The following is a 57671-nucleotide window of genomic DNA, read 5'->3' as shown; positions in this document are numbered from 1 at the left end:
CGTCTCTTGCAGAGACTTGTCTTCTCAACTTTTTGGTGTCAAAAAGTTGCAAAAAACAGTGCTTCGTGACTCGCCGACCTGACAAAGCGATTCGTTGACTAAACTAAATAAACTCGCTACGCTCAGACAGATATTTAGTTTTGCGCCAACTTTATCGGTCAGGTCACCCGGCTGCGTCACTAATGCACGTCACGCTTACGCCCAATTTTAAAAACGTGACATTTGGCTGATTGACGGGGTACCCACACAGCGCAGATAAGCGACCAGAACAAAAAGCTGTTTGAGCATTACCAGACCACTCTGATTTTGACAGACTTTTGGTGCGAGTTATTTTTTGTTCCGCTTATAAGCTGTTTGTGGGTCGGCAAGAAGCCTTAGTCACAGAAAGCCTTTTTGATTCCTTTTGCGGCTTGGGGCAATTAACAATCGAGGAGCGAAGGCGACTCAAAAGGGATGCAAGGAATCTTTGATTGCGCGCAGGGTATTATGTAAAATAATTGAACATTTTCGTTATAACAAACTCAACTACCGATTGGCATTAGTTATCTTTTATTTTCTAAATTGCACTACGGGTATGATATACGTGGAAATGGAATAAAAGATAAATTTTGAGAAAGGCCTGATAAAAGACTAACAAAATTTATGTCTATAAGACAGAATAATTTATCTTTGCAACTTATTTACAACTTCAAAAAACATATTGTTTATTATGAAAAGAGATACCGCTATTTTTGACATCATTGAAAGAGAGTATCAACGTCAGTTGAAAGGAATCGAACTGATCGCTTCCGAAAACTTTGTCAGCCCACAAGTTATGGAGGCTATGGGCTCGTGTCTTACCAATAAATATGCAGAAGGCTACCCTGGTAAACGTTATTATGGAGGTTGTGAAATTGTAGACCTGAGCGAACAACTGGCAATAGACCGTTTGAAGGAATTGTTCGGGGCAGAATGGGCAAACGTTCAGCCACACTCGGGCGCACAAGCAAACGCCGCCGTATTTCTGGCATGTTTGCAGGCCGGCGACAAATTTTTAGGATTGAATCTTTCGCATGGCGGTCACCTTTCGCATGGTTCGCCTGTCAATTTCTCAGGACTAATGTTTCAGGCTTTGGAATATAATGTTCAGGAAATAACAGAAGAAGTTGATTATGAGCAAATGGAATTGGTGGCAATGCGCGAAAAACCGAAATTGATTATAGCAGGAGCTTCTGCCTATTCTCGTGAGTGGGATTACGCTCGCATCCGTCAGATAGCTGATGCCATCGGCGCCATCTTCATGGTAGATATGGCTCACCCTGCCGGTTTGATTGCTGCCGGTTTATTGAAAAATCCGCTATCGTATGCTCATATCGTAACCACAACCACTCATAAAACACTTCGTGGACCTCGTGGTGGAGCTATTCTTCTTGGTAAGGATTTTGAAAATCCTTGGGGAAAGAAAACTCCGAAAGGCGAAATCAGAATGATGTCTTCCCTACTCGATTCGGCTGTATTCCCCGGAATGCAAGGCGGTCCGCTAGAACATGTTATCGCAGCCAAAGCCGTATCGTTTGCCGAAGCACTAGACCCTTCATATAAAGTATATCAAACACAAGTAAAGACCAATGCGGCTGTTATGGCTCAGGCATTTAAGGATAAAGGATACAAAGTAGTATCGGGAGGAACAGACAACCACCTTATACTTGTAGACCTTAGACAAAAATTCCCCGAATTGACAGGAAAAGCTGCCGAAAAGGCTCTTGTGGAAGCAGATATTACAACCAACAAAAACATGGTTCCTTTCGATAGCCGCAGTCCGTTCCTGACTTCAGGATTACGCTTCGGAACACCTGCCATCACAACGCGTGGAGCTAAAGAGCCAATGATGGGCGAAATAGTAGAAATGGTTGACACCGTTCTTTCTAACTATCAGGATGAGAGCACAATCAAGGCCGTTAGAGAGAAAGTAAACCAAATGATGAAAGATTATCCGTTGTTTGCTTGGTAAATAATATTTCACTAAACTAACTTATAATGAGAGGAAATCAACCCATTCTCCTTTCGAGAGTGGGTTGTAGGGGCAGGCTTCTAGTCTGCCCGAAAGTCCGAATATCAGAGGGTGAAAGATTTTTCACCCCTACAAATATGATTTGTATAATTCAAACCAACAATTTCAACTACCGATCTACATCAATTACATCAAAAAAAATTGTCTAAAAAAATAAACTAACACCATTCAAGTGCTATTTACTTTCAGACAACTTTTTTGAACAAAACTATGGCAAAAAACAGAAAAAAATCGAAGAAAAACCGCAAAACAAAGATATTTTTAGGAATATTAACCGCAATATTTGCCATTTTTCTGACATTTTTCTACGGTAAGAATCTTCTTCCTGCATACCACAAAAATCTGGACGGACTGAACGCCGCATCCTTAAAAACAGCCTTACACAAACGAATAAGAAGCCATAAGACACTCGATTTCAGCGACAACACGTCGGCACGTTACTGGTGGGATAACTATTTCGTGAAAACCGACTGGCATCCGGATGGATACTTCTGGGATATGTATTCCGACAACAAGCATGAAACCTATATTGGCGGAGACTTGCAAAACCGTGAACACTGCATGCCTCGCAGTTGGTGGGGCACAAAAGACAAATATTCTTCGTTCGATGCCAATGGCGACCTTCACAACCTTTTCCCGTCCGACTACAAGGCTAATTCGGCTAAAGCTAATTTTCCTTTGGGCGAAGTCGGTATCGCCAAATTCGACAACAACTCGTCGAAGGTTGGGCAGAACACATATCCAAATGGATATAAAGGAATGGTTTTCGAGCCATCCGACGAATATAAAGGAGATTTTGCACGTATATATTTCTACATGATCACCTGTTATGAAGATTACGCCTGGCATTGGCGTAACGATGCAACAAAGTCGATGTTGAGCAACGAAAGATACCCGGGTTTGCAACTCTGGGCACAAGATATGTTGCTGAAATGGCACAGGCAAGACCCTGTGAGCGAAAAAGAAAGGCGAAGAAACTCGGAAGTATTTAAAATTCAACACAATAGAAACCCTTTCGTAGATGAACCTGAGTTAGTTGAATATATCTGGGGCAACAAAAAACACTTGGCATACAATCTGCCCGAAAGTGAAAAAGAAGAAATAAATTATACCTACACAAAAGACGAAGTGGCATATTATCTCTCTCAGGCAAAGGAGAAAATAGGTATTCTGATCTCCAGATTTGCTAAATGAATAATTCCATTTTTATACAAAATGTAAAGCGCAGTTTACAGAATGATTTTTATTGTTTAAAAAGCCTAAAAATATGCTTTTTGAGAATGATTTTTACTATAAGATTATTAGTTAAAAAGAGATTTTTTATATATTTTTGTGCGTCTAAAACGGAACAATAAATATCAGCACATTGTTCTATACGGGTAGAAGATTGAAAATAAATAATTCACAATATTTTTAACCAATTAAAAATTACAAAAATGATTAAAGTAGGTATTAACGGTTTCGGACGTATCGGACGTTTAGTTTTCCGTGCAGCACAAGGTAGAAAAGACATCCAAATTGTAGGTATCAACGACCTTATCGACGTTGAATACATGGCATATATGCTTAAATATGATACTGTTCACGGCAGATTTGACGGAACAGTTGAAGTAAAAGACGGCAAACTTGTTGTAAACGGAAACGCTATCCGTGTAACTGCCGAAAAAAATCCTGCTGATTTGAAATGGAACGAAGTTGGTGCTGAATATATCGCAGAATCAACTGGTCTTTTCCTTGAAAAATCAAAAGCTCAAGGTCACATCGACGCCGGTGCAAAATACGTAGTTATGTCTGGTCCTTCAAAAGACGACACTCGTATGTTCGTTTGCGGAGTAAACCACAACACATACCAAAAAGGTGAGCAATTTGTTTCTAACGCATCTTGTACTACAAACTGTTTGGCTCCTATCGCTAAAGTATTGAACGACAAATTCGGTATCTTGGAAGCATTGATGACTACAGTTCACGCTACAACTGCAACTCAAAAAACAGTTGACGGTCCTTCAGCTAAAGACTGGAGAGGCGGACGTGCAGCAGCAGGAAACATCATTCCTTCTTCTACAGGTGCAGCAAAAGCAGTAGGTAAAGTAATTCCTGAATTGAACGGTAAACTTACAGGTATGTCAATGCGTGTTCCTACTCTTGACGTTTCTGTTGTTGACTTGACTGCTCGTCTTGCTAAAGAAACTTCTTACGAAGATATCTGTAAAGCTATGAAAGAAGCATCAGAAGGCGAATTGAAAGGTGTTCTTGGATATACTGAAGATGCAGTAGTTTCTTCTGACTTCATCGGCGATCCACGTACTTCTATCTTCGATGCTAAAGCCGGTATCCAATTGAGCCCAACATTCGTAAAAGTTGTTAGCTGGTATGACAACGAGTGGGGATTCTCAACTAAAATGTTGGATCTTATCGCTCACATGGCTAAAGTTAACGCATAATAATAAATCCATATTTATGCAGAAAGCGGGAGTCTACGACTTCCGCTTTCTTATTTTAAGAAGTTTGAAGATTTGTTTTGTCTGAGAAATTGCTTTCCTTTGTTATGGTCATATTAATCTTATAAATATAATCTGTTGATGAAATACATATACGCAATCATTTTCTTGCTCCTTCCCATACCAGGCAATTCACAAAATACTTCAGAAGAAGAATTAAAGCAAATCAGAATCAAATATATAAAACAAGCACAAGCAGATTTGCAAAACAAAAAATACAATGATCTTATAAAGAATAGTTCTGCTTTCATCTCCAAATATCCCGAAATACCCAATGCATACCATTATAGTGCAATTGTCTTTTACTACCTGGATCAATTTCAAAATTCAATAGATAATTTTACAAAAGTATTGGAAATTAATCCCAAGTCAGGCGTAACTCACGCAAACCGGGGAGGAGTTTATGCAACTCTAGGATACGACAGTCTTGCTCTTGCTGATTTCAAGGAGGCTTTATCCTTTAATAGCAAAAATAGCACCGCATATAATAACAGATCCACAGTATATATAAACAACCAACAATTTGATAATGCATTAGATGATTTGAGAAATGCAATAATCGGGAATAAACCTGAAGTAGACAACTTTAATAATATGGCTAGTGTATATTGGTATAAAAAAGACCTGGACAGTGCATTATATTTCACAAATAGGGCATTGGATATAGATGCTCAGTATATTTATTGTTTAGATATGAAGGTTGATATTTTATATAAAAAAGGAGAACAGACCGAATTATTCAATACTTGCAGAAAATTGATCGACGTGGCAACAAATAATATAGAAAATTCCATTTATTTGAATTTCAGTTATAGATCCCGTGGAAAGGCATACGAAATATTAGGAAATAAAGAAAAAGCAGAAGAAGATTATTTAAAAGCTTCGCAACTTCTTACAAAGTTGATTGCTCAATTTCCTAAATCATATATATTTTTATATAACAGAGGTAATATGTATATGAAATTAGGAAAAATAGAAAAAGCAAATGACGACTATTTCAGAGCAAAAGAGATAAATCCGCATTATTCCGAATTTCTATTAAAATAAAATAATATGGAATCAATCAGACAGATATACAAAATAGGCTACGGGCCATCCAGCAGTCACACAATGGGACCAAGAAATGCTGCCCGGATATTTAAAGAAAGAAATCCGGATGCAACATCGTTTCAGGTAGAACTTTATGGAAGCCTCGCCGCAACAGGTGTAGGTCACATGACTGATGTTGCCATTGAGCAAGAATTTTCGCCCAAAACAGTAAAAATAGTTTGGAAACCCGAAATCGAACTGCCTTTTCATCCAAACGGAATGATCTTCCATGCACTGGATGAAAACAACCAGACCCTAAACAGTTGGACAATATACAGCATCGGAGGAGGAAACCTAGCCGATGAAAATACAAAATCTACATCCACCCAAATTTATGATAAATCTACCATGTCCGAAATATTGGAATGGTGTCAACAAACAGGAAAAACATTCTGGGAATACGTTATAGACAACGAAGGAGTGGAAATTTTCGACTACCTGAAAGAGGTGTGGAACGTGATGAAGGCCGCCATAGAAAAAGGCCTTGAGGAAGAAGGCATTTTGCCCGGAGGATTAGGATTGCAGAGAAAAGCATCATCATATTATGTGAAAGGCAAAGGCTATCAAGGCTCGATGCGAAGCCGTGCGCTCGTATTTTCTTATGCCCTAGCCACATCGGAAGAAAACGCGGCAGGAGGCAAGATAGTCACCGCCCCCACATGTGGTTCGTGCGGAACATTGCCCGCCGTCCTCTACCATCTTCACAACAGTACCCACGCATTCAGCGAAACAAAAATAATACGTGCCCTTGCCACAGCCGGATTAATTGGAAACATCGTAAAGACAAACGCCTCCATATCAGGAGCAGAAGTCGGGTGTCAGGGCGAAATAGGCGTTGCCTGTGCCATGGCATCCGCCGCCGGAAATCAATTGTTCGGAGGTTCTCCCGCCCAGATCGAATATGCCGCCGAAATGGGATTGGAACACCACTTGGGATTGACGTGCGATCCTGTTTGCGGATTGGTTCAAGTGCCTTGCATCGAGCGCAATGCCTTTGCTGCCGTCAGAGCTTTAGACTCATGCTCATTTGCCATGCTTTCGGACGGAAAACACTTGGTTAGTTTCGACAAAGTAGTGCAAACAATGCAGCAAACCGGTCACGATTTGCCAAGCCTATACAGAGAAACATCCAGCGGCGGACTAGCACTCTACATGAAAAAGAAAAATTAACAAGTTCAAATATGAAAGACAAACTAATAATCATCACTTTATCTCTGCTTTTGTGGGGATGCAACCAACCGCAAAATACAACTGCACAAAACACGGAAAACAATAACGATAAAACCTATGCCATAGCGTTTTATAATCTGGAAAACCTATTCGACACAGAACGTGACACGAGCATAAACGATAGCGAATACACTCCCCAATCGGCAAAGCAATGGGATAAAGAAAAATACAACAAGAAATTGGATAATCTTTCTTACGTAATCAGTTTGCTGGGGAAAGATAAATGCGCCGAAGGAGCAGCGATAGTAGGAGTTGCCGAAGTAGAAAACAAGAAAGTTTTGCAAGACCTGGCCAATCACTCCAACATCGCCACCATCAATTATCAGATTGTACACTACGACTCACCCGACCCTCGAGGTATTGACGTGGGTTTCTTATACAATCCCAAGCTATTCAAGGTGATATCTTCCGAACGGCACAAATTCTCGTATCCGTCAAACACCCGATACAATACGAGGGACATATTATTAGTGAACGGAACAATGAACGGCGAAGCCTTCCACATACTTGTCAATCACTGGCCTTCGAGGAGAGGTGAGAACAGCGAAGAACTCAGGATTCACGCCGCAAAACAGTGTAAAAGCATAAGCGATTCGATATACAGGACAAACAATAACGCCAAAATCATTATCATGGGCGACCTGAACGACAACCCCACCAACACCAGTTGCCGGACAATATTAAAAGCAAAACAACATCAAAAAGATGTGAAAAAAGGAGGTCTATATAATACAATGTGGAACTTATACGCCGAAGGATTGGGCAGCGCCCGTTACAGAAACACCTGGGACTTATTCGACCAGATTATCGTTTCCGAAAGTTTAACCGGCAACAAACAAGCAGGATTGAAATTTCAGGAAGCGGAAATATTCAATAAAGATTTCCTCTTCCAACAAAGCGGGCAATATAAAGGGCATCCCCTGCGTACATTTTCAGGAAACACATTTTTAAATGGTTACAGTGATCACTTTCCCACTATAATTTACCTCAAATAGCAACAAAAAACACTTTTTTTACGTATTCCTATGAAATGTGAATAAAAAGTTATCTTTTTTTTTGGTTATTTAAAAAAAATATTGTCTTTTTGTACTTTAAATTCGAAAGAATAGAGAATACATAAAATTTACAAGCATATTTTATTAATCATTTCATAAAATTAAATCAAAATGAAAAAAATTTCAATGTTTCTTTTGGCTGCAGCAATGACTTTCTCATTCGTAGCTTGTGATGGTGGTAAGAAAACTGACGCTGCTCAAGGTGGTGATTCTGCTAAAACTGAAGCTCCTGCAACTGAAGGTACAACTGCTGCTTCTGATAACGCAATCGACAAATACATTTCTCTAGCTGAGCAAATGCTTCCTTTGATCGAAAAAGGTGACTTCACTTCTGCTGAATACACTAAATTGGCTGAAGAAGTAGCTAAACTTACTCCAGAACTAGCTAAAGTTGATCCTACAACTCTAACAGAAGAGCAACAAAAGAAATATACTGAGGTAGCTCAAAAAATGGCAGAAGCTGCTCAAAAAATGGCAGGTGCTGTTAAATAATTTGTAGCTAAACAAATTTAAAAAAGTAACTTACTTCATGTAGGTTACTTTTTTTGTTTTTATGAATTTCGTTAATTTTTTGTCAAAAAAAGAGTTTCTGAAACCATAACAGATAAAAATATTCTCTTTTTCTTGTTTATTAGAAAAAAATATTGTCTTTTTGCATTTAATTTCCGTGAATGGATTAACTTTGCATGGAATAAGCATATTTATTAATCATTTTATAAATTTTAGGAAAAATGAAAAAGATTTCAATGTTACTTGTTTTAGCTGCTGCTTCATTCTCTTTCGTAGCATGTGATGGTGGTAAAAAAACTGACGCTACTCAAGGTGGTGATTCTGCTGCAACTTCAGCTACTACTCCTGAAGTAGAAGCTCCTGCAACTGAAGAAACTGCTGCTGACGCTGACGCTGCTAAAGAAGAAGCTCCTGCAACTGAAGAAGCTCCTGCTGCTGACGCTGCTAAAGAAGAAGCTCCAAAAGCTGAATAAGTAACTCAGCCTTTAAAATTTATAAAAGTAACCTACATAATAGGTTACTTTTTTCGTTTATACTCCACCACCCATTTTTTTTCTTTAAAGTTTCGCAATCTTCGCATCTTTACAGTTCTCCAAATTTAAGACCTATTCGCATTATTCACATAGCTTTATTATCTTTGTCATCACAATAAAAAGAACATTACAAAAAAGTGATTTATCCCGATAATTTTGAACAAAAGATAGGATTTGATAAAATCCGACAATATATAGCGGAAAAATGTCTCAGCAGTCTCGGTGTCGAAAAAACCGAAGATATGAGTTTTTCGTCCAATTACGATCACATACAGAGACAACTACATCAGACAGAAGAATTTATCCGCATAATACAAGAGGAAGAAGATTTCCCGATTGGCAATTTTTTTGATGTGCGACAGGCATTAAAAAACATCCGGATTGAAGGAACCTGGCTGGACGAAGTGGTTCTTTTCGACCTTCGCCGATCTCTTCAAACGATAAAAGACATAGTTAGCTTTCTAAGAAAAGAGGAAGAAGAAAATTCGCCATACCCATACTTGCAGGAATTGGCGGGAGATGTCGTTATATTTCCTCAATTGCTAACAAAAATTGACAACATTCTGGACAAATTCGGCCGCATAAAAGACAATGCTTCACCCGAATTGAACAAAATAAGAAAGGAAATAGCCCAAACCACAAACAGCATATCCAAAAGCCTGAACGCCATACTCCGATCTGCACAATCGGAAGGCTTGGTAGACAAAGACGTCGCCCCAACCATGAGAGACGGACGATTGGTAATACCCGTTGCCCCGGCATTTAAACGGAAGTTGAAAGGCATCGTACACGACGAATCGGCCTCCGGAAAAACGGTCTTCATTGAACCGGCGGAAGTGGTTGAAGCGAATAACAAAATCAGAGAGTTGGAAAACGATGAACGGAGGGAAATAGTGAAAATCCTTATTTCTTTCACCGACACGGTTCGCCCCGTGGCTCCCGATATCATCGAGTCATACGAGTTTCTGGCTTGGATAGATTTCATTCGGTCGAAAGCTCGTTTTTCTCTGGATATCAATGCAATAAAACCACCGATGGAAGACAAACAACAAATCGGCTGGAACAGAGCAAAACACCCCCTACTCTATTTATCGCATAAACGGCAAAATAAACCTATTGTTCCCCTTGACATCTGGTTGGACGATGAAAACCGAATCCTTATAATATCGGGACCAAATGCAGGTGGTAAGTCCGTATGCCTCAAAACAGTAGGACTTTTACAATATATGATACAATGCGGTTTGCCGATACCTCTGGACGAAAGTTCGAAAGTGGGAATTTTCGATAATATCTTCATTGATATCGGAGACGAACAATCCATAGAAAACGACTTGAGTACTTACAGTTCACACCTTACAAATATGAAATTTTTTGTACGTAACTGTAACGCCAAGAGCATTTTACTGATTGACGAATTTGGAGGAGGAACGGAACCCCAGATTGGTGGCGCAATAGCAGAATCTCTATTAAAAAGGTTCAACGAAAGAGGTGCTTTCGGGGTCATTACCACCCACTATCAGAACTTGAAGCATTTTGCGAATGAAAATAAAGGCGTTGTAAACGGGGCGATGCTTTACGACAGGCATCAGATGCAACCATTATTCACCTTGTCGATAGGCAATCCGGGCAGCTCATTCGCCATCGAAATTGCCCGTAAAATAGGACTTCCGGAAGATGTTATCGCCGATGCCTCCGAAATAGTTGGCAGCGATTACATCAATATGGACAAGTATCTCCAAGATATTGTCAGAGATAAACGATATTGGGAGCAAAAACGCCAGAATATCCGCCAAAAAGAAAAACGATTGGAAGAGGTTGCCTCTACCTACGAGTCCGACCTTCTGGATGTGGAAAAACAACGCAAAGAAATTATCCGTAAAGCCAAAGCCGACGCCGAAAACATTCTATCAGAAGCTAATGCCAAGATAGAGAACACAATAAGAACGATAAAGGAAGCTCAGGCCGAGAAAGAAAAAACAAAAGAAGCCCGGCTGTCTCTATCCCAATTCAAAGAAAATCTTTCGAGCGAGAATAACGAAACCGACGATAAAATAAGCCGTAAAATACAGAAACTCAAGGAAAGGGAAAAGAAGAAGAAACAAAAAGAAAAACCTTCGTCCGAAAAAATTTCTGAAACCATATCGATTGGTGACAACGTTCGCCTGAAAGGGCAAACATCTGTTGGACAGATAATTGAAATACAAGGAAAGAATGCTGTTATTGCATTCGGAATGATAAGATCGACATCCAAACTGGATGCTCTGGAAAAAGTTAGTAAAAATCAGATAAAGCGGGAACACCAGAAATCGACATTCGTAAGCAGCCAAACAAGCGACCAGATGTCTGAAAAGAAACTCAATTTTAAACAAGAAATTGATGTTCGTGGCATGCGCGGAGACGAAGCCCTGCAAGCTGTCATGTACTTCATAGACGACTCGATACAGGTTGGAGCTTCACGCGTACGCATCCTTCACGGGACGGGTACGGGGGCATTGCGTCAAATCATCAGGGATTATCTGAAGACGGTTCTCGGTGTCAGAAAATTTCAAGACGAACATGTTCAATTGGGAGGCGCAGGCATAACAGTGGTAGATTTGGAATAAATTGCCTACATTTGAGTTTGTCATGCTGAATGAAACGAAGCATCTAAAAACAAATTTGTTATGAAAAGAGTTTTTCTGCTGACCGCCATTCTCTTTATGTGTATCTATACATACACACAAGAGATTCATGTACATGCCAATTGCATGCGCAAATCCGTCAAGTCAAGGAATGCGCACATAGCTGAGAAAACGCCTCCAACCGATTTCGACATAACAAAATATGTACTGAAAATAAACGCTAACCCATTGTCGGACAGCTTTTCGGGAACTTCTACCGTTCTGCTCACAGCACTTGACGATATTGATAAAATAACCCTTGATGCGCAAGAAAACCTCGACATAGGCGCAATCTATTATTTTGACCAACCCCTGACTACTTCTTTCAGGGAAGGACAAAAACTCATTATCAATCTACCGACAACAATTAAGAAAGGAGAAAAAGGAGAAGTTTCCGTTTCTTTTTCGGGAAAAGAAAGCGACTCCGAAGCATATAACATAAAGTTTCACAACGGCATACCCAATGCGTATACAAAAGCTGAACCCTCAGCTTCGTCCGGTTGGTGGGTTTGCCGAGACAATTTGAGCGATAAAGCAGACGAAATAGAAATACATATCACCCACCCATCCGAATTTAAAGCCGCTGCAAACGGAAAACTGATCTCGGAAACAGTAAACAACGATGGCACTACCACCACATTATGGCAACATCAATACCCCATAACACCCTATCTGGTAGGAATATCAGTCACAAATTATGAGGTATACACCAACTACGCTACGATAGGTGACACCGAAATGCCGATAATAAACTATGTTTACCCCGAAAGTCTTGAATCTGCCAAAGCAACACTCGACAATGTTCCGACTGTCATTCAACTGTTTAACAACCTGTTTGGAGATTACCCTTACAAAAATGAAAAATATGGACATGCTCAATGGTTGTGGAGCGGAGGTATGGAGCATGCGACAATCAGTTTTATGAAAAATTTCAGTCAAGGACTCATCAATCACGAGCTGATGCACCAATGGTTTGGCGATAAGGTGACCTGCGCCACATGGAACGATATTTGGCTGAATGAGGGTTTTGCAACTTACGGCGAAGGTTTGTTTTACGAACATTTGCTGGGCGAAGAAGATTTCACCGATTGGAAGGGACGCAGCATAAACGGAATAATCGGCAATTGCAAAGAAGGTTCGGTATATAACCCGATGCCCGAAGACGAGGATAGGACATTCGACAGCAACCTATCCTACACGAAAGCTTCGATGGTTGTTCACATGCTCAGAAAAAAGCTGGGCGATGAAGCATTTTATTCCGGCATAAAGAATTATCTGAACTCACCCGAACTTGCGTACGGATTTGCAACAACAGAAGACCTGAAAACGTGCCTGCAAAATTCATCAGGTGCCGATCTCGACGAGTTTTTCAACGACTGGGTTTATGGCGAAGGCTACCCGTTGTTCGACATCCAAGTGAACCAGCAATTATCGGGTAAAACTGTCGTAAAAATAAATCAAAAGACAACACACAACTCCGTTGATTTTTTTGAAACGCCATTCAGCATCCAATTTTTCGGCTCAAATAGCGAAACCATAACAAAACATTTTGACCTGACTGAAAACAACCAGAGCTTCGAAACCGATATACCTTTCACCATAAAAGAGATCAAATTCAACCCTACGCATGACATAATTGCCTCTATCGAAGCCATACACATAGGCAATATAAATCTTACGGGTTATAACGAATTGTCCGTCTATCCTAACCCCGCAAGAGACTATATCAACCTCACCGCATCCTCGCCCATCGAAAGCGCCTCGATATACGACCTGTCGGGCAAACTATTAATCTCGACATCAAGCATCAACAATATCAGCACGAGCCTGAACATCGTGCCGTTACCGCAAGGAAGCTATATATTAAAAGTCAGAATGGCAAACAACAACAATATAGCCTTTAAAGTATTGAAATTATAAAATAAAACAGTTTCATATTTCCGAGTAAGTTAACATTTTAGTACTTTTGTAATGCTTTGCCAATCTGATTGACAGAATAGCTAAGCATACTCTAACTAATTAATCAATATAAAAAGTTTTATTTATTTATGAAACCAACTTTATTTGTTCTCGCAGCAGGAATGGGAAGCCGCTACGGAGGCCTTAAACAATTGGACGGTCTGGGTCCAAATGGTGAAACCATTATGGATTATTCCATTTATGATGCTATTGAAAGTGGATTCGGCAAACTTGTGTTTGTTATCCGTAAAACATTTGAAAAAGACTTTCTTGAGAAAATCGCATCCAAATATGTGAACCATATAGAAGTTGAAATCGTATTTCAAGAACTGACCGACCTGCCCGAAGGCTTTACCGTACACCCCGAACGTGTTAAACCTTGGGGAACGAATCATGCCGTACTTATGGGAAAAGACGTTATCAATGAGCCATTTGCAGTTATCAATGCCGACGACTTCTACGGACGTGACGCATTTCAGAAGCTAGCAGACTTTCTTAAAGGATTGGAAGGCAGCAAAAACCATTATTGCATGGTTGGATACCGCTTGCAGAACACTCTTTCGGAAAGTGGTGCGGTTGCTCGTGGTGTTTGTGAAACAGACGACAACGATTTCTTGAAAAGCGTTGTTGAACGCACTCACATCGAACGTAAAGATGGTGTTATACAATACAAAGATGCCGAAAACTATTGGTTCGAATTGCCCGAAAACGCACCTGTTTCGATGAATATGTGGGGATTCACTCCCGACTATTTCAAATATTCGGAAGAATACTTCATCAAGTTCCTCGAACTAAACCAAGATAACCTGAAAGCAGAATATTTCATTCCTCTTATGGTCGATCATCTAATTGCTAACAAAACAGCTGACGTTAAGGTCCTTGATACTTCTGCCAAATGGTTTGGCGTGACTTATGCCGAAGATCGTGACTCTGTTGTAGCTAAACTTCAGGCACTTGTTGACGAAGGGGCATACCCTACTCCTCTTTGGAAGTAAAATATAAAAAGTAGTCCAACGAATTCAACTGCGAATTTTAGTACGACAAACCTCAAATAAAAAAAAGGAAGAACAGCACCCTGTTCTTCCTTTTTTAATGGTTGAGAGATAAATTATACAACTCCCTGAGCCATGATCGCTTTTGCAACTTTCATGAAACCTGCAATGTTAGCACCTTTCACGTAGTTAACATATCCATCCGGTTCAGTTCCGTATTTCACGCAGTTTTCGTGGATATTTGCCATAATCCACTTCAATTTGCTGTCAACTTCTTCTTCCGACCAGCTCAAGCGTTCTGAGTTTTGAGTCATTTCAAGACCGGAAACCGATACTCCTCCTGCGTTTGCTGCTTTTCCGGGAGCATAAAGAATTTTTGCTTTCTGGAATGTTTCTATTGCTTCAGGAGTTGATGGCATGTTTGCACCTTCCGAAACGGCAATAATGCCATTTGCTACTAGTTTTTGAGCATCCTCTCCGTTCAATTCATTCTGGGTTGCGGATGGTAGTGCTATATCGCCTTTCTCGCCCCAAGGACGGGCATTAGGTACATATTTGCAGCCGTATTCTTCGGCATATTCTTTTATACGTCCTCTGTAAAGTTCTTTCAACTCTTTCACGTATTCCAATTTTTCTTTTGTTATTCCGTCAGGATCGTAGATGTATCCGTCAGAATCGGAAAGAGTTACAGGTATAGCACCTAGTTCTATCAACTTTTCGCAAGTGTATTGGGCAACGTTTCCTGAACCTGATACAAGGCATTTTTTACCTTTGATGTCGATGTTTTTAGTTTTCAACATTTCAAGTAAGAAATATACATTTCCATAACCTGTTGCTTCGGGACGGATAAGTGATCCTCCGAAAGAGATACCTTTACCGGTAAATGTTCCTGTAAATTCTTTCGCTAGTTTTTTATACATTCCGAACATATAACCAACTTCACGCCCACCTACGCCGATGTCTCCTGCCGGAACGTCTGTGTCAGGACCAATATGCTTCCACAATTCTAAAAGGAATGCTTGGCAGAAGCGCATGATTTCGTTGTTTGATTTTCCTTTTGGGTTGAAGTCCGAACCTCCTTTACCGCCACCCATAGGTAGTGTGGTGAGTGAGTTTTTGAATGTTTGCTCAAAGGCAAGGAATTTCAAAATAGACGGATTCAATGAAGCATGGAAACGAAGTCCTCCTTTGTATGGGCCAATCGCGTTACAATGTTGTACCCTGTATCCCATGTTGGTGTGAACTTTTCCACTATCGTCTGTCCATGTCACACGGAAAGAAAATATACGATCCGGAATACATAGTCTTTCGATCAGGTTGGCTTTGTCGAATTCAGGATGTTGATTGTAAACCTCTTCGATCGATTCTAATACTTCGTGCACTGCCTGATGATATTCAGGTTCATTTGGAAATCTACGTTTCAGATTTGCTAATACTTCTTCAGTCTTCATAGATGGTTCGATAAATTAAAAATATGATGATTTGATAAATTATAAACAGGGTTTTCCTGATTGGAGTTACAAATGTAATTAAAAAATTGACATTTTGATTGTTTTTAAATCTTTTTTTTAATTTATTATCAGAAAAATGAAAAAAAAATATCAATAATTCGCATAAAAGCAGGAAAGCAAATCCTTTTATTAGAGAGATTGTGGCAAAAAAAGAGTCGGAAGTAATTCCCGACTCTTTTCATAATAAGTTGAAGATAGATTATTTAATCATAATCAAAGTAGCTCTACTTCCTGTTTGAACGATGTATGTGCCTCTCGGTAATTCGAACGAATCGTTTCCGGTAGCATTTACATTCGTGTATAAGTTACCATTCAGTGTATATATTTGAACTATGCCGCTAAAACCTTTAACGTAAACTGTATTTTCAGCAGCATAAACGCTTTGTCCGTCATTGTTTGGATTATCAATACCACTATCGGTATTTGGTACGGCTATTGTTGCAGCTGGTGTTGCTCCGGCATAAGCGATGAACATTGTGGCAGGTGCTATTTTTGTATCACCGTTAGCTTTAATAAATTCTGTTCCATTAAAGATATAATAGACTCCTTCGTTAGGCGATGCCGGAATAACAGGTGCTAGAGAACTTAGGGCTTTAGACACCAAGGAATTATTAGCTAAAACAGTATATCCGGATATAACTTCTTGTTGTCCTAATGCGATTCTTGAATTATTTGGCGAAATCAAATCGAGAGAAGTAGCATCCGTGTTTGATTTTAACTTCATGATCATAGCATCGGCAGGAGCACTAAGTTCTTTTTGTTTTGCGTCATTATCGTAAGTGTACCAATAAGCGTCAGCATCCACTCTTGTTCCATCTGCTTTCACCGCTTTCACAATTGGTGTATAAGGCAATCCTACAACATTCCATGCGGAGCCGTCGATAGTTTTGTTGTAAGTTATTGTACCTGCTATTGTTACGGTTCCGTTAGAACTAATTTCCGCTCCGTTGGTCAGTGTAAGGTTTCCATCAACATTCTGTCCTAATGTTATTTTATTGATGGGGACATCGACAAAATCTGTGGTGTTCATTTCATGTGCTATGGCATAGCAATTGCTCTTTAGTCCATCGGTAACGTACAAATATATCCACTTGCCATCCAGCAGAATATCTACTTTGGATGAGGCGTCTGCTTTTTCGTATGTTAAAACATCCGATCCTGATATTTCTTCAAGTGAATAGTGAAACACATCCGGGTCGAAAGTTTCCTCTGATACGGATACACCATTCAGCTTTATATCATTTAGGCGAAGTCCATCTACTACAACTTTTCCTGTGAATTTGACAGGAATATCAATAGATGCAGCATGAACATCAATGGTTACATTGGCTATGTTGTCTTTTATAGTTCCACTTGCCTTTACCTCTGCGTCACCTATAGCGAGAGAGAGGTTTACCTTTTCACTTTCAAATTGATATTCTCCGTTCGATTCGGAAACAGGAATGTTTTCAACAGCAATATCACCCAATGGCAGTCCTCCAAAATCGAAGTCTTTCAACAACAATCCTATTTCATCTCCACCATTCTCGGTTATTAACAATTGATTGGGAAATGTTATTACTTCACCATTTTGTTCGGCTAGGTCAACTTGCAGAGAGCCGGCATAAATTCCTGCTATTTCAGACAAACTGTTGGTTGTAGATACATTTTTTATTGAATGTGTATATCCTTTGCCCAGTGCATTTGCCGACAGGCCAAAGCTACACAAACAGATTAATGACAAAGTCATTATTTTTGATGTAAATTTTTTATTCATATATGGTTAGGTTAAAATTTAATTTCTCAAAGAGTTAAGTACACAATCGTTGTTATTTTTTTTGACCGGAGTTGGGTCACAATCTTTTTTGCTATTTCATTACAAAAGTACGGAAATTTGTGATAAAAAATATTTATTGATTCAATTTGTGTCAAATTAGTAGTCGGAATATTTATTGATTAACATTTTGAACTGAATTTTATCAAAAATTCAAAAATATTCACTTGATGTGTAAAATTATATAAGATTAGTTTCTGATTTTTGTGAAATATTAAAAATGTTTCGATTTGCTTTTTTGTCTTAAAAAGTTTATGATTTATATTTGTACCCTGCGGATAGTAGAAAAAATTAAATAAAATGAATCAGTAGTTAACAAAAACGTTCTTTTATTCTGCCCGAAAAATTGTCATGCTGAGCAACGCGAAGCATCTGTAAAACAGATCCTTCTTTTCGTTCAGAAACAACATTCGAGGAGCGAAGGCGACTCAATGACAAAATGAAAAACTTTGCGGTTTTTTATGTCTTTGCGGTTTGCTTAATGTAAAAAAACATTTTTGTTATAGTAAATCCAAATATTGATTCGCATAAAATATGAAGAAGGTATTGTTTTGTTAGGTAAAGTCGGTTACTATTCTTTGTTCGTAATTTTAACAACTAATTATAATTTATTGAAAATGAGAAAACTATTTACTCTGGTATTATTGTCTGGAATGATGTGCTTAGGGGGGATTGATGCCCAAAATATACGGGGCGATTTTGATTTTCCTTGGGTAGAAGACATAAAAGGTAATGGAGCTATTCCCGGAAAATTTTTGAGGCCGGGGACGCAGCCTGTCGGCTGGGAAGCCTCGAATGTGAATCAGAAAGTATTCTTGGAGAAAAAAGAAACTCTCGTAACACAGGATGCTAATAGACTGGGTGGAGATGGCTTTTCCGTTAAAATGGAAAATAAATTTGTAGGTATACCAAACGTTGCGGGTTCTAATGCACCTGCATACATAAGTTTGGGTACTCCATGGGTATTTGCAGTAATGGATATTCCTTCTTGTGACGGGGGAACTGTGGGTGGAGTTCAATATACACAACGTCCCGACTCTTTGGTGGGTTATTACAAAAGAACTATCGGTTCGGAAGGTGCTGAAAATGCCCTCCTGTTGGCTTATATGTGGAAGGGAACTCCTAAGTCTACTGTAAGAACCAATCCGGGAGGAGGACTTTCGTCTGAAGAAACGGCGGTGGTTGAAGATCAAGACCTTTGTATTTTGGGTAAGAAAACGCCCGATAGCGGAAATGCCGAGCTGATTGGTAAGGCTGAATATAATATTGAAGGTGTATTGGCAGACTGGACTCGGATTTCGCTTCCTGTTGAATATAAAAGTGATGAAACTCCTGAAAAAATGAATATCATTTTATCATCTGCAAACTATTGGGATCGAAGTGTTATAAAAAATGGAAATACCTTATGGGCAGATGATGTACATTATGTATATAATGCGAAACTGAAATCATTAACCTTGGCAGGTGAAGCGTTGAAAGGTTTTAATGAGGATATTTTCGAATATCAATTGTCTTATGCCGATAGAGACAAGGAATTGGTTGCGACGGCTTATGGAAGCACAGATTTTACGAATGTGCAAATTGAAAATGAATCGGAGGTTGCAGGGGTAAGCCTTGTTAAAAAGATTACGGTTACATGTTCTAACACATCGGGGCAAAGTACTTATGTTTATAAGATAATATTTAAAGGAGAAAAAGTGGCAATAGCTTTGCCTGCCGAAGCTCCAACTTTTGCATATGGTGATGAAATCACAGATTTTGGATTTACTTCAAATAGCACCGAACCATTTATCTACGAATCGATGAATGACAGAGTTATATCGGTTGACGCAGTAAGTGGGAAGCTGAAAATAAACGGAATTGGTACATCAACAATCATAGCAAAACAAGCCGATACGGAAGGTTTTTCTTTGGCTGTTTCGGAGCCTTTAACTGTTACGGTAAACAAGGCTACGGTTAAGGTTTCGTTGGCAGACGGAGCATGGGTTGAACGTGGTGTTACTGTATCAGCATCTAACAAAACAAATGGAAAGTGTGATTATGCTCTTGTATTTGATGGCTTTAAGAATGGAGAAACCTCAGATGTGCTCACTAAGGCTGTCTCTGTAACAGCTGCGGCTAGTAAAACTGCGGAAGTTGTTGGAGAAACAAGACCTGCTACTTTGTCGGCAGCTCAAGCTAAAAACTATACATTTACATATCTGCCCGATCAGAAATTTAAAATTACAAAAACAACATTGGATGTATATGTTACTTACAATAAGGTAAAATTTGATTCGAATTCCACCGATGTAAAATATCATAAAGTTGGTGTTCCTGCAGGTCATGTGCCGGGCGAATTTACGCTTTCATATTCTAATATGAAGTACTCGGAAAAAGGGGAGGATATTATAGGTACTAATTTACCTATAGTTTCGTGTGCGATAGTTGAAAATGCACCCGAAGGTTCCGAGTTTCCTGTCACCATGACTTTCCCTGTGACTGAGTTTGAAAACTACAAACTAAATAGCAAGCTGCCGGATGATGCTGCAGTGGTGGTGAAAAAACAAATTACTTTAGATTATGAGCCTGTTGTAGGAAAAAAATATGGTGATGCTGCATTTCCGTTGAATGTGGTGGCTAAAGTTTTGGACGGGGAGCCGGAAATAAAAGTGCAATATACAACACAGTCAACTGCGGTTGCTTCTGTTAATTCCTCTACGGGCGAAGTTACGATAAAGAAACCCGGCGAAGGCAAAATAAAAGCCTATACTCAAGAAACGGCTACCTATTTTGCGGGAGAAGCTATTGTTCTGTTCGAGGTGGGTAAAGCGCCATTGACAGTAAATTATAAAAATGTGTCTCGTGAATATGGAGAGGCAAATCCGGAACTTGTTTTTGATTCTTATGAAGGCTTTGTTGGTTCTGACCAAGAAAGTGTGGTGAAAACCGCCCCAACCGTATCTTGCCAAGCTGTTGCTACATCCAATGTTGGTGAATACGACATTGTTGTTGCAGGCGGTGAAGCAGATAATTACGAGTTTGTAGGTAAAGGTAAACTGACCGTTACAAAAGCACCATTGACAGTCACTGCACAAGATGCTGCACGTAAAGAAAAGGAAGATAATCCGGTATTCAGCTTGTCGTATACAGGGTTTAAGAATGGTGAGAATGAAGATACCAAAGATTTGTTCGTTTCTAAGCCGGAAGCAAGGACGACTGCCTTAATAGATTCTCCGTCAGGTGATTATGACATACTGGTTGTTGGAGGAGAAGCAGTTAATTACAATATTGTTCCGGTAAAAGGAAAACTAACTGTTGAGCCTCTGAGCGGTATCGGTCTGGATTCTGCAGAAGAAATAACAGTATATTCAAAAGAAGGAGTAATCTTTATAGAAGGCAACAGTTCTCTTGAAAATGTGTATATCTACGATATGCAAGGTTCTCTGGTTGGACAATACAATGATGAATATGTTGAGATTTCAGGATTGAACAGGGGCGACTTATATATCGTGAGGGTTGGTTCTGTTGTGGCTAAGATTCTTTTGAAATAACGGAACTTATTATATTGTTAAAACAGGGCGTGTCAAAAATTCTTGACACGCCCTGTTTTTAGTTTGAGAATATTTAGACATATAATGAAGTGCACAAAAAAGTAAAGGGATTTTCAATTGAAAATCCCTTTACTAATATTTATCAACAATAAGATTTATTCTTATTTCTTTGTTTGCTGCATACGTTTTGCGTAACGGTTCATGAACTTGTCAACACGTCCTGCTGTATCCACTAGTTTTTGTTTACCTGTATAGAATGGGTGAGACGAACTAGTGATTTCAAGTTTTACAAGTGGATAAGTTACACCATCTATTTCGATTGTATCTTTTGCGTTGATGGTTGAACGAGAAATAAACATATCATCGTTAGACATGTCTTTGAAAACCACTTGACGGTAATTTTCCGGATGAATTCCTTTTTTCATTGCTTTATTTATATCTTTATAGTTATTTCAATCCAATTTTCGGTTTGCAAAGTTAAACCATTTTTTGATAATATAAAATAGCTTGCCTAAAAAAACTGTAAAACTTTTTTATTACTTATGTCAATCAGTAGTTGAAAAGTGTTGGTTTAAATTGTACAATATCTTTTCAGTAGGGGCGAATTGAAAATCGGCAGAGAGAAGCGGAGCCAAAAATATTTCGCCCGATATTATTGACATGAGGGCGTAAGATTTTACGCCCCTACTTTTGGTAACTTGTAGCTGAATTGGATATTTATCAGGATAAAAAAATTATTACCTTTGCTTGTCTTTTTATTTTTCTGATTATATGTTGAAATCTTTATATATAAAAAATTATGCTCTGATTGATAGTCTGGAGATTGATTTTAATTCGGGTTTTTCGGTTATTACGGGTGAAACCGGGGCGGGAAAGTCGATTATTTTGGGTGCCTTGTCTCTCATATTGGGGCAGCGAGCCGATGTGAAATCGATAAAACAAGGCGAAGACAAGTGCATAATAGAGGGAATGTTTGATGTTTCGGCATACGATCTGAAATCGTTTTGCGAAGAAAGAGGCATTGAGTATGACCCTGATTCTTATATCTTTCGGCGGGAAATATTGTCGAGCGGAAAATCGCGTGCTTTTTTGAATGATAGTCCCGTTTCTCTGACTGACATGAAGGAACTTGGTAGCCAGTTGATAGATATTCACTCCCAGCATCAAAACTTAATGCTAGGCGACAGCCGGTTTCAAATGCAAGTTGTCGATCTGATGGCAGGCACAAATAATTTGCTGAAAGAATATCAACAGGCATATAAACTGTATAAAGATTCAGAAAAATCGCTGCGGGATTTGGAAGATGTGGCAAAGAAAAATAAGGCCGACGAAGACTATTTCCGTTACCAATACTCAGCATTGTCGGATGTGAAGTTGATAGATGGCGAGCAAGATGATCTGGAACAGGAATTGGCAACACTAAATCATGCGGAAGATATAAAAGCGGCATTATTTAAGGTATACACCTTGCTGTCGGATGATGATCGGGGAATTGTATCGTCACTGAAAGACAGTATGAATACGATTCAAACGTTGCAAGGTATATATTCTAAATCGGACGAAATATCTCAGCGGATAGAGTCGGCCTATGTAGACCTGCGTGACCTTAGCACCGAAATGGAACGGTTTGCAGAAGATGTGGAGTTCAACCCCGAACGATTGGCTTTTGTGAACGAACGCCTCGACCAAATCTATTCCCTCCAGCAAAAACACAGGGTTACGTCTATTGCCGATTTGCTCGGTATTCAGAAAGATTTGGAAGAAAGGCTTGAAAATATAGATTCTTATGATCAGCAAATAGAAGAACTGAGAAGTGAAGTTGAGAAGAAATACGAAAAAATGCTTGCTTTGGCAGAGCAATTGTCCGGTAAACGCCGGGCTGTAACAAATAGTTTCGAGAAGGAACTTGCAGATCGGGTGGCATATCTGGGTATGCCCAACATTCGCTTCCAGTGCGATGTTGTTACCGAAGCACATCCCAATATATATGGAATGGACAGTGTTGTGTTTCGGTTTTCGGCAAATAAGAACGTACCCTTGCAGCCTATTGCCAATGTTGCCTCGGGTGGAGAAATATCGCGGGTAATGCTTTGCCTGAAAGCCATGATTGCCGGTATAACCGCTTTGCCGACTATCATTTTCGATGAAATAGATACCGGCGTATCGGGCGAAGTGGCCGATAAGATGGGGCAGATTATGCAGGAATTTGGAGATAAGATGCAGGTGATAGCTATCACGCACTTGCCCCAGATTGCCGCCAGAGGTAAAGCTCACTATTTTGTGTATAAGTCGGACACGGAAGACCGTACAACAACAAATTTGCGTCTGCTTTCGGATGATGAGCGAATACGTGAATTGGCTCAGATGCTTAGCGGCTCGCAAATAACGGAGGCGGCTATCGAGAATGCGAAAGTGATGCTTGGAAAGGCATAACAACTTATTCTCTTATAGTATTTTATACGCCTCTTTAGATTTTGAATAAAACGAAAAATGTATGATCGGTGTATTCTTTTTGAAATTTTTTCCATTACTGATACTTATTGATATATACATATTTCTTGTTTTCATAAGAAAACTGACAAGAAATGTGCTTCTTCGTGTACTTTGGTTTTTGCCGTCTTTTCTATTTTATGAAGGAGTTTATAAAATAATATTCAGGGTACAGGATTATCATATATTGTTGTCTTTCATCATAATATCAGTGATAGCAGCAAAGCTCGTATTTGTACTGATTTCTTTTTGGGATTTCCCTCTGGGTTATTTTATTAAACGAAAAATTCGTATTTTCACTATATTGGGATTGGTGGCTTGCTTCATCATTTTTTTTGTTACCATTTACGGAAGTGTAGTAGGACAAACGAAGTTTGTTGTGAAAGAAGTAGAATTTGCTTCGTCAAGATTGCCGCAATCTTTTGATGGTTATAAAGTTGTTCAAGTATCTGATCTTCATATCGGAACGTGGAGTGACCGCAAAGGCGAAATAGAAAAAGTAATAGATATAGTTAATCAGCAAAAAGCAGATGTAATTGTATTAACAGGCGATTTGGTGAATGTAGAAACCAAAGAACTAGAGGGATTCGAGGATATACTATCTCGATTGAAGGCTCCGGACGGTGTTTTCTCAGTTCTGGGAAACCATGATTATGGCGATTTCAGAGAATGGCCATCGGAGAAAGCCAAGCAGCAAAACCTGATAGACTTGTGCGCTGCTCAGAAAGAGATGGGATGGGAAATGTTGAATAACGCACACACATATCTTGTCAGGCAAAACGATTCGATAGCTTTGATCGGAACTGAAAATTTCGGGTATTTCGGATATCCTCAGTTTGCCGATATAAACAAGGCAATGCAAGGTATCTCATCTGATAAGTTTACATTGTTGTTGACACACGACCCCACATTTTGGCGGTATTATGCTTTGCACAGAGGCGTTGACCTGACTTTGGCAGGGCATACTCATGGAAACCAGTTTTCTATCGGCAATTTATCCTTAGCATCAATCACTTACCCTGAATGGAGCGGCTTGTATGTGGAGGGGACTCAAGGTATATATGTAAATGTAGGGATAGCTAGTGTTTTATTGCCTTTTCGTTTTGGTGCATGGCCCGAAATAACGGTAATGACACTGAGAAAGAAGGATAGCTGATGGTTAATGAAACTTTTGATGCGTTTGCCTTAGATTAAAATGAGAAATAATTGTAGCAAAATCAAAAATGTATTATTTTTGATTTAGAAACCGTCTAGACTTTTTCGTTTTATTCAATTTTGTCATCCTGAGAGTATCGAAGGATCTGTTTTTTNNNNTCAACATGACAAAAACTCAAAAATTAAGTATAATTTAAAAAGTCTAGATGACTTCTTAGTAAAACAACATAAACACATAAAAAATGGTATTTAGATTCCTACTATTATCAGACGAGGTAGACGATTTCAGAAGAGAAATTCAAATAGACGCAGACGGCAGCTTTCTTGATCTGCATAAAGCAATTACACAATCGGTTGGATACAAAGACGGTGAAATGACTTCTTTCTTCATTTGCAACGACGATTGGGAGAAAGAAAGAGAAATCACTCTTTTCGAAATGGATACCACATCGGAAGAAGACTCCTTTGTGATGGATGGCAGCCGTTTAGGCGATTTCCTTGAAGATGAAAAGCAAAAACTGATGTATGTTTTCGACTACATGACAGAGCGTGCTTTTTTCATGGAACTAAGAGAAATAATAACAGGCAAAAATATGGACGAAGCCGTATGCACCAAATCAATCGGCGATGCTCCGGCTCAGTTTGTCGATTTCGAATCGTTCGAAAACAGTGCGCAATCGTTCGAAAGCGGTGAAAATTTCTATGGAGACGAAAGTTACGACCTCGACGAACTTGATGCTGACGGTTTCGACGGGCTCGACAACATTATTTCGGGAGAAGACGAAGGCTTTTAAATGAAAAAACTCATTGTTCTTTTGGGCCCTACGGCTGTGGGTAAGACAGATCTCAGTTTCAAAATAGCTGAACATTACAAAAGTCCCATTATTTCTGCCGACTCACGACAATTATATAAAGGGTTGGAAACAGGGACGGCAGCGCCTACACAAGAACAATTGATGCGTATAAAGCATTATTTCATTGGCACTTTAAATGTCACAGACTATTATAGTGCCAGTGAATATGAAACCGACGCTCTCTCGGTGATAAACGAACTTCATGCCACGCACAACACCCTTGTTCTGACCGGAGGTTCGATGATGTATATAGATGCTATTTGCAAAGGTATCGACGAAATTCCTACAATCGACGAAACTTTGCGCCAAGAATTATACTCTCTTTACCAAGACGAAGGCTTAGAGCCAATAAGGCAGCAGCTCAAGATGCTCGATCCCGTAATCTACGATCAGGTAGACCTGAAAAACTATAAACGGGTCATCCATGCACTGGAAGTTTGCCTTATGACGGGTAAACCTTATTCCTCTTTCAGAACCAATAGTATAAAGGAACGGCCTTTCCGCATTATTAAAATCGGGCTTAACCGCAATCGGGAAGAACTCTACATGAGAATCAACACCCGCGTAGATCAGATGATGAACAATGGCTTGTTGGAAGAAGCCAAACAACAATTCGCCAACAAACATCTAAATTCCCTGAACACTGTTGGGTATAAGGAATTGTTCAAACATCTGGAGGGTGAGTGGGATTTGGATTTTGCCCTGGAGAAAATAAAACGAAACAGCCGTGTGTATGCCCGAAAACAGATAACATGGTTCAAAAGGGACGAAGATATACACTGGTTCAACCTGTCGGAACAATCGGAAGACGAAGTTTTAGATGAAATAATAAATATCACGGAAAAAATATGACGGATGTAGTAAAATGGGGAATCATTGGTGCGGGAGACGTTACCGAGACGAAAAGCGGTCCTGCCTTTTATAAAACGGAACATTCGTCGCTGATTGCCATCATGCGGCGCAACGAAGCCAAAGCCGAAGATTATGCCCGAAGGCACAATGTCTCGAAGTATTATACGAATGCCGACGAACTGATTAATGACCCGGAGATCAATGCCATCTACGTTGCCACTCCGCCAAGTTCGCATAAAGAATATGCCTTAAAAGCCTTACAGGCCGGCAAACCTGTTTATGTGGAGAAGCCAATGGCAATGAATTACCCGGAATGTAAGGAAATGATTGAGGCAGCAAAAAAAGCAGATCAAAAACTTTTCGTTGCTTATTACAGGCGGGGACTTCCTTATTTTCTGAAAGTTAAAGAACTTTTAGAAGAACAAAGCATCGGGGATATACTCAATGTCAGTGTAAAATTATTCAAGACTCCCCAACCCTCCGACCATCAAAAAGATACCCATACTTGGAGAATAGACAAAGCCATTGCAGGCGAGGGATATTTCTACGATCTGGCTCCCCACACATTAGATATTCTCGACTTTTTGCTCGGAGAAATAGAGGAAGCAAAAGGTTTCTCAACAAACAGAGGCAATCTGTATGAAGTGAAAGATACTCTCGCATGTATCCTGAAATTCAAATCGGGAGCAATAGGTGTTGGCGAATGGTGTTTTGTCACATCAAAAAACTCTGCCCGGGATTCTGTTATAATTACAGGAACCAAAGGCGAAATACGGTTCAGCACGTTCGCTTTCACGCCCATTCAATTGCAAACAAATACAATAAGTGAAACTTTCGACATCGCATCTCCTGAACATATACAACAGCCGCTCATACAAATAATTGTTGACGAACTGAGAGGCATTGGCAAATGCCCTTCGACAGGGGACAGCGGAGCCAGAACATCCATGATTATGGATATGATTCTGGGAAATGATCTAGACTTTTTAAATTATACTTAATTTTTGAGTTTTTGTCATGTTGAACGTAGTGAAACATCTAAAAAACAGATCCTTCGATACTCTCAGGATGACAAAATTGAATAAAACGAAAAAGTCTAGACGGTTTCTGGGAAATGATTGAACGAATTGAGCTAGAAAATGACTAATTTGTATTGAAAAAAGCTAAAATATAATTTTTCGGTTAACCAACTAAATGTTATATTTGTTTCTTGCTAAAAGAATATAACTAATTTTATCACGATCCTAATAATGGAAAATAAGGAATTACTGGAACAAGTCATAGGACGCGCGCAAACGTGGTTGTCAGGAAATTATGACGAAGAAACAAAGAGTGAAGTAAAACGCATGCTCGACAATGAAGACAAAACCGAGCTGATAGACGCATTTTACAGAGATTTAGAGTTTGGAACAGGCGGGCTGAGAGGCATTATGGGAGCCGGAACCAACCGTGTCAACAAATACACAATGGGTAGTGCCACGCAGGGGTTGTCGAACTATCTTTTACAAGAATTTTCTTCTCTCGATCAAATAAAAGTTGTGATTGGTTACGATTGCCGCAACAACAGTCAAAAATATGCCCAAATTGTGGCCGATATATTTTCAGCCAACGGAATCAAGGCTTATATGTTTAAGGAATTGAGGCCAACACCCGAAATTTCGTATGCCATACGCAAACTAGGATGCCAAAGCGGGGTTATGCTGACAGCATCTCACAATCCGAAAGAATATAACGGTTACAAAGCATACTGGAACGATGGGGCTCAGGTAATTCCTCCTCACGACAAGAATATCATTGCCGAAGTGAACCGCATCAAATCGGTTGATGATATTAAATTCAAAGCCAACCCTGCATTGATAGAAACAATTAGCGATTCGATGGACGATATGTTTATCGAGGAAGTTAAAACGATATTGCTATCTCCCGATTCCATCAAACGCAACCCTGATATAAAAATAGTATATACTCCGTTGCACGGAACAGGTTCTACCATAATACCCAGAGCCTTGAACGCATACGGTTTCGAACATGTGATTGCCGTACCCGAACAATACGTGCACGACGGAAATTTCCCTACCGTAGAATACCCTAACCCGGAAGAAGCGTCGGCAATGGCAATGGCCTTGAAAAAAGGAGAAGAAACAAATGCCGACCTTATTTTTGCAACCGACCCCGACGCCGACCGCTTTGGCGCAGGCATCCGCAACGATAAAGGCGAATTGATACTACTCAACGGCAATCAGACTATGATTATGTTGGTATATTACATTGTTACCCGCTGGAAAGAGCTTGGCAAGTTGACCGGAAAAGAATATACAGTCCGCACGATCGTAACAAGTGAATTGACTCAAAAAATATCAGAAAAGAACGGTGTGGAAATGTTTGAATGTTACACAGGATTCAAATGGATTGCATCCGTTATGCGTGAATTGGAAGGCAAACGCCAATATATTGGCGGCGGTGAAGAAAGCTACGGTTTCCTTGCCGAAGATTTTGTAAGAGATAAAGATTCTGTGTCTGCAGCAGCGCTGTTCGGAGAAATGGCAGCATGGTGCAAGGATAACGGACGTACGCTTTACGAAATGTTGCAGGATATTTATATTGAGTATGGTTTCTCGAAAGAAAAAGGTATTTCTGTGGTAAGAAAAGGACGCACAGGAGCCGAAGAAATTGAAAATATGATGAAAAACTTCCGCAACAATCCTCTTGCCGAGATTGCCGATTCGAAAGTTATCCTCATCAAGGATTTTGCAACTTTAAGGGCTCAGGACATACGTCTCAACGAAACATACACGTTGGAAATGCCTACAACATCAAATGTGTTGCAGTATTTTACCGAAGACGGAACGAAGGTGTCCATCCGTCCATCGGGTACGGAACCGAAAATCAAGTTCTACATTGAAGTGAAAGACAAACTGGATTCCAGAGAAAATTACGAAGCTATCAACGAAGCTACGGAAAAGAAAATAGAGCAAATCTGTAAAGATCTGGGAATCTAAACAATAACAAGGAGGCTACCTACAATTTCATGTTCAGGTAGCCTTTCTTCTTTTTTTGAAGGTAAACAGACTCTAAGGTTTTTAGTTTTTTTTGTTTATGAAAATAGTAAAAGGAGTATTCCTTATTTTGCTTTTCTATTTTGTAGGAGAGTGTGTCAGTTATCTGATACGAGGTTTCATTCCGGGCAGTATTCTCGGTATGGTTTTTCTGTTTTTATCTCTGCACTTCAAATTGGTGAACCCCGATAATGTGAGTAGTGTAGCCAATGTTTTCACAAAAAACATGGCTATATTTTTTATCCCTGCCGGAGCCGGATTGATGGCAAATTTTGGTTTGCTGAGCAAGTTTTGGATGTCAATCATCGTTATATGTTCGGTTAGCACGGCACTGGTTATAGCTGTGGTGGCTATTGTTGAGCAAAAGATGGAAAAGAAAAAGGAGGTGGAAGAATGAAAGAGCTATTAAGTTCGCAAGGTTTTATTTTGCTCCTCATCTTTGGCAGCTATTTGTTTGGTCAATGGGTTTTCAAGAAAACCAAGATCGGTATTCTTCATCCTTTGGTGATAGCAATCGGAATTATCATCCTTTTTCTGAAAGTAAGCGGAATCAGTTACGAACGGTTCGAGACAGAGAGTCAGCCCGTTAGTTTTATGCTGGGTCCTTCGGTAGTAGCCTTGGGTTATATTCTTTATCAGCAGATAGAATATCTGAAAGGAAATGTAGTTCCCATCCTTACGTCAATCTTTGTTGGCAGTTTGGTCGGGATTGGAAGTGTAGTTCTTATCGCAAAATTTATGGGGGCCGATGATGTCCTGATCATGAGTTTAGAACCAAAATCGGTGACCACACCTATCGCAATGAGTATAGCGGAACAATCGGGCGGCATTCCGGCTTTGACAGCCATTATAGTCGTATTTTGTGGTATTCTGGGTGGAATAATCGGGCCCTACATATTGAAGATGTTAGGCATTAAAAGCCGCATTGCAAAAGGGTTGGCTATGGGAGCTTCGGCTCATGCCGTGGGTACAGCCAAAGCTATGGAAATGGGCGTGATTGAAGGAGCCTTGAGCGGATTGGCTATTGGTTTGATGGGAGTTATGACCGCTCTGCTCATCCCGTTTTTGCATCATGTTTTTTCATGATCCGTATTGTTTAGTAAACAGATACATAAAATTACTAAAAATCGTCTTTAAAGCCGGCTTTACAGCGTCGTGACTTTGTTTTTTTGCTAAATTTGTAACACCTAAAGAAACGAGTCGCATAAATAAGTTTAAATATATAATAATAAGCATTATAGGTGTCCTTGTAGGATTGATCGTAATGTTGTACGGAGCATTGAATATGTCGTCCGTTCAGAATTATATACGGGATATTGTTGTTCAAGAACTGAAAACGAAACTCCAAACCGACTTAGGAATAAGCGAAGTCCACATCCAACCTTTCAATACTGTGGAACTTAAAGGTGTATATCTTTTCGATAAATCGGGAAACAGGATATTGTTGGCAGAACGTCTTTTTGCCAATATTGATATTCCCAGTTTGTTTTATAAAGAGATTGTGGTTAACACGGTTCATTTATCTGATTTTGAGATAAATCTGAATAAGCAAACAAAAGATTCTCCCCTCAACATTCAATTTGTGATAGATGCTTTTAAGTCGGAAGACAAAGAGAGCAAACCTCTGTTTCGGTTGAAAAAAATAAATGGAATATCTATCACCGATGGAAGTTTTAATTATAATGTAAATGATGCTCCGCAGAAGTCGGGCGAGTTTGATGCAAACCATATCAGTATCAACGATTTTAATGCACATTTGGCAATAAAGGCGGTTGATCAGGATTCATTAAACATCAATGTGAAGTCGTTGAGCCTGAAAGAAAAAAGCGGCTTGATTGTTGACAACCTGATAGTCAGGGTTCTGAAAAGCGGGAACGATGTTTGGCTCAAAGGGTTCAAATTGGATTTGCCTAAATCGTTTTTGCAACTGGATAAGTTGATCGTAACATTGCCCGCCGGGGATAAAGGTATAGACATGCTTTCGGGTTCGGAACTTAGTTGTGAAATAGCTTCTTCTTACATTGTGCCAAGCGATATAGCTGCATTTGTTCCGCAGTTGTCTAATTTTAAAGAGCGATTGGTATTGCAAGCCTCTTTGGGCGGGCGGATTGACAGTCTGCAGTTAAATAATCTTACGTTAGATTATGGCGACAGGATGCATCTGTCTACAAATGCGTGGGTGAAAAATGTAAGGGATAAAGACCAGCTTTACTTGCGAGGTGTGGTTAGTGAGTTTAGAATAACCAAAGACGGGTTTGATGGTTTGCTGGATAATTTATTGAAAGACAAGAAGCAAATACCTAGCCAGTTAGGTAATCTTGGCGCGATTTCTTTTCATGGAAACATAGAAGGTTCTTTGAAAAATCTGTTGGCAAAGGGAAACTTGAATACAGCTTTGGGAGGTGTTGCGGCAGACCTGAATTTTGGTTTCAATCCCAGTGAATCAATTAATTCTTTTTTCATAGGCAATGTATCGACAGAGGATTTTAAACTAGGCAGCTTGCTTCAACAGCCAAACTTCGACCTGCTTTCGTTCAACTTGTCGTTGGATGTGAAGAAACCCGTGAAAGGCAATATCAATGGTTCGGTGTCGGGACTGATTGACAGGGTGGACTTTAAAGGATACTCATACAAGAATATAGAACTGGACGGAGATTATGATGGCTTGAAATATGATGGAAAGATACATGTGGATGGTGATTACGGATATTTCAGTGCCAATGGGCTTTTCGACCTGTCGAAAGAGGTTCCCGTTTTTGATTTTATAGCTCATGTCAGAAATGTAAAGTTGGATAAGTTGCATCTGGTTGATAAATTCAAGGATTCGTCGCTATCAGCCGTTGTCAGGGCAAACTTTGAGGGTAAGCACATTGACGATTTGCAGGGGCAGGTTTCCGTCGATTCTCTATCTTTCCTGAAAGAGGGCAAACGTTTCGATCTGGAGAGGTTGAGCGTTGAGGCTAAGGGCACGTCGCACGACAGGTTGCTCACCCTATCTTCCGACATCATCAATGGTGAAGTGAAGGGTAGCTATTCCTTTTCAGACCTGATACCCAACATAAAGAGAACTTTCAACTCGTATTTGCCGGCACTGGTAAACCTGAAGCCGGATGTGAGGAAAAGGCATGCCGGACATGCTCCCATGCAGAATAATTTTGATATGCACTTCACCATAGGTAACACCGAACAGCTGAGTGATATGTTCAATATTCCTGCCATTTTGTTTAAAGAAGCAACCATCAACGGCAGCTATGACAGTGAAAATGACAAATTTAATGTGCAGGCCGATTTGCCGTCGTGCAAAGTGGCGGGTATGGCTCTGGAGTCGACTACATTGAATGTAGACAACAATGTGGATGCCATACAGGTGGAGATTGCCACCACTACGTTTGGCAAGAATAATGTTAAAAACCAGATAAATATAGACATTTTGGCAGCTAATGATCTGGTTGATAGTAAGATCCGTTTTTCGAACGACAGTAAACAGAAGGCAGAAGGGACTATCGTTGCTGCAACGTCCTTTAACAGAGATAATTACACATCATCATTAGAAACCAATATTAATATCCGACCTAGCAATATATTGCTGAATGAGGTAGTGTGGAATTTCGACGAGTCGTTCGTTAAAATACGGGATGGGGCGGTGATTGTCGATAATTTCCTCTTGGCAAACTCAGACCAGTCGCAATTTATAAAGGCTGACGGGAGATACTCCGCCAAAAATCCTACCGATATATTATTACTGAATCTGCAACATATTGATTTAGAGTATGTATTTACCACATTAAATATCCCGGCTCTAGAGTTTGGAGGCTTTGCCACAGGGCAGATAGCTGCTTCGAGCATAGAGGGAAAACCTTATGCAAAAGCAGACCTGAAAGTCAAGGATATGAAATTCAACAATGCCGAACTTGGCGATTTGGAGCTATTCAGCGAGTTGGATAAAGAAACTATGCGTGTGGAACTGAAGGGTATTTTGTCGGGCGAAAACAGGAAAATAGCCAATATAGACGGCTATATCAACCCGTTGAAAAGTACGCTTTCGCTCAATTTTGATGCTAAAAAGATTAATATCGCTTTCCTGAATAAATATGCGTCTACCTTGTTCAACAATATTGGAGGGGTGGGAAGCGGACAGGTGAGGCTTTTCGGCGATTTCAAAAATGTAACGGTCGAAGGCAGGGCGTTTATAGAAGACGGAACTTTGGGAATCAATTTCCTGAACACTTCTTATTCGTTTACCGATAGTGTTTACATGAAATCCGACCTCATCTATTTCAACAATATAAAACTGAACGATTATCACGGAAATGCGGCTACTGTAAGCGGGAAAATCGTACACAACTATTTTGCCGATTTCTTGTATCATGTCGATCTTCAGGGAGATAACTTCATGTTGTTTAACGCAACTGAAAAGCAAAATCCTGTTTTTTACGGAAAAGTTTTCGGTTCGGGCTTGGGCAGCATCTACGGAGACGAGAGGGAAGTTAATATCAATGCACGGATAAAAACAAATAAGAACACACTGGTCAGAATGAATTTTATGGAAGAAACTGTAAACCAATATTCTTTCATAACATATAAAGACAATAATCCGGATAATGACACCATTCAGGTTGATAAACCGAAAAAATATGTGCCTCCCAGAATGAAGACACCCGACGGAGTGACGATGAATATGAATTTCTTTGTTGAAGCAACTCCCGATGCAACGGCTGAACTTATTATGGACCCTGTGGGTGGCGACGTGCTGAAAGGAAATGGTAGTGGTTCCATACAATTTAAATGGAGTTCAAACTCCGATCCTGAATTGTATGGCACGTACAATATACAATATGGTACATATAACTTTACGTTCCAGAAAATTCTTGAGCGTAAGTTCGTTATAGAATCCGGAAGCACGGTGTTTTTCAGGGGTGACCCCTTTGCGGCACTTCTGGATGTGACTGCCATATACAGGCTGAATGCAAACCTTGCCGATTTGGATCAGGGGTTGGCTACACGTACAGGGCAAAGCTCTGTTCCTGTGCAGTGTATACTGAATTTGAGCGGAGAGTTGCAGCATCCTGCCGTGAAGCTCGATTTGGCTTTGCCTAATGCCGATTCCGAGATACAGCGTCAGGTGAAAAACCTTGTGAGTTCGGAAGATATGATGAACAGGCAGATAGTTTACCTTCTTCTTCTATCCAAATTTTATACTCCCGATCATGGCAGGGTAGATAATAAAACCTCCGATTTGGCGTCGGTGGCATCGGCTACACTATCGTCGCAGTTGGGTAATATGTTGAGCCAGATTGACGACAGGTGGCAAGTAGGTGCAAATGTAAGGACAAACGATCAGGGATTCACCTCCACCGAAGTGGAACTCATGCTATCCAGCCGCTTGTTGAACAATAAGTTGCTGATAAACGGAAACTTCGGATACAGGGATTCGCAGGCGCAAACAACGGTTATCAGTGATGTGGATATCGAATACCTTATCGGAAACAGTAATACGTGGCGAATCAAGGCGTACAATCATTTCAACGATAAGTATTACTATTACAGCGATTTAGACAATACCCAGATTCAGGGTTTGGGAATTATGTATAAAAGGGATTTTGACCATTTGAGGGAAATTTTTGGAGTGAAAAATCGCATAACACCAATAGAGAATAAAAACGATTCGACAATAATAATACCTGATTCCACACAAATAGGAAGTACTTTAGCTCCATTTATCAGGATAAAGGAATAAAGACTTATGACACCATTGATGCAGGCTTTTGTTCTGGAGCATGAAAATGATGATTTGCAGAAACTTATACTTCAATCGGCACGATATCCCGATATAGATATTCCTTTTGCCGTTCAACAAATAAAAGGACGTCGTATTGCAAAGGAAAAGACTCCCTCGTGGTATGCAAATAAAGATATTGTATATCCGAAACACCTTTCGTTGGAGCAATCGTCTTCCGAGGCTACGGCATCATACAAGGCGAAACTTTTCGGGGGAGATTCTTTCGTAGACCTGACGGGTGGCATGGGGGTCGATTTTTCTTTTCTGGCACGTAACTACAAACATTCGGTTTATGTAGAATCCCAACCATATTTGTCTGATCTCACCCGAAAAAATCTCAATACATTAGGCATTGATGGTGTTACCGTTCTGAACGAGGATGGTGTGGCTTATCTGAATGAAATGGATCATGTGGATACTATTTACATTGATCCGGCAAGGCGAGACACGGAAGGTCGAAAAACGGTAAAAATAGAGGATTGTTCTCCGAATATTGCCGAAATTGATGATATTTTGAACCAAAAATCCGACATTATTGTCATAAAATTGTCGCCAATGCTCGATATTTCTCTGGCTTTGGAAAGTGTGACCAACGTATCGGATGTGTATGTCATCAGTCATAAAAATGAGTGTAAGGAGTTGTTGCTTGTGAAAAAGACAAACGCCTCGTTATCGGAGGTGATGTATCATTGTGTCAATATAAAAAATGATAACGGAACCGATGAATTTTCGTTTACAAAACAGGAAGAATTATCTGCGCATTGTGAGTATACATCACAGATCGGGCATTATCTGTACGAACCCAATGCTTCGGTCATGAAGGCGGGTGCATACAAAGTTGTGGCTGAAAGGTATGGGTTGAAAAAGTTTCATGCCAACAGCCATTTATATACATCCAGCAAATTGCATGAAGATTTTCCCGGAAGACGTTTTAAGGTAATGACGCCTTTCTCGTTGAACAAGAGGGAGATAAAAGAATATATCGGTGGATTGGATAAGGCTAATATTGCCATCCGTAATTTTCCGGTGAGCGTGGACGAACTTCGCAAAAGGCTGAAAATGAAAGATGGCGGCGAAGATTATATCTTTGCCACCACCTTGTATGATAGTTCAAAAGTTTTGATACTTTGTCGTAAAGCCTGAAATAATTTTTTAACACTCCAATGCTCCTGCCTTTTGGGCAGGTCGGGTGAGCGATGTATATTGTTAATAATCACCCTCCATCATAGAGTCTTTAAACCCAAGGAAATACAATATACCGTCAAGACCTACGGTCGAAAGCGATTGCTTGGCATTTGCCTTAACCTTAGGTTTCGCATGGAAAGCAATACCCAAGCCGGCTATCGAAAGCATCGGCAAATCGTTTGCGCCGTCGCCAACGGCAACCGTCTGCTTCAAATCCACTTTTTCCACTTGCGACAACAACCGCAACAATTCAGCTTTGCGTTTTCCGTCTACAATGTCGCCAACGTAGTTGCCCGTCAGCTTTCCGTTAACAATTTCCAGTTCGTTGGCATATACATAATCGAAGCCGTATTTGTCTTTCAAATAGTTTCCGAAATAGGTGAATCCCCCCGACAGGATGGCAATTTTGTAGCCGCTTTTTTTCAGTATTCTTATCAATCTCACCATTCCTTCGGTGATAGGCAGATTTTCGGCAATTTCTTTCATCACCGATTCGTCCAAGCCTTTTAGCAGGCTGACACGTTTTTTGAAACTTTCCGAAAAGTCGAGTTCGCCACGCATAGCAGCTTCCGTGATAGCCTTCACTTCGTCGCCCACTCCGGCACGTTCGGCAAGTTCGTCAATCACTTCCGTCTGGATAAGAGTCGAATCCATATCGAAACATATCAAACGGCGCATCCGTCGGTACATGCTTTCTTCCTGAAAGGCAATGTCGATACCATATTCAGAAGAAAGATCCATAAATTCTTTCTTCATTTCGGATGGTTCTTCTATGTTGCCTCTTATCGAAAACTCGATGCACGACCTGTTGGGGCGTGACTTCATTTCGATGGGAACTCGTCCTGTCAATCGTTTGATACCTTCTATATTTAGTTTTTTACTCAATATAATATCGGCTACTTTAGAAATTTGACCTGCCGACAATTGACGCCCTAAGACGGTGATAATGAATCGGTTTTTACCTTGCAGGTTTACCCATCCCGAATATTGTTCCCTACCTATGGGTGTGAAACGGATGATAACTCCCAGTTCTGTAGCTTTAAAAAGTAAATCTTTCAGAATATCGCCCGATTTTCCCGCTTTGGTTTCGAAGATAATAGCCAACGAAAGAGCATGATGCAAGTTTGCCTGCCCTATATCGAGTATGTTAGCTTCGTGTTTTGCCAGAATGCTTGTCAAGGCAGCCGTAACACCGGGTTTGTCTTCCCCCGATACGGCCACTGTGATTATCTCCATTTCTTCCATTGTATATCAATTTTTGTTCTTATCATTCGGGACAACCCTCACCGAGTCTATCCCATAATAGTTAGCATATATTTTATTCAGCCAATAGTTCGGATTGTCCGACAGGTCTTCGAATTGAAACCTGGGGGGCAATTTCAGAAGCTCATGAAACGAGATATCTTTGTTGCCCTGTTTTTTCTGACTTTCGATAAAAATTACACGTTCCTTCATTTTTTCGGAGATGTAACTGATGTTTTTGTATCTGTCAAAATAGAATATAATAGATGCTATTGCAAGCAAAATGACAAATATAGTATCGAAAAATCTGATCTTTTTCTCGCCAAAGTTAATATTTGTATATAAAATAGCAAAAGCAATTACCATTAAAGTCAATATGCCGAACAAAGCCCGAGGAGGAAAGATGAGCGAAGCTCCCATCGCCAGCCAAGCTATATGCGCTGATAATGCGAATAATAGGGACGACTGCAGGTGTTTTTTCTTGGTTTTCCCGTCAGGTGTTTTTTTGTAAAAAATAAATAGCAGTATGCAGTAAAAAAGCGTCAGAGGCAAAATGTATACGGCATATCTGAAGCCTATTTTGCCAATACGGTATGCGATATTCTCGATGAGCGATTTTTCATCAAAACCCATACTCGTGGCAATTTCTGCCGACCGGATGTAGTTGCCGGGAGCAAGCAGCATGAGTGCGCCTCCGATACATAATCCTATAAGACCTGAGATTGCCCATCCGGGAACGTTCAGGCTGTTTTTCTTGTAGAGGTATAGAAGGCAAGTAACGAAGAAAACTTGCGCAACGAACATATTTTCGTTCGTCCATCCGGCTACGATACCAAACAAAAAGTAGGAGCATATCAGCAAAATACTGTCAGATGTTTTATCAGTAACAAAATGAGTATGATAACGATAGAGGAACAACAACACGATAAGTATTCCCCATAGATAGTTTGCGCTGCCTGTCAGCCATAGCGCAACGTCGAAAAAGCCTTGAAACAGCACCCACAGAAGCAGGGAGACAATCACTAATAGTTTTACGTTTGTTTTTTTATCTCTATTGGCTATGCGGTATACCAAATAAACAAAAGTCACGTAAGCCAGAGTGTTCAGCAATTTGCTCAAAGGTTGGGGCAGCCAGATTAAGAATTGGGCGATGGTGTGAACAACGGAACGGCCTCCCCATTGAAAATAGTGGTTGTATTGCGAAATTATAATATCATGAAGACTGTCAACCCGTTGCAATGGTTCCGAGCCGTATATGAAGGCATAGCTCCAATCGTCGGCATAAACGGGATATAAGAGGTTGAGGGCATAGGTGAGCAAAAAGAGCAGGCAAAGGTAGCCAAACACAAGATAAGTCTGGCTTTTGGAGTGTGAAAGAATAGAATCCGTTTTACCAAAAGCTCTTTTTCCTTTCATTTTCAGATTTTCAATTCGTTTTAAACTGCCAGAAGTTTTTGTTCCGCCTGTTCAATGGTTTTGAAATCGAACTGATCTATAATTTGCTGTTTCAATAATTCTATGCGATCGTTGCAGAGGTTGCCGATGCTTCCCTCATGGGTGTGGTTCACTGCTCCCGAATGTTTAAACTTGCCCGATTCGATTTCCAATCCCACCTTTTTATAAGCATCCCTGAAAGGCATCCCTTCCAACACCAACTTGTTCACTTCTTCCACGCTGAAAACATATTGATATCGGTCGTCGTCCAAAATGTTTTCGTTGATAATAACCTCGTTCATCATTCTGGTCACCATCGACAGACAATCTTCCAACTCTTCGAAAGCGGGGATGAAAATTTCTTTAATTATTTGTAAATCACGAAAATATCCCGACGGCAGATTGTTTGCTATCAACGTAATTTCGGTAGGTAATGCTTGCAGTTTATTGCATTTTGCACGGGTCAATTCAAATACGTCAGGGTTTTTCTTGTGAGGCATAATGCTCGACCCTGTTGTGTATTCGTCGGACAATTTGATGAACCCGAAATTTTGACTGTTGAACAAACAGGCGTCAAATGCCAATTTCGATAATGTGGCGGCAACGCCAGCCATTGCGAAGCTAACGGTGCGTTCCATCTTGCCACGCCCCATTTGTGCGTAAACGACATTGTAGTTCATTGTGTCGAAACCCAAGAGATCGGTTGTCATTTGCCTGTTGAGAGGAAAGGACGAACCATATCCGGCTGCCGATCCAAGCGGATTGCGATTGCATATTTTGAATGCAGCCAGAAGTAACTGCAAATCGTCCACAAGGCTTTCGGCATAGGCTCCAAACCACAACCCGAATGACGAAGGCATTGCCACTTGCAAATGCGTATATCCGGGTATTAATATATTTTTATGTTTTTCGCTTTGGGCAATCAGTACATCTATAAGTGCGGATATCCGATTCACCAGATGTTCAATTTGCTCTCTCGTAAACAGTTTAAGATCAAGTAGAACCTGATCGTTTCGGGAACGTCCGCTATGTATCTTTTTACCTATGTCGCCCAGTTTACGGGTGAGCATCAGTTCCACTTGGGAGTGTACATCTTCGATGCCGTCTTCAATGACGAACCTACCGTCTTCAACCACCTGATATATATTCCGAAGTTCGGCAAGCAGTATTTTCAGTTCTTCACCGGTGAGTAACCCGATAGACTCAAGCATTGTGATGTGAGCCATAGAGCCTAGCACATCGTGCTTTGCGAGGTAAATATCCATTTCCCGGTCGCGTCCTACGGTGAAAGCCTCTACGGATTTATCTACTTGTACGTTTTTTTCCCAAAGTTTCATTTTAAATTATAGTTTGTCGTAAGGCAGGGCAGAAAGCATTTCGGCCATTTTGTTTAAACCCTCTTGCAAAGGCTTGGACACCATAGGCTTTAAAAACATATTCAGGTCGGCCTTTACGGTCAATTTCATTTTTGTGTCCTGCTCTTCCACTTGTTTCAGTTGTATCCACAAATTGAATGCGAAAGGAAGTTGCTCGGCTTCAAACTTTATCGTATTGTTGGATGTCCTGTCCACTATCAGGAAGCGGACTTTTCCCACAGGATCAACCGTTATGGTAACGGAATCTTTATCGCACGAAAAATCTTTCACCTTTTCCCACTTGTCGGCCGGAACCTTATCTTTCAATTGTTCCAATTTGCTCAGATCGGACAATACTTTATATATATCCGCATCGGTGTATGGGATAGTCTTTATGTCGCTCGTATATTCAGTCATGAAGATCGGTATTCAATAGATGATTTATTTCCAGTCGGCAGGAGATTTTCTCCATTCTTGCAGGGTTTCCAAATCATCCTTTGCGATGTAATCTATCCTGAGAGCTTCTTGTAGAATGGCGTCGTAGTTTGTCAAAGTGCGCAAATCAACGTTCGCTTTCTTGAAATGTTCTTCTGCAATAGGAAATCCGTAAGTAAATATTGCAACCATACCGATAGCTTCCGACCCGTCTTTGCGGATGGCTTCAACGGCTTTCAAACTGCTGCTTCCTGTCGACACAAGGTCTTCAACCACAACAACTTTGCTGCCCGGCTTCAAGTCTCCTTCAATCAGGTTTTCCAACCCGTGATCTTTGGGTGTGGAACGGATATATACGAAAGGTAAGCCTAACAGGTCGGCTACCAAAGCTCCCGGTGCAATTGCTCCGGTTGCAACTCCGGCAATGGCATCAACATCGGGGTATGCTTCAAGTATAACACTTGCCAACTCCAACTTGATAAATGTGCGTGTTGCAGGATATGACAATAACTTTCTGTTATCACAGTATATTGGTGATTTCCAACCAGATGCCCATGTAAATGGGTTGGATGGCTGAAGTTTTATTGCTTTAATACGTAATAGCTTTTCGGCTGTTAGAATTTCCAGAGTGTTCATAGTTTTCCTATATTATTGTGTATAAAAATAGTGTACAAATTCATATCTTAGAACGGATATTTTTCCGAATTATTTTTCTTGTGCAAAGATAATACAACAAACCCACAAATTTAGGATAAATGAGAATGATTTTACGAACAAAATTTTCCGATTATTAAAAAAAGAAGACTTATATTAAAATAATTCCGTATTTGAATTTATTTCTTTTCTTTTGTATACTGCATCAAATAAAGTGTTATTTGAATCATTTTTACCCGTCGTGCATCTAGGAGTTTGATATTAACTCATTTGTTATAAGATTCATATCGGTTTTGTCATTTTTGAACGAAGTGAAAAATCTGGTTGTTCCCGTCTTAGATCCTTCGTTGCGACGGAAACAACGTTCGAGGAGCGAAGGCGACTCAATGATAATGTAAATATGTATTATGTTTGTCGTCACATGGGATTTGTAATCCCAAGCTTGACTACTCTCCGGATTTAAAATCCGGAAAATAATAACTTCAGGGTTATAAACCCTGAAGAACAAGAGGAGCGAAGGCGACTCAATGATAATGTAAATATGTATTATGTTTGTCGTCACATGGGATTTGTAATCCCAAGCTTGACTACTCTCCGGATTTAAAATCCGGAAAATAATAACTTCAGGGTTATAAACCCTGAAGAACAAGAGGAGCGAAGGCGACTCAATGATAATGTAAATATGTATTATGTTTGTCGTCACATGGGATTTGTAATCCCATGCTTGACTACTCTCCGGATTTTAAATCCGGAAAATAACAACCTCTGGGTTATAAACCCAGAAGAACAAGAAGAGGAGAGGGAGCAAATCCCCTCTTTTGGAGCAGGATTGGGGAGGTGTTCAATTTTACGCCTTGTTTCGTGCCACGCTGAATTGAATAAACGAAGTCATCTAGACTTTTTAAATTATACTTAATTTTTGAGTTTTTGTCATGTTGAACGTAGTGAAACATCTAAAAAACAGATCCTTCGATACTCTCAGGATGACAAAATTGAATAAAACGAAAAAGTCTAGACGGTTTCAACGTCAAACTTTACAGGATATGCACAATAAGGATATCAAAATAACGTTATTTAATAAGATTTTTTAATCTTGTTTTAATTTTTAGTAACAATTTTCCGTATATCAGAAAATAATGAAGAGGACTTTTTTTTACACAATATTATCAACTTTAGTTTTTTTGTTTACCAATGCAGGCCTACTGGCGCAGACAAGTGCCGCAGAGCGTTATGCGCAGAATTCGGTATTGTCGGAAGGCAATTGGTATAAAATCAAAATAGAATCGGATGGGGTTTACAAACTGACGTATGACGACCTGAAAAAGATGGGTTTGTCAAACCCTGCCAATGTACAGATACATGGCTATGGAGGACAAGTGCTGGACGAAGATTTCCGAAATGGATATGTTGATGATCTTCCCAAAGTTTCGATTTGGATGAGCAATTCGCCCGCAAATTTCGGGGTTGGAGATTACATCTTGTTTTATGGTAAAGGAGATATTAAATGGACGTACGATGGCAACGGCGAATTTACTCATGCACAGCACCCATATTCGTCCGAATCGTTCTATTTTGTGACCGAAAACAGCTCGGGATCGAACATTGTGGAGTCGGTAGAATCACTGCCTATGGGTAGCAATATTGTAACAACCTTTAGAGATTATGCCCTGCACGAAAAAGAGCTGGTAAATGTCGATAAATCGGGACGATGCTTTCTCGGTGAAAATTTCAAGAGTCTTCCAACTCAGACGTTTAACTTTACGTTGAAGAACGTAACCGCCGATCCGGCCACAATAACTTATCGCTTTACAGCTAAGGCACAGGTCAATAATGCAAAACTAAATGTGAGTGTTAACGGGGGAACTACAAAGTCTGACGTTGTGCGTGTGGCAGAATCGGATCTTGTGGCCAGAATTGTAAATAGTTCAATATCTCAATCGGCCTTAACCGAAAACACAAGCGTGAAGGTAAACTACGAACAGGGTTCGGCTTCCGACGCCAATGTGTATCTGGACTATATCAGGATAAATTATACACGTAGCTTGAAGCCTACGGGGGCAGTGACTTTGTTTCGCAGCACGGTTTCCGACTCAAACTTGGGCTACAAAATATCTAATGCGACAACAAATATGCTGGTATTGGATGTGACGGACAACTTCGTAGTGAAAAAGGTGAATGCAACTTTGTCGGAAAGCGAGTTGTCGTTTGCAGCCTCCAACACCTCTATCCGTGAATATGCTTTGGTCGATTTGTCGGCAACCGACATTCCCAAACCTAGTATGGTAGGTAAAATAAATAATCAGGATCTTCATAGCCTGCCGCAAGCAGACATGGTAATCATTTCTCAACCGCTTCTGTACGAGCAAGCTAAACGGCTGGCATCGCTTCACGAAGACGAGTTGTCTGTAATCGTCATTTCGCCGGAAGACATATTTAATGAGTTTTCGTCGGGTAAACCTGACTTCTCTGCTTACAGGCGATTCGTGAAAATGTTTTACGACAGGGCACAAAGCGAAGAAGAAAAACCTAAATATGTACTTCTCTTTGGCGACGGAAGTTATGACAATAAGTTCATTACCAATCATTGGGAATCGAACGATAAAAGGGGCATGTTGTTAACTTATCAAACTGATAATACAAACAAATCATCTTTGACCGGAGCTTATACTACGGACGATTATATCGGTTTTTTGGACGATAGTGCAGAAACGTCATTAGGCTCAAATAAACTGAATGTAGGCGTAGGGCGCCTTCCTGTGAGAACGGTATCGGAGGCAAAATCGGTGGTGGATAAGATAGAGCGCTATATGGATAATAAGGAAAAAGGAATATGGCAAAACACCATCACCTTTGTGGCTGATGATGCAGTGGCAAAATATTCATATAGCACAGAAAGACAGCATATCGAATTTTCTGATAATTATGCCGAAACTTTGAAAAAAGAACATCCGTGGCTGGTGATAAACAAAATATATGAAGATGCCTTCGAGAGGGTTCAGACATCCAGTGGTTTCAGATATCCCGATGCTCAAAAAGCGATGCATGATAAGCTGGAACAAGGCACTTTGGTGTTGAACTACGTGGGGCATGGCTCGGAACGTGATTGGGCGCACGAGCAGTTTTTGACATACAGCATGGTTGAGGATATGACCAATAGTAAATATCCGCTTTGGATTACCGCAACGTGCGATTATAGCCGCTTCGATTCAAACTCTACATCGGGTGGCAAGACGGCATTGCTAAACACAAAAGGAGGAGCCATTGCCCTTTTCTCTACGGTGAGGGAAGTTGAGATATCGAAGAATAATACAATGAATACGGCAATCGTAAAACATTTGTTCGATTTCGAAAATGGAAAGCCTTTGAGGCTTGGCGATATTATGCAACGGGCAAAATGTGAGTCAACTTTAAGCAAGGATGAGAATAAATTGAAATTTCTATTGTTGGGCGATCCTGCGTTGAGGCTCAATGTACCCGACAATATCTATCAGGTTAAAGTGACCGATATCAACGGTTTGGATGCCTCCACCGAAGATATTAAGATTGCGGCATTGTCAGACAATAGAATCAAGGGGCAGATAGTTGATATGGAAGGCAACATTGTTCCCGATTTTAATGGAACATTAGAGTCCGTTGTTTTTGATAACGAACAAAAACTGAAAACAAGAGGACACGCAAAAGAAGGAGGTGTGGTTGAAGAAAATATTATACCATACAACGATTTTTCCAACATCATCTACATGGGGACTTCTCAGGTAACCAATGGTGAGTTCGAAATAAACTTTGTGGCACCTATGGATATCCTGTATACGGAAGGCTATGGCAAAATGAACTTTTATGCACATGACGAAACCAATGCAGCCAGTGCAAAAGGTTATTTCAACCAATACACAGTGAACGGTACGAACGAAGACTTGACAAGAGAAAACGTGTCTCCGGTTATCGAAAAATTATATTTGAACGATGAGTCGTTCAAGTCGGGAGGAAAAGTAAACCCGACTCCGCTATTCTATGCAAAAGTGTCGGACAATACAGGTATCAACCTGTCGAATGGTATTGGGCACAATATCTCATTGTTGTTGAATGACAAAACAGAGTACAACTTGTCTTCATATTTTGTGAATCAAGGAGCATCAGCAAGGGAGGGATATGTACAGTATCAGTTGCCCGAATTGTCGGAAGGCAAACATAAGCTTCAATTTAAAGTGTGGGATGTCTGGAATAATTCATCAACAGAGGTGATAGACTTTATAGTGGATAATAACTATAAACCAAGCATATACAGTTTCACACTGGGCGGAAACCCGGCAAAAGAAAAAGTACGGTTTATCTTTACTTCAAATATACCGGGTTCGAACGTGAAGGTGAAGTATAAGGTTTATTCGCTTAACGGTGCTGAGATGTGGTCGTATGAAGAAAATGCCGTGTCTAATTCAACATATTACGATTGGGATCTGACAACATCCGGCGGCATGCGGATGAAACCCGGAATATATATCTGCCGAATATTTGTAAGCGTTGACGGCGGAGCCGAAAGTAGCAAAGCGGCAAAACTTATCGTTTCTGATATGTATTGAATCATGACAGAATATGTATGAGGGATACCCGCCTCAAACAAAGTTAAATTTGGAGTTTATCACTATTAATTTTAATTCATCGTGTAAACGAAAGATAAATAAAATGAAAAATATTGTTATATTTGTCGTTTATGTGAATCAATAGTTGTAATTTGTTTATGTATTTTGTCGTTGAGTCACTTTCGTTCCTCAAACTGAAAATCGGCAAAGCAAAATGAAGCTAACAAGTTGATTCTGATTACATAAAAGCATAACGAGAAAGTTAACTGTATTAAGTTGGAATGAAGATCATTTGTGTCGAAAACTGTAATAAACTATACAATAAGGATAAAATAGCGGAAGAAGATAGAGAGCAAGCAACAGAAAGCAGCTGTTTTCCATCAATATGTTTTAAGCCCGATTCATCACTGTTATGTAATGGAAGGCCGTTCTACATACCTGATTTTTCGTCGAATATATGTTACAAAGCTAAACTTGTGGTGAAAATAAACCGTTTGGGAAAAAACATCGCCGAAAGGTTTGCTCACCGTTATTATGAAGAATTGACAATAGGACTGGATTTGGTTGCGAAAGACATAAAAGAAACATTAGAGTCGGACCGTTTACCGATAGATTTGTCTGTGGCATTTGATAATTCTGCCGTTATAGGAGATTTTATCTCAAAAGAAGAAATCAGGCAATATCCGGCAGGCTCTGTCAGTTTGGATATAAACGGAACCATTGTGCAAAGGATGGAAGCGGAAGAGATGCTTTCCGGCATAGATTACTTAATTTCGTTTATAAGCCAATATGTGACATTGAAAATAGGAGACTTGATTCTGGTGGGTGACGTATCTGCCGGAAATGATGAAATAAGCATAAACGATCACATCATAGGAACAATGGGAGATAGGAAACTGCTCGATTTCCGGATACTTTAAACTATTTTATTGAAATATTGAAATTATATAGATATATGTTTAAGAAAATACTACTAATCACAGTTCTTTTTGCAGTATGCAATTATGCTTCGGGACAAGGCATAAATGATGGCAGTAGGTATGCGGCAAACTCTGTATTGTCGAAAGGCAATTGGTATAAGGTGAAGATTTCGGAAACCGGAGTATACAAGCTGACTTACGAAGACCTTATCAAAATAGGACTCACCAATCCCAAAGATGTTCAGATATATGGTTATGGAGGTTGGACATTGGACGAAAATTTTCAGAACAAATATATTGACGACTTACCTAAAATTTCGATATGGATGAGTTCTTCCGATGCAGCTTCATTCGGTCCGGGCGATTATATATTATTTTATGCGAGGGGAACAATGAAGTGGACGTATAGTAATCAGAAAGGTGAGTTTGAACACAAGCAAAACCCTTATTCGTCCGATGCATATTATTTTATAACAGAAGATAACAGTGGAGCCAACCTTGTCAAAAATGCCGAATTATATACAGGAAATCCTTCCGTTACATTAACTAGCTTCGACGACTATGTTCTGCACGAAAAAGATTCGATAAGCATATCTCAATCGGGATATGAGCTTTATGGAGAAGATTTAAAAGCACGACGCAATTTTTCATTAAAATTTCCTTTGACAGGCATTGTTAGCGGAGCGCCGGCAAAAATCGGATATAACTTCATAGCCAGACCCTACAAAGATGGCTCAAAAATGGAGATAGCGGTCAACGGAACCCAGGTTAAGACCGAAGTAATCAACAAACTATCTGACTCTTATGCGTATGCCCAGAATGTGAATAGTGGAACCAAAGGAATAGTTACTACCGCCTTGACAGAAAACTCTACAATCGGCTTGAAGTATACGCCATCTACGAATGAAGATGAAGATAAACATGTTCATCTTAATTATATCAGAATAAATTATAAACGGACTTTGAAACCATACGGAGGTGTCGTTTTATTCAGAAGCAAAGATTTTTATCCTCAGGTTAGTTTTAATATATCCGAAGCAAATCCGAGTGTATTGGTTTTCGACGTAACGGACAACACTGTTGTGAAGAAAATGCAAACAAGCATATCCGGATCGGATATGTCTTTTGTTGCACCCAATACAACTATTCGGGAGTATGCCTTAGTGGATATGACGAAAGAAATACCAAAGCCTGAGATTCTGGGTAAAATAGAAAACCAGAACTTACATGCGCTACCACAAACAGATATGGTAATTATCGCACAGCCGAAATTGCAGGAACAGGCCGAGCGATTGGCTCGTTTGCATGAAAAAGATTCAGGATTGAAATGTACTGTTGTTTCACCCGAAAAAATATATAACGAGTTTTCGTCGGGAAATGCAGATGCAACAGCCTATCGTCGTTTTGTGAAAATGTTTTATGACAGGGCAGGTGACAACGACGACGAAAGACCAAAATACTTGCTGTTGTTTGGCGATGGAACCTACGACAACCGATTTGTGAGAGATGCATGGACGCAGGAAGATAAAGATGCCCTTTTGCTTACATATCAAACCGAGAGCAGCCTTCATCTTATATCGTCATATTTGGTTGAAGATTACTTTGGATTTATGGACGACAATTCGGGCACAGTGCTGAAAAATGCAAAACTGAATGTCGCCGTAGGACGGATTCCCGCAAGAACCCTAACTGAGGCGGAAGGAGTTGTCAACAAGATTGAGAGGTATATGAAAAATGAAGACAGAGGTATATGGCAGAATATGGTATCTTTTGCTGCCGACGATGCTGCCGGAAAAAACTCTGTAACAAGTGAGCGGGAACACATGGCTCAGTCGAACAATTATGCCGATACACTAAGATTGCATCATCCGGTGATGATAACAAATAAAATATATGAAGATATGTATGAGCGATTTTCGTTCAACGAAAGAACTAGAATTCCGGATGCGAGAAAAGAGTTTTATAAAAAAATAGATGAAGGAACCCTTATCTTGAGTTTTGTTGGGCATGGTTCTGAAATAGGATGGACTGACGGATTGTTGACATACAACGATGTAGTGAATCTGAATAATTCGAGACTGCCGGTATGGCTTACAGCAACCTGTACTTTTTGTTCTCTGGATTCGGATATCAGAACAGGAGGCGAAATGGCCTTGCTCAACCCGAACGGGGGAGCAATAGCATTGTTTTCTACCTCCCGGACAGTTTATTCGGTAGACAACAACCTGATGAATCTGGCCACTTATGAATATATCTTCAACAGGGAAAAAGGAAAAGCCCTCAGGTTGGGAGATATTATGAGATATGCTAAAACGGAAAATACTAAATATAAACTGAGTACGAATGAAAACAAACTGAGATTTATATTGGTGGGAGATCCTGCCTTGAGGCTTAATTTGCCTACCGATGATTATTCGGTGCAGGTTACGGAAATAAACGGCAAGAAGGTATCGGATGGCATTGTAAATATCAATTGTTTGGAAACCAATACGGTGAAGGGGCAAATTGTTGACCGGAATGGACAAAAGGCAACCGATTTCAATGGAATGTTGGAATCTATAGTTTTCGATAACGAACAAGACCTGAAAACAAGAGGAAACACTAAAGTAGACACCGGCAACAAGGATGCCATCTTAGATTACAAAGACTATGTGAATAAAATATATATGGGCAAAGACCAAATAGTGAATGGTGAATTTGAAATATCATTTACCAGCCCGGCTAATGTTTACACCACAGGAGGAAACGGAAAAATGAGTTTTTATGCATATAGTCCTGAAAAAGACATAGATATACATGGATATTTTAGAGGATATAAAATAGCTCAAGCTGAATCTTATACCAATCTGGAAGATGTTGCACCCGTGATATCGAATTTGTATCTGGATAAAGAAACTTTCCGTTCGGGCGATAAAGTCGGACACAGACCGGTCTTCTATGCCGAGGTTTCAGACCAAACAGCCATCAACCTGTCCAGTCAGGCAGGACAAGATATGTCTCTGTTGCTGGATAGCAATACAGAATACAGTTTGACCTCGTCATTTGTGCCAAAAGGTACGTCTCCTCACTCGGGGTATGTGAAATTCCAGATACCGGAATTGACAGAAGGTGAACATACGTTGAGGTTTAATGTTTACGATGTGTGGGGCAATCTGGCATCTCAATCGGTAAACTTTATCGTGAGGAAGGGAGGTTCCGGAACACATCATTTTTCTGTTTCCGATAATGTGGTGGATACAGAGTCTAAATTTGTGTTTACATCAGATTATACGGACGAAGAAATTTCGATCAGATACGAAGTGTATTCAGCCAACGGGGTGCTGCAATGGACACACGAAAAAAGTGCAACTGCCGACATGATGAAGCATTATACATACAATTGGGACTTGAAAGCGAATAATGGTTTGAGGCTTATGCCCGGTATATATACTTACAAGGCTATATTCAGTGTAGATGGAGTTGTCAGGAGCGAAAAATCAGAAAAATTAATAATTCACGGGCAATAAATCTTGTATCTTCGAGTTATTAATGACATACAACTATCTATTTTATTAAAAAAGGAGAATGGAAATATCTTTGAAAAAATTAATTATAAGCGGAGTTTTTGTTTTTTGCGGGTTAACAGTGTTGGCTGAGGACGACGAGAGAAATCCTGTTAATGCCGCCATGCCTTCTATGACCATAGCACCGGATGCCAGAGGTGGCGGTATGGGTGATATCGGAGCAGCCACTTTGCCGGATATATATTCGCAACATTGGAATCCTGCCAAATATGCGTTTCATACAAGCAAGGCGGGAGCGTCGTTGTCGTACACCCCTTGGTTGAGCAAACTTGTAGATGATATTGCCCTTGTTTATGCAACGGGATTCTATAAGTTTGGTTATGACGACAATCAGGCGATAAGTGCCTCGATCCGTTATTTCTCTATTGGTGATGTTGATATAAGAGATGGTAACGGAGACTTTGAATATAAAGTAGCACCATACGAGATGGCTTTCGACGTGGCATATTCACGTAAGTTGACAGAAACGTTTTCGGGTAGTGTGGCTTTACGCTTCTTGCGTGCCGATTATACAACTCGTCAGGCAAATGATGTTTCCACCGCAGGAAATGCGTGGGCGGCAGATATTTCAGGATACAACGAGTCTTATGTGATGCTCGGAAATGCGGAGTGTCTTCTGGGTTTAGGTTTCAATATATCCAATATTGGTTCTAAAATATCGAACGACGGTGGAGGAAACTATTACTTCTTGCCTGCAAATATGCGTCTTGGAGCATCTTTAACATATCCGTTGGATGACTACAACACATTGGCATTCAGCGCCGATATAAATAAGCTGCTTGTACCTACCTATCACGTGAAGGATGGGGAGAGCTCAACACAAGCTCAAGAAAGATATAGCGATATGAGTTCCATTTCGGGTATCTTTAAGTCTTTTGGCGATGCGCCGGGCGGATTTAAGGAAGAATTGAAAGAAATAAACTGGTCGCTAGGAGCAGAATATACGTACGATAACAAATTCTCGATAAGAGGAGGTTATAGTTACGAAAATCCACAAAAAGGTAATCGTCAATACTTTACTGCCGGAGCCGGTTTCAAGATGAGTGTTTTCCAACTGGATGCTGCTTATTTGATATCTACGGCTCAAAATAATCCGCTAGACCAGACAATTCGTTTCTCATTGTCGTTCGACATGGATGGTTTGAGAAGTTTGATGGGACGTTAAAATATTTAGATTATGCGTATCAGAGTTGGTTTTGGATATGATGTTCACCGTTTGGCCGACGACCGTGAGTTGTGGCTTGGTGGGGTTAAAATAGAACACGAAAAAGGTTTATTAGGACATTCCGATGCGGATGTCCTTCTTCATGCAATATGCGATGCTCTGTTGGGTGCAGCAAACCTGAGGGATATTGGCTTTCATTTTCCCGACAATGCGTCGGAATATAAAAATATCGACAGTAAAATCCTCTTGAAAAGGACACTAGAAGTAATTTCAGAAAAAGGATACAAGGTTGGGAATATTGATGCAACCATCTGTGCCGAAAGGCCGAAAATTAACCCTCATATACCGAAAATGCAGTCGGTGATAGCTGAAATACTGCAAATACCTGTTGACGATATATCCATAAAAGCAACGACATCCGAAAAAATGGGTTTCGTTGGTCGGGAAGAAGGTTATGCAGCCTATGCGGTCGCATTGATAGAGGGTTTGAAATAATGAGTTTAAACGTCCGCATTGAGCAAACAGCCGATGGCTCGGATACCTTGTATGTACCTCTCTTGAATGAGCACTATCATTCTGTAAATGGAGCCATACAAGAGTCGAAACATATATTTATACAAGCAGGGTTACAGAAAGTTGCCGGATTGAAGAAAGATATATCAATACTGGAGATTGGTTTCGGCACGGGACTGAATACTTTGTTGACTTTGTTGGAAGCAGAAAAAAGTGCTTTAAATATAGATTATACAACTCTCGAATACTACCCTTTGCCTATCGATGTTGTTGAAAAACTGAACTATACACAACAACTGCAACAGGATGTGAAGCAAGATTATCTGAATCTGCATACTGCCAAATGGAACAAGCCGGAAGATATCACTGCCTATTTTCGGTTAGAAAAAGTGGAAACGGATTTCAGTAGATTAGACTTTAATAAATCATCTAAAACATTTGATCTGATTTACTTTGATGCTTTTGCTCCTGAAAAGCAAGGCGAAATGTGGTCGCAAGAGATTTTCGATTATTTATATGCCTGTACAAATCCATCGGGAATACTTACTACTTATTGCGCTAAAGGAGTTGTCAGGAGAATGATGCAACAAGCCGGATATCTCGTGGAACGCTTGCCCGGACCTCCGGGAAAACGAGAGATGTTGAGAGCAATACGATAAAAAAATGCTTAAGTAATTTACTTAAGCATTTTTTCATATGAAGACGAAACAGTTAGTCTATATCCTCAATTTCAAAACTATTGTTTCACTTTAGTAACGAGCACCAACAACGTCCCAATCAATAATTTTCCACAATTCATTCAGATGGTCGGGTCTACGGTTCTGATAATCCAGATAATAAGCATGTTCCCAAACATCGAAGCCTAGTAGAGGCGTATATCCCTTAGTCACAGGGTTTCCTGCATTAGTTTCTTTCGTGATATAGAGTTTTCCACTCGAATCCTTAGCAAGCCATACCCAACCTGAGCCAAACAGGCCTACCCCCGATGCAACAAACTCTTTCTTGAAGTTCTCGAACGATCCCCATTCTTTGTTGATGGCTTCCGCCAATTTACCTTTAGGTTCGCCGCCACCTTTAGGACTGAACGACAAGAAATAAATATTGTGGTTCAATGTTTGTCCTGCATTATTGAAAATTGCGCCTTCGCTTTTCTTTACAATCGTTTCAAGATCAGCATTTTCAAACTCCGTACCCTGAATAAGGTTATTCAAGTTTGTAATATAAGTTTGAAGGTGCTTTCCATAGTGAAGTTCAATTGTTTGCTTACTGATAACTGGCGCCAACGCATCTGCTGCATAAGGCAATACTGGTAATTCAAATTTCATAGCTGTACTTTTTTTTATGTTGTTATTGTCATTATTCTTGTCATTGTTTATCCCGAATCCGTAAGTTGTACTTACAAAAGACAGCAGGATACAAATAAATAGCGTCTTCATGATTTACTGCTTTTAGTTTGTCAACATCAATAGAACAACGCTGAGCCGGATATTGTTTACACATTTCCTGAAAATGTTAATCGATATAATTTAACACACATCGACAATATAAATGCGGGGGTGGAGGATATTACTCAGCATGGCAAAACTTGATTCATCTATACTAAAAGAAGGACAATAACTGTCATCTTTATAGAATCGGCGTGCGATTTATTTTAAAATATTAAATAATTTAACTCCAAGCATTGAGTTGAAAAGAAAAAAGACTTAAATTTGCAGTCTCAAAAAAATATACATAGATGATAAATCGCGTTCTTATCCGTATTAGAGTAGTCCAAATATTGTACTCTGCACACTTGAGTGAAAACAAAGATCTGAAAAAAATAGAGTCGGAGCTTAGTTTTAGCCTTCAGAAGTCTTATGATCTTTATTTCTATTTATTACTACTATTGGTAGAAATAACAGAGGCCTACTCGAAAAAAGTAGAACAACGAAAAAGCAAACACCTTCCTTCCCTGGAAGACATGAATCCTAATACCCGTCTACTTGAAAACAAATTTATCTTACAGCTCAAGTCGAACAAAAGATTAATTGCGTTCTTGTTAGACCGTCCTATGTCGTGGGACGACAACTCGGTGTTTGTGAAAAAACTCTTGGAAAACATCCTCGAATCCGATACATATAAAGATTATATAGGAAACAAGGACAGAAGCTACGAAACCGACCGTGAATTCTGGCGAAAAATATTCAGACAATTCATAGAAAACAACGAAGAACTGGAAAGCATCTTAGAAGAAGAAAGCCTGTATTGGAACGACGACATCGACATCATCGAATCGTTTGTTTTGAAAACAATCAAACGGTTTGAAGAAGAAAAAGGTGAAGATCAAGAACTTCTCCCGATGTTTAAAGACGCTGAGGATAACGAATTTGCAGTCCGCCTACTGAGAGAATCGCTACTAAATTCGAAAGAATATAACGAGATGATTGCACAGTATGCCAAAAACTGGGAATCGGAACGTATTGCCCTGATGGATCAGCTGATTATGCAGATAGCCATCGCCGAAATAATGAACTTCCCAAATATACCTATCAGCGTGACACTCAACGAGTATATAAACATAGTGAAGGTATACAGCACTCAAAAAAGTGCGGCGTTTATCAACGGGATATTAGATTCTATTGTTTCGGATTTGAAAAAGGATCAGAAAATTGTTAAGAAATAAGAAAGTTTACATGAGAATACTTGTTTCTGTATGAGAATGATGCCAATCAAATAAAAACACTTAGTATCTTTGTAACCTAACCATAATTAATCAAAAAAATAAGAACATTATGATTTTAAACACAGTATTATTAGCAGCAGGTGGAGGAATGATGGAAACATTTCTGTTCATGGCAGCTCTTATCGCGATCATGTATTTTTTCATGATTCGTCCACAACAAAAAAAGCAAAAAGCCATAGAAAAAGCACGCCAGGCTCTGAAAGTTGGTGACAGAGTGGTAACTGCAGGTGGAATTCATGGAAAAATTAAGGATATAAAAGACACCACTTTTTTAATCGAAATATCGGATGGTGTAAGAATCAAAATAGAAAAAACATCGGTTCATCCTGCCGGAACTTCTACGGAAGATACGCCAACACCTCCCGACACGTCAAAAAACTAAGGTAAAACGGCAATAATTATGCTTGCCATAGAACCTATTTAAGCATTTATTGTTATATCTTTATAGAAATTTTCGACAGAAATGCGCGATATAAAAGAAGAAATAATAAAATGGGTCAGAACATCTTTTGCCAATATTACATGGAGAAAGGTTCTGACCTTTTCTTTCTTCATCCTGTTGGCTACGGGATTGTGGTTTCTTCAAATATATCGCCAACCATTTGAAACAACATTGCACGTTCCGGTAAAATACACCAACATCCCCGATAGCATTATCTTCGATCATGAACTGCCGGAAAGCGTTTCGATCAGGATAAAAGACGGCGGAGCCGAAATGTTCCGGTATTTCTTTTCGAAAAGGCACGACACGCTCTCGATAGATGTCGGGCAAATAATAAATTCTACCAAATCGAACGTATTGCAAGGGTTGTCGTTAGAGGAAATATTGAGAACAAAACTGTACTCTTCTTCCGAGATAAAAAGTTACAGCCCTTCAAGAATATCACTCGACCATGCTGCGCTCGTACACAAAAAAGTACCCGTGATATTTGATGGAGAAGTGGTTATAGAACCCGGATATCTGTTGGCCGGAGACATAAAGATGATACCCGACTCAATAACCATCTATGGTTCGGAAGCAACCCTCTCCGGTATAGAATACATCTATACAATGAACGATACGATAAAAGGAATAACCTCGCCTCAAACATTGAGCATAGACCTGATAAAAGGTAAAAATGTAAGGTTCAGCCCATCCAGCATCAAACTGGAAGTACCTGTCGACCAATACAATGAAAAAACGGTGACCGTTCCTATTGTCTGCACCAATCTTCCGACAGATTTGGATATCAAAATATTCCCATCCACGGCACATGTGTCATTTTTGGTTGGCCAGTCGAAATACAAGGACGTTTCCGATGCCGATTTTCTCATCGAACTCGACTACAACACTTTGAAAGATCTTAAAAATCCGATTGTACCTATCAGGCTCACATTGAGCCCGTCGTACATAGACAACGTCTCTATATCACCCTACGAAGTTGAATTTGTATTCGAAAAAAAAGTAACTGACAAATGATAAAATTGGGCATCACAGGAGGTATTGGTAGTGGAAAATCTACAATCACCGAGATTCTCAAACTCTTGGGTGTTCCTGTCTACATAGCCGACATAGAGAGCAAAAGATTAACAAACTCATCACCCATAATCAAAGAGAAGCTAATAAATCTCTTCGGCACAGATCTTTATCCGAATGGCAATCTTGACAAAAAGAAACTTGCATCCATCATTTTTTCAGACAAAGTCAAGTTGCAAACTGTTAACGAGATCATTCATCCCGAAGTAATAAAAGACTTTTACCTTTGGGCAGAACAGCAAAAAAAAGCACCTGTTGTTGCTCATGAAGCGGCAATCTTGTTTGAATCGGGATTCAATGAATTAATGGATAAAACTTTGACTGTTTTCGCACCTTTAGAAGACAGGATATGCCGAACGATGAAGCGGGACAATACCGGCAGGGAACATGTTTTGGAACGCATCAATAGTCAAATGAGTGATGACGAGAAAATTTCGCTTTCCGACTTTGTCATCTACAACGACGGCAGCCAATCGCTCATTGAGCAGGCACAAAGCATTTTACGCCAAATACAAAATTCGTAACCAGATTTTTTATAACCTATTATACTTTTTCATGTCAAGATTTTTATACAACAAAATATTCGAAGCCAATAAAGCATGGGTGGAGAAAATGAAAAAACAAAACCCGAATTATTTCAAAGATTTGGCTGAAGAACAAAATCCTGACTATCTTTACATCGGGTGCTCCGACAGCCGTGTGCATGCAAACGAGATAATGGGGTTGGCTCCGGGAAAGGTATTTGTTCATCGAAACATCGCAAATATGGTT

The 57671-nt window shown here is 39.9% G+C and carries 42 protein-coding genes (1 of these 42 only partly in view); 33 read left to right on the top strand and 9 right to left on the bottom strand.

Annotation, left to right across the window (positions count from 1 at the left end; genetic code table 11):
- Nucleotides 1-709 precede the first annotated feature (709 nt).
- The 11 genes from glyA (at nt 710) to D0T56_RS09575 (ending at nt 14579) form a co-directional block, all read left to right on the top strand.
- Complete coding sequence (gene glyA, locus D0T56_RS09625; RefSeq protein WP_163319932.1) at nt 710-1990, top strand: serine hydroxymethyltransferase; 1281 nt, start codon at nt 710-712, stop codon at nt 1988-1990.
- Nucleotides 1991-2260: 270 nt separating this feature from the next.
- Nucleotides 2261-3244 carry an endonuclease I family protein gene (locus tag D0T56_RS09620; protein WP_163319931.1) on the top strand — a complete coding sequence of 328 codons (984 nt, stop codon included), beginning with the start codon at nt 2261-2263 and terminating at the stop codon, nt 3242-3244.
- A gap of 242 nt (nt 3245-3486) precedes the next feature.
- On the top strand, nt 3487-4491 hold the full coding sequence (gap, locus tag D0T56_RS09615) for a type I glyceraldehyde-3-phosphate dehydrogenase (RefSeq protein WP_163319930.1): 1005 nt from the start codon (nt 3487-3489) through the stop codon (nt 4489-4491).
- Between the two features lie 138 nt (nt 4492-4629).
- Nucleotides 4630-5595: a tetratricopeptide repeat protein gene (locus tag D0T56_RS09610; RefSeq protein ID WP_163319956.1), complete on the top strand. Its 966-nt coding sequence runs from the start codon at nt 4630-4632 to the stop codon at nt 5593-5595.
- Between the two features lie 6 nt (nt 5596-5601).
- Entirely contained in the window at nt 5602-6807 is a 1206-nt protein-coding gene (locus D0T56_RS09605) for an L-serine ammonia-lyase (protein ID WP_163319929.1), read from the top strand.
- A gap of 11 nt (nt 6808-6818) precedes the next feature.
- Nucleotides 6819-7862 (top strand): endonuclease/exonuclease/phosphatase family protein, encoded by a 1044-nt coding sequence (locus D0T56_RS09600; RefSeq protein ID WP_163319928.1) that lies wholly within the window; start codon nt 6819-6821, stop codon nt 7860-7862.
- A 171-nt stretch (nt 7863-8033) separates the two neighbouring features.
- Complete coding sequence (locus D0T56_RS09595) at nt 8034-8414, top strand: hypothetical protein (protein ID WP_163319927.1); 381 nt, start codon at nt 8034-8036, stop codon at nt 8412-8414.
- Between the two features lie 239 nt (nt 8415-8653).
- A complete protein-coding gene (locus D0T56_RS16600; protein ID WP_185153869.1) occupies nt 8654-8905 on the top strand; it encodes a hypothetical protein in 252 nt (83 codons plus the stop codon).
- A gap of 197 nt (nt 8906-9102) precedes the next feature.
- Complete coding sequence (locus tag D0T56_RS09585; protein WP_163319926.1) at nt 9103-11568, top strand: endonuclease MutS2; 2466 nt, start codon at nt 9103-9105, stop codon at nt 11566-11568.
- Between the two features lie 60 nt (nt 11569-11628).
- Complete coding sequence (locus D0T56_RS09580; protein WP_163319925.1) at nt 11629-13545, top strand: M1 family aminopeptidase; 1917 nt, start codon at nt 11629-11631, stop codon at nt 13543-13545.
- Nucleotides 13546-13673: 128 nt separating this feature from the next.
- A complete protein-coding gene (locus D0T56_RS09575) occupies nt 13674-14579 on the top strand; it encodes a sugar phosphate nucleotidyltransferase (protein ID WP_163319924.1) in 906 nt (301 codons plus the stop codon).
- Nucleotides 14580-14692: 113 nt separating this feature from the next.
- On the opposite strand, the gene D0T56_RS09570 is transcribed toward D0T56_RS09575, so the two are convergent.
- Entirely contained in the window at nt 14693-16027 is a 1335-nt protein-coding gene (locus tag D0T56_RS09570; RefSeq protein WP_163319923.1) for an NADP-specific glutamate dehydrogenase, read from the bottom strand.
- A 259-nt stretch (nt 16028-16286) separates the two neighbouring features.
- Entirely contained in the window at nt 16287-17843 is a 1557-nt protein-coding gene (locus tag D0T56_RS09565; protein WP_163319922.1) for a calycin-like domain-containing protein, read from the bottom strand.
- Nucleotides 17844-18517: 674 nt separating this feature from the next.
- Here D0T56_RS09565 and D0T56_RS09560 point away from each other — a divergent pair.
- Complete coding sequence (locus tag D0T56_RS09560) at nt 18518-21433, top strand: MBG domain-containing protein (protein WP_163319921.1); 2916 nt, start codon at nt 18518-18520, stop codon at nt 21431-21433.
- A gap of 161 nt (nt 21434-21594) precedes the next feature.
- On the opposite strand, the gene D0T56_RS09555 is transcribed toward D0T56_RS09560, so the two are convergent.
- Nucleotides 21595-21858, bottom strand: a complete 264-nt coding sequence (locus D0T56_RS09555; RefSeq protein WP_163319920.1) for a type B 50S ribosomal protein L31 — start codon at nt 21856-21858, stop codon at nt 21595-21597.
- A 346-nt stretch (nt 21859-22204) separates the two neighbouring features.
- Here D0T56_RS09555 and recN point away from each other — a divergent pair, with 346 nt between their 5' ends.
- The 10 genes from recN to D0T56_RS09505 all read left to right on the top strand — a co-directional run bounded on the left by recN (nt 22205) and on the right by D0T56_RS09505 (nt 36762).
- Nucleotides 22205-23866, top strand: a complete 1662-nt coding sequence (gene recN, locus D0T56_RS09550) for a DNA repair protein RecN (protein ID WP_163319919.1) — start codon at nt 22205-22207, stop codon at nt 23864-23866.
- Nucleotides 23867-23927: 61 nt separating this feature from the next.
- Nucleotides 23928-25079 (top strand): metallophosphoesterase, encoded by a 1152-nt coding sequence (locus D0T56_RS09545; RefSeq protein WP_163319918.1) that lies wholly within the window; start codon nt 23928-23930, stop codon nt 25077-25079.
- A 241-nt stretch (nt 25080-25320) separates the two neighbouring features.
- Complete coding sequence (locus D0T56_RS09540) at nt 25321-25872, top strand: plasmid pRiA4b ORF-3 family protein (protein WP_163319917.1); 552 nt, start codon at nt 25321-25323, stop codon at nt 25870-25872.
- Nucleotides 25873-26784: a tRNA (adenosine(37)-N6)-dimethylallyltransferase MiaA gene (miaA, locus tag D0T56_RS09535; protein WP_163319916.1), complete on the top strand. Its 912-nt coding sequence runs from the start codon at nt 25873-25875 to the stop codon at nt 26782-26784.
- Nucleotides 26781-27785, top strand: coding sequence for a Gfo/Idh/MocA family protein (locus D0T56_RS09530; RefSeq protein WP_163319915.1), 1005 nt, complete (start codon nt 26781-26783; stop codon nt 27783-27785). Before miaA ends, D0T56_RS09530 begins: the two co-directional genes overlap by 4 nt.
- A 249-nt stretch (nt 27786-28034) precedes the next feature.
- On the top strand, nt 28035-29783 hold the full coding sequence (locus D0T56_RS09525) for a phospho-sugar mutase (RefSeq protein ID WP_163319914.1): 1749 nt from the start codon (nt 28035-28037) through the stop codon (nt 29781-29783).
- 97 nt (nt 29784-29880) lie between these two features.
- Entirely contained in the window at nt 29881-30237 is a 357-nt protein-coding gene (locus D0T56_RS09520; RefSeq protein WP_163319913.1) for a CidA/LrgA family protein, read from the top strand.
- Nucleotides 30234-30926, top strand: coding sequence for an LrgB family protein (locus tag D0T56_RS09515; protein WP_163319912.1), 693 nt, complete (start codon nt 30234-30236; stop codon nt 30924-30926). The genes D0T56_RS09520 and D0T56_RS09515 overlap by 4 nt, the downstream gene beginning before the upstream one ends.
- Before the next feature lie 178 nt (nt 30927-31104).
- Nucleotides 31105-35577 carry a translocation/assembly module TamB domain-containing protein gene (locus tag D0T56_RS09510; RefSeq protein WP_163319911.1) on the top strand — a complete coding sequence of 1491 codons (4473 nt, stop codon included), beginning with the start codon at nt 31105-31107 and terminating at the stop codon, nt 35575-35577.
- Between the two features lie 6 nt (nt 35578-35583).
- Nucleotides 35584-36762 carry a class I SAM-dependent methyltransferase gene (locus tag D0T56_RS09505; RefSeq protein WP_163319910.1) on the top strand — a complete coding sequence of 393 codons (1179 nt, stop codon included), beginning with the start codon at nt 35584-35586 and terminating at the stop codon, nt 36760-36762.
- Nucleotides 36763-36825: 63 nt separating this feature from the next.
- Here D0T56_RS09505 and serB read toward each other — a convergent pair whose 3' ends face one another.
- The 5 genes from serB to pyrE are packed head-to-tail and all read right to left on the bottom strand — an operon-like array spanning nt 36826 to nt 41906.
- On the bottom strand, nt 36826-38049 hold the full coding sequence (gene serB / locus D0T56_RS09500; RefSeq protein WP_163319909.1) for a phosphoserine phosphatase SerB: 1224 nt from the start codon (nt 38047-38049) through the stop codon (nt 36826-36828).
- A gap of 6 nt (nt 38050-38055) precedes the next feature.
- Nucleotides 38056-39462: a DUF6056 family protein gene (locus D0T56_RS09495; RefSeq protein ID WP_163319908.1), complete on the bottom strand. Its 1407-nt coding sequence runs from the start codon at nt 39460-39462 to the stop codon at nt 38056-38058.
- 20 nt (nt 39463-39482) lie between these two features.
- On the bottom strand, nt 39483-40817 hold the full coding sequence (argH, locus tag D0T56_RS09490) for an argininosuccinate lyase (RefSeq protein ID WP_163319907.1): 1335 nt from the start codon (nt 40815-40817) through the stop codon (nt 39483-39485).
- 6 nt (nt 40818-40823) lie between these two features.
- Nucleotides 40824-41252, bottom strand: a complete 429-nt coding sequence (locus D0T56_RS09485) for an SRPBCC family protein (RefSeq protein ID WP_163319906.1) — start codon at nt 41250-41252, stop codon at nt 40824-40826.
- A 24-nt stretch (nt 41253-41276) separates the two neighbouring features.
- Nucleotides 41277-41906 (bottom strand): orotate phosphoribosyltransferase, encoded by a 630-nt coding sequence (gene pyrE, locus D0T56_RS09480; protein WP_163319905.1) that lies wholly within the window; start codon nt 41904-41906, stop codon nt 41277-41279.
- Between the two features lie 1154 nt (nt 41907-43060).
- Between pyrE and porU (D0T56_RS09475) the strand changes: the two genes are divergently transcribed.
- From porU (D0T56_RS09475) to mnmD, 6 genes are all read left to right on the top strand, one after another.
- A complete protein-coding gene (porU, locus tag D0T56_RS09475; RefSeq protein WP_163319904.1) occupies nt 43061-46501 on the top strand; it encodes a type IX secretion system sortase PorU in 3441 nt (1146 codons plus the stop codon).
- Between the two features lie 281 nt (nt 46502-46782).
- Nucleotides 46783-47421, top strand: a complete 639-nt coding sequence (locus D0T56_RS09470) for a fumarylacetoacetate hydrolase family protein (RefSeq protein ID WP_163319903.1) — start codon at nt 46783-46785, stop codon at nt 47419-47421.
- Between the two features lie 35 nt (nt 47422-47456).
- The gene (gene porU, locus D0T56_RS09465; RefSeq protein ID WP_163319902.1) at nt 47457-50927 is read left to right on the top strand and encodes a type IX secretion system sortase PorU; all 3471 of its coding nucleotides are present in this window, start codon (nt 47457-47459) and stop codon (nt 50925-50927) included.
- 70 nt (nt 50928-50997) lie between these two features.
- Nucleotides 50998-52149, top strand: a complete 1152-nt coding sequence (gene porV, locus D0T56_RS09460; protein WP_255491142.1) for a type IX secretion system outer membrane channel protein PorV — start codon at nt 50998-51000, stop codon at nt 52147-52149.
- 12 nt (nt 52150-52161) lie between these two features.
- Nucleotides 52162-52644, top strand: a complete 483-nt coding sequence (gene ispF, locus D0T56_RS09455) for a 2-C-methyl-D-erythritol 2,4-cyclodiphosphate synthase (RefSeq protein ID WP_163319900.1) — start codon at nt 52162-52164, stop codon at nt 52642-52644.
- The gene (mnmD, locus tag D0T56_RS09450) at nt 52644-53321 is read left to right on the top strand and encodes a tRNA (5-methylaminomethyl-2-thiouridine)(34)-methyltransferase MnmD (protein WP_163319899.1); all 678 of its coding nucleotides are present in this window, start codon (nt 52644-52646) and stop codon (nt 53319-53321) included. The genes ispF and mnmD overlap by 1 nt, the downstream gene beginning before the upstream one ends.
- Nucleotides 53322-53411: 90 nt before the next feature.
- On the opposite strand, the gene D0T56_RS09445 is transcribed toward mnmD, so the two are convergent.
- Nucleotides 53412-53987: a superoxide dismutase gene (locus D0T56_RS09445; protein ID WP_163319955.1), complete on the bottom strand. Its 576-nt coding sequence runs from the start codon at nt 53985-53987 to the stop codon at nt 53412-53414.
- A gap of 410 nt (nt 53988-54397) precedes the next feature.
- On the opposite strand from D0T56_RS09445, the gene nusB reads away from it, so the two are divergent.
- The 5 genes from nusB to D0T56_RS09420 all read left to right on the top strand — a co-directional run.
- Nucleotides 54398-55324: a transcription antitermination factor NusB gene (gene nusB, locus D0T56_RS09440; protein WP_163319898.1), complete on the top strand. Its 927-nt coding sequence runs from the start codon at nt 54398-54400 to the stop codon at nt 55322-55324.
- A gap of 109 nt (nt 55325-55433) precedes the next feature.
- Entirely contained in the window at nt 55434-55766 is a 333-nt protein-coding gene (yajC, locus tag D0T56_RS09435) for a preprotein translocase subunit YajC (protein WP_163319897.1), read from the top strand.
- 81 nt (nt 55767-55847) lie between these two features.
- Nucleotides 55848-56843, top strand: a complete 996-nt coding sequence (locus D0T56_RS09430; RefSeq protein ID WP_163319896.1) for a YbbR-like domain-containing protein — start codon at nt 55848-55850, stop codon at nt 56841-56843.
- Entirely contained in the window at nt 56840-57424 is a 585-nt protein-coding gene (coaE, locus tag D0T56_RS09425) for a dephospho-CoA kinase (RefSeq protein ID WP_163319895.1), read from the top strand. The genes D0T56_RS09430 and coaE overlap by 4 nt, the downstream gene beginning before the upstream one ends.
- 31 nt (nt 57425-57455) lie before the next feature.
- On the top strand, nt 57456-57671 hold the 5' portion of the coding sequence (locus tag D0T56_RS09420; RefSeq protein WP_163319894.1) for a carbonic anhydrase. 432 nt of this gene lie beyond the right edge of the window; the window shows 216 of its 648 coding nt (coding positions 1-216); the start codon lies at nt 57456-57458; the stop codon falls past the right edge of the window.

The organism is Dysgonomonas sp. 520 (assembly GCF_010501095.1).
Lineage (GTDB): Bacteria > Bacteroidota > Bacteroidia > Bacteroidales > Dysgonomonadaceae > QVMP01.
The sequence above is the reverse complement of the archived record's forward strand: the minus strand, read 5'-3'. Positions and strand labels throughout refer to the sequence as shown.

Bases quoted from the DNA above. Each gene is read 5' to 3' on its own strand.
- porU (WP_163319904.1), top strand. From the start codon at position 43,061: ATGAAGAGGACTTTTTTTTACACAATATTATCAACTTTAGTTTTTTTG.
- D0T56_RS09560 (WP_163319921.1), top strand. From the start codon at position 18,518: ATGAGAAAACTATTTACTCTGGTATTATTGTCTGGAATGATGTGCTTA.
- recN (WP_163319919.1), top strand. From the start codon at position 22,205: ATGTTGAAATCTTTATATATAAAAAATTATGCTCTGATTGATAGTCTG.
- miaA (WP_163319916.1), top strand. From the start codon at position 25,873: ATGAAAAAACTCATTGTTCTTTTGGGCCCTACGGCTGTGGGTAAGACA.
- D0T56_RS09470 (WP_163319903.1), top strand. From the start codon at position 46,783: ATGAAGATCATTTGTGTCGAAAACTGTAATAAACTATACAATAAGGAT.
- D0T56_RS09525 (WP_163319914.1), top strand. From the start codon at position 28,035: ATGGAAAATAAGGAATTACTGGAACAAGTCATAGGACGCGCGCAAACG.
- mnmD (WP_163319899.1), top strand. From the start codon at position 52,644: ATGAGTTTAAACGTCCGCATTGAGCAAACAGCCGATGGCTCGGATACC.
- D0T56_RS16600 (WP_185153869.1), top strand. From the start codon at position 8,654: ATGAAAAAGATTTCAATGTTACTTGTTTTAGCTGCTGCTTCATTCTCT.
- serB (WP_163319909.1), bottom strand. From the start codon at position 38,049: ATGGAAGAAATGGAGATAATCACAGTGGCCGTATCGGGGGAAGACAAA.
- D0T56_RS09620 (WP_163319931.1), top strand. From the start codon at position 2,261: ATGGCAAAAAACAGAAAAAAATCGAAGAAAAACCGCAAAACAAAGATA.
- D0T56_RS09600 (WP_163319928.1), top strand. From the start codon at position 6,819: ATGAAAGACAAACTAATAATCATCACTTTATCTCTGCTTTTGTGGGGA.
- D0T56_RS09595 (WP_163319927.1), top strand. From the start codon at position 8,034: ATGAAAAAAATTTCAATGTTTCTTTTGGCTGCAGCAATGACTTTCTCA.
- D0T56_RS09430 (WP_163319896.1), top strand. From the start codon at position 55,848: ATGCGCGATATAAAAGAAGAAATAATAAAATGGGTCAGAACATCTTTT.
- D0T56_RS09530 (WP_163319915.1), top strand. From the start codon at position 26,781: ATGACGGATGTAGTAAAATGGGGAATCATTGGTGCGGGAGACGTTACC.
- coaE (WP_163319895.1), top strand. From the start codon at position 56,840: ATGATAAAATTGGGCATCACAGGAGGTATTGGTAGTGGAAAATCTACA.
- D0T56_RS09445 (WP_163319955.1), bottom strand. From the start codon at position 53,987: ATGAAATTTGAATTACCAGTATTGCCTTATGCAGCAGATGCGTTGGCG.
- D0T56_RS09540 (WP_163319917.1), top strand. From the start codon at position 25,321: ATGGTATTTAGATTCCTACTATTATCAGACGAGGTAGACGATTTCAGA.
- D0T56_RS09515 (WP_163319912.1), top strand. From the start codon at position 30,234: ATGAAAGAGCTATTAAGTTCGCAAGGTTTTATTTTGCTCCTCATCTTT.
- D0T56_RS09605 (WP_163319929.1), top strand. From the start codon at position 5,602: ATGGAATCAATCAGACAGATATACAAAATAGGCTACGGGCCATCCAGC.
- gap (WP_163319930.1), top strand. From the start codon at position 3,487: ATGATTAAAGTAGGTATTAACGGTTTCGGACGTATCGGACGTTTAGTT.
- D0T56_RS09555 (WP_163319920.1), bottom strand. From the start codon at position 21,858: ATGAAAAAAGGAATTCATCCGGAAAATTACCGTCAAGTGGTTTTCAAA.
- D0T56_RS09570 (WP_163319923.1), bottom strand. From the start codon at position 16,027: ATGAAGACTGAAGAAGTATTAGCAAATCTGAAACGTAGATTTCCAAAT.
- porU (WP_163319902.1), top strand. From the start codon at position 47,457: ATGTTTAAGAAAATACTACTAATCACAGTTCTTTTTGCAGTATGCAAT.
- D0T56_RS09545 (WP_163319918.1), top strand. From the start codon at position 23,928: ATGATCGGTGTATTCTTTTTGAAATTTTTTCCATTACTGATACTTATT.
- argH (WP_163319907.1), bottom strand. From the start codon at position 40,817: ATGAAACTTTGGGAAAAAAACGTACAAGTAGATAAATCCGTAGAGGCT.
- nusB (WP_163319898.1), top strand. From the start codon at position 54,398: ATGATAAATCGCGTTCTTATCCGTATTAGAGTAGTCCAAATATTGTAC.
- yajC (WP_163319897.1), top strand. From the start codon at position 55,434: ATGATTTTAAACACAGTATTATTAGCAGCAGGTGGAGGAATGATGGAA.
- D0T56_RS09495 (WP_163319908.1), bottom strand. From the start codon at position 39,462: ATGAAAGGAAAAAGAGCTTTTGGTAAAACGGATTCTATTCTTTCACAC.
- D0T56_RS09505 (WP_163319910.1), top strand. From the start codon at position 35,584: ATGACACCATTGATGCAGGCTTTTGTTCTGGAGCATGAAAATGATGAT.
- D0T56_RS09485 (WP_163319906.1), bottom strand. From the start codon at position 41,252: ATGACTGAATATACGAGCGACATAAAGACTATCCCATACACCGATGCG.
- D0T56_RS09575 (WP_163319924.1), top strand. From the start codon at position 13,674: ATGAAACCAACTTTATTTGTTCTCGCAGCAGGAATGGGAAGCCGCTAC.
- D0T56_RS09520 (WP_163319913.1), top strand. From the start codon at position 29,881: ATGAAAATAGTAAAAGGAGTATTCCTTATTTTGCTTTTCTATTTTGTA.
- ispF (WP_163319900.1), top strand. From the start codon at position 52,162: ATGCGTATCAGAGTTGGTTTTGGATATGATGTTCACCGTTTGGCCGAC.
- pyrE (WP_163319905.1), bottom strand. From the start codon at position 41,906: ATGAACACTCTGGAAATTCTAACAGCCGAAAAGCTATTACGTATTAAA.
- glyA (WP_163319932.1), top strand. From the start codon at position 710: ATGAAAAGAGATACCGCTATTTTTGACATCATTGAAAGAGAGTATCAA.
- D0T56_RS09580 (WP_163319925.1), top strand. From the start codon at position 11,629: ATGAAAAGAGTTTTTCTGCTGACCGCCATTCTCTTTATGTGTATCTAT.
- D0T56_RS09510 (WP_163319911.1), top strand. From the start codon at position 31,105: ATGTTGTACGGAGCATTGAATATGTCGTCCGTTCAGAATTATATACGG.
- D0T56_RS09610 (WP_163319956.1), top strand. From the start codon at position 4,630: ATGAAATACATATACGCAATCATTTTCTTGCTCCTTCCCATACCAGGC.
- D0T56_RS09565 (WP_163319922.1), bottom strand. From the start codon at position 17,843: ATGAATAAAAAATTTACATCAAAAATAATGACTTTGTCATTAATCTGT.